Source organism: Pseudomonas sp. NFX183, assembly GCF_047943075.1.
GTDB lineage: Bacteria > Pseudomonadota > Gammaproteobacteria > Pseudomonadales > Pseudomonadaceae > Aquipseudomonas.
Genome location: NZ_CP181333.1, coordinates 6,460,751 through 6,514,499, shown reverse-complemented (window position 1 = coordinate 6,514,499; position 53,749 = coordinate 6,460,751). Strand labels below are relative to the sequence as shown.

Below are 53,749 nucleotides of genomic sequence, written 5' to 3'. Positions count from 1 at the left end.
CGGTCAAGGTTGCCGGTGAGGCCCGTGCTGGACTTGCCGGCGACGCTGGTGGCGTCGTACGACAGGCTGATGCCGGCCTGGCGGGCGAACTGATCCAACGCGTTGGCCAGGGCGCCTGGAGCGATGTGCCAATCGCGCGCCTGATTATCGACGGCAGGTGTGTCGGCCAGCACGGCCGAGGGCAGGCCACCTCCGCTGAGGCAGGCGCCGAGCACGGCGGCCTGCACCGTGCGCTTGAGGGAAGAACGTTGGGAAGGAAACGCTTGCATGACCGCGGAATGCTCCTGAAGGAAGTGGACAGAACCGGCCTGTTGATCGGCCTTTCCTTACAGGTCGAGCGGCAATGAGCATTCACCTCATTTATTTTTCAGCACTTACACGCGAGGCGTGACAGTGACCCAGTAGCGGCTGCGGTAGTGAATGCTCACCGGCAACGATTGCGCCACCAGGCTCAACACCTGATCGGTGTCGTCCAGTTGGTACGTGCCCGACACGCGCAGGCTGGCTACCGCTTCGCTGCAACGCACCAGGCCGTTGCGGTAGCGGCTCAGTTCGGCGAGGAAGTCGTCCAGGCGCATGTTGTGGGCGCTGATCACACCGTCGCTCCAGGCCCAGGGATCCAGGCCGTTGGCAATCGATGGGCGAATGCCGTGACGGTCGAACAGTATGTGTTCACCTGCTTTGACGATGTGGCGGGCGTTGGATGAATGCTTGTCGACATACACCGCCACGGCGCCTTGCTGCACATCGAGCAAGGTGCCTTGAGAGGCCTCGCGCAGCAGAAACCGCGTGTCGAGGGCGCGCAGAAAACCATCGCGAGTCTGTACCCACAACGGCCGGCTGTCGGCACTGCTATTGACCCGTATCTCGCCCTGAAGCAGCTGCACCTGACGCCGCTCGGCAGTGAAGGCGGTGTCGATCGCGCTGGCGCTGTTGAGCTGCACCTGGCTGCCATCGCTCAACGTGACCCAGCGCCGTTCGCCGGTAGCCGTGCGGTAGTCGGCCAGCAAGGCGGGCAGGGGCGTGTAGTCGCGACCGAGCCAGGTCAGCCCGGCGGCGCCGGCCAACAGCCCCAACACTTTCAAACCTTCCCGGCGGCTGATGCGTCGGCGCGCGCCATCCAGCGCATGGTGGCCGACGCGAGCGGGAACCTGGGCAAACTCATCATGCATGCTCGCTACGCGTTGCCACACCCGCTGATGCTCGGCGCTGGTCTGCAACCACTGCTCGAACGCGGCGGTGCTGGCGTCATCGGCGACGTTGAAACGCAGCTTTATCATCCACTGGATAGCCTGGTCGAGCAGGCGCGGGTCAACGTTCGGCATACCGCAACCGGTAGCAGGCGTGCAGCGCTTTGGACAGGTCGCGCTCGACGGTGGCTTTGGACACGCCCAGGCGCAAGGCGATTTGCGCACACGTCAGGCCATCCAGTTGCGCCAGCAAAAAGGCTTCGCGTACGCGTGGCTTGAGCTGGTCGAGCAAGCGGTCGATGCGCTCCAGGCTGTCGAGGATCAGCAGCCGGGTCTCCTCCTACGGCACTTGCAGTTCCGGGAAGTGTGCGAGGCTCTCAAGGTAGGCGCGTTCCAGTTCGCGGCGCCGGTACTGGTCGATCATCAGACTGCGCGCGATGCTGCTCAGGTAAGCGCGCGGCTGCTGCAAGGTTTGCTGTTTGCGCGCGATGAGCAGGCGCATGAAGGTTTCCTGCGCCAGGTCGGCAGCGTGTTCACGGCAGCCGGTGCGCCGGCTTAACCAGCCGCGCAGCCACGAATGATGAGCCTGGTAGAGCTGGCCGAGGGTGGCAGGGTCCAGAGGGGGGTCGCTCGACATGGGCATCCTGCGCAACAGTCTCAATTGATAATGTTTCGCATTCTAGACGCTGGTTGTGGTCACGAGCAATCGCCCGGTGCCGTCGTGAGCAAAGAATGTATCCAGCACAATTTTTTGTGCGCGCAGGGCCGGCCGATTAGCCTGCAGGCTTTTACGGCGCAGGGCTTGAGCATGATCGATCTTTCAACCTTGTTGGTGTTTTCAGGGGCGGTGGTGTTGCTGCTGCTATCGCCGGGGCCGAACATGGCGTTTGTTATCAGCCATGGCGTGAGTTATGGCTGGCGCGGTGGGGTGGCCTCGAGCCTGGGGATTTGCGTCGCGGACCTGCTGCTGACCGCGTTGACCGCCACCGGTGTCACGGCACTGGTCGCCAGTTGGCCGCCGTCGTTTGATGTGATTCGTTATGCCGGCGTCATTTACCTGCTGTGGTTGGTGGTCAAGACCTTGCAGAAAAGCCCGAGCCTGGACGCTGCCCAGGTGAAGCGCGTGCGCCTGGGCCGTGTGTTTGCGCAGGCCATGCTCAACAGCCTGCTCAACCCCAAGGCACTGTTGTTTTTCATGGTGTTTTTGCCTCAGTTCGTCAGGCCGCAGGCCGGTTCCATCACGCTGCAACTGCTGATGCTGGGCGGCGTTCTGACCCTGATTGCCGGTGTATTTCACGCGATGCTGGGGATTTTTGGCGGCGCGCTAAGCCGTTTTTTTGCCGGCCGCGCACAGAGCGCCAGGCTCCAGAAATGGGGCCTGGCGACGGTGCTCATGCTGCTGGCCGCGCGGCTGGCGCTGATGTCCCGGCCAGCTTGACAGGGCACCTCAACCCAACCGAGCTGCCGCCCGGGCCACGACCTCGCCGCGCACGCGACGCGATTCGGCCTTACGCTTCCTGGCTTCTTCCAGCACGTGCGCGGGCGCGGTCTGCGGGCTGCCCGAATCGAACGGCGGGGCGGGCGCGTATTCGATCTGTAACTGCACCAGTTGCGCCGCGGCCTCGCTGTAGAGTTCGGCGGCCAGGGTCAGGGCAAAGTCGATTCCTGCCGTAATCCCGCCACCGGTCAGCAGGTTGCCGTCACGCACCACGCGCGCTTGCACCGCAATGGCGCCGAGTGGGGCGAGCAGGTCGTGATAGGCCCAGTGCGTGGTGGCCCTGCGGCCGCGCAGCAAACCCGCCGCGCCGAGTACCAGCGAACCGGTGCACACCGAGGTCACGTAGCGTGCGGTCTGTGCCTGGGCCTTGAGAAAATCCAGGGTTTGCGGGTCTTCCATCAAGGCGCCGACGCCGGCACCGCCGGGCACGCAAATCACGTCCAGGCGCGGGCAGTCGGCGTACGTCATGGTCGGCGTAAACACCATGCCGGTGCTGGAGGTGACCGGCGCCAGGTCGTTCCACACCAGATGCAGTTGCACATCCGGCAGCGAGCCCAGCACGTCGTAGGGGCCGGTGAGGTCCAATTGCTGGATACCGGGGAACAACACAAAGCCAATCTGCAAGGTCATCGATGAAGCTCCGATAAAGGGGTAGACGGCCTCATTCTAGAGGCCTAGGCTTTGGCGCATACGCCATTGAGCCCACAGATTACGCCAACATGACCCGGACCATTCACGTACTCGCCTTCAATAACGCCCAGGTGCTCGATGTGACCGGGCCATTACAGGTGTTCGCCACCACCAATGACCTGGCGCGCCAGCGCGGCCAGCCGCTGCCTTATGCGGTGTCGGTGATTGCCGCCCAGGCGGAACCGGTGATGACCTCCGCGGGCCTGGCCTTGGTGGCCGAGCCGCTGCCTGCGGCCGACGCGCCGTGCGACACGCTGGTGATCGCCGGCGGCTGGGGCGTGTATGGCGCCGCCGAAGATGCCGCGCTGGTCGATTGGGTCACGCAAAAAGCCCGGCACACCCGACGCATGACCTCGGTGTGCACCGGGGCTTTCCTGCTCGCCGCCAGCGGTTTGCTCGATGGTTGCCGCGTGGCCACCCACTGGACACGCTGCGAGGAACTGGCGCGCAAGTTTCCGTCGCTGACGGTGGAGGCCAATCCGATTTTCATCCAGCAAGGCTCTGTGTGGACGTCCGCCGGCGTGACGGCTGGCATCGACCTGTGCCTGGCCCTGGTGGAAGAAGACCTGGGCCGCGCCGTGGCCCTGGAAGCGGCGCGGCACTTGGTGGTGTTCCTTAAACGCCCCGGTGGGCAAGCGCAATACAGCGTGGCGTTGTCCCTGCAAAAGGGCGACAGCCGTTTTGCCGATTTGCACGCGTGGATGGCCGAAAACCTCACCCTCGATCTGAATATTCCCACCTTGGCCGCCCTGGCCGGCATGAGCGAACGCAGTTTCGTGCGGCACTACCGCGCCGAAACCGGCCAGACCCCGGCGCGCGCAGTCGAACTGATCCGTGTAGAAACTGCGCGTCGGCAGCTGGCTGACAGCACGGCGTCGATCAAACGTATCGCGGTGCAGTGCGGTTTTGGCTGCGAGGAAACCCTGCGGCGCAGTTTCCTGCGGGCACTGGAAGTCACGCCCCAGGCTTACCGTGAGCGCTTCTGCGCACCGACTTGAACAAAAACGTACACATTTTGCAGCGGGCTGGGCCTGTACATTTCCCACGGCATCATCGAAGCGGCGGCATGGTTTGGGCAGAAAGCGTGGAGGGGCAGGGCAGCGTGTTCAGTTTCAGGATCAGAGCTGCCCGGTAACGTTCAAGCCCGATCCAGCAATTCACAGATTGCCCTGAGGGTGGCCTGTGGCGCTTCCTGAGGAATGTTGTGGCCCACACCGGACAAGACTTCGCGTCGATAAAAACCGCTGAAATGTTCCTCGTCGTCATCCACCGCCGGGGCCGGGCCTACGCCGTCATCAGCGCCGCACAGCGAAATCGTCGGCACCGAAATCGGCGGCTGCGCGGCCAGTGCCTGCTCGATCGCCTCCAGCGCCGGGTCGCCCGGCGCGTAGGTGAAACGGTGGCGATAGGAATGAATCACCACGTCGACAAAGTCCGGGTTGTCAAACGACGGCGCCGTGCGGCCATACAGCCTCGGCCCCTCAGCCCAGGTCGGCGACCACAGCCGCCACAACAACTCGCAGAACTCACGGCGATTGGCGCTCAGACCGTCCACGCCACGCTGGGTGTGAAAGTAAAACTGATACCACAACCGATGCTCCGTTTCCGGCGCGCTCGGTTCAAGCGACTTGGCAATGTCCTGGATGTTGTAGCCATCCCCGGTCACCAACCCGCGCACTCGGTACGGCCATAGAGCGGCGACGATACACGCGGCGCGCCCGCCCCAGTCGTAACCGGCGAGTGTGGCCTGCGCGATGCCGAGGGCATCCATGAAATCCAGCAGGTCCTTGGCCAACGCCGCCTGTTGGCCGGAGCGCATCACCTGCGCGTTGATAAACCGCGTCGGGCCATAACCGCGCAGGTAAGGCACCAACACCCGACAACCGCGTTCGGCCAGGGCCGGCGCGATCTCATCGTAGCCACGCGGGTCGTAAGGGAAACCATGCAGCAGGATCACCGGTTCGCCGTCTTCGGGGCCGTGGGCTTCGTAGGCGATTTCCAGCATCGGCGTACGGACATATAGCAGCGGGGCGAGCGTAGTCATGAGGGGCACTTATCGACTGGCCAAAGTAGCGGCCACTCTAGCTCAAACCCGTGACGGTACGGGGTGTAAATCAAGGCAGTCGTCTGACTTGTCCAGCCCGACCTGGCGCAACCCGATGCAATGCCTGCGTCAATAACCCCAACACCATCAGATCATGCCGCTGGCCATTCCAGAACCCGGCTTCTCGCAACGTCCCTTCGGCGATGAAGCCCAGGCGTTCCAACAACGCCAGTGACGCGGTGTTTTGCGGATGCACCAAGGCTTCAACCCGATGCAAGTGCATGTGCGTGATGCCCCAATCGAGCATTGCCCGCAACGCTTCGCTCATCAAGCCCTGGCCACGGGCGGCGGGCGCCAGTTCACAGGACAGGGCGCAGCTGTGCCAGGCGCGATTCCATTTGAACAGGCCGCAGCTGCCGATCAGTTCGCCGTCCCGTTCAATCCCCCAGCGTGTGCCGGGGTTGGGCTGGGTGCGCCACTGGGCGAAGGTGTCGATCAGCGCGTAGGCCTGGGCGAGGTCGATCATCGGGTCGGCGCCAAACCAGCGCATGTTGATGGTGTCGCGGTGGATGGCGAACAGGGCGGGGGCGTCGGTTGCGCGCAGTTCGCGCAGGCGCAGGCGCTGGGTGGCAAGCGTCGGGAATGGGCTCATGAGGCGGTCGTCGCCATCACCTGAGCCCGATCAATCACGCATCCAAAATGGTGCCGCCACAAATCCACGCCCAGTGTTCCCGACCGGTCCAGCGACGAGCCCACGGTCAAATCGCTGATCAGCGTCGGCTGCAAGCCGGCGTCAAATAACGCGAACCCGGCCGCCAGCACGCACGTATCGGTTTGAAGGCCACACACCAGCACGCGCTCCGGCGCCAGGCTTTTCAGGTAGTCCAGGGTTTCGGGTGTCGGCGCATAGCCGTGTTTGACGAAGATGCGCTCGGCTGCGATCAGGCTGTCGTCATCCGGCGCGGGTTGCCAGCCCAGTTGGCGGGCAAAGGGGGTGATGCTTTCGTCGTGGCGCTCCACAGTGGCCACCGAGGGTAGACGCCCGAGCAGGGCGTTGATGCCATCGACCAGCCACGCGGGTGGATTGAAGGAAGGTTGCACGTCGATGATCAACAATGCCTGGCGCATGGGGTTCCTGAACGCAGCTCGGGGGATGCCCATTGTGCACGCTATGGTGTTTAGCGAGGCGCCTCAGATCAAAATCAACAGCAGGAAGCTGAACCCGATCACCTGTGGGAGCGGGCTTGCTCGCGAATGCGATGTGTCAGCCTCTGCATGCAGTCACTGACACTCCCGCTTCTCGACAAGCCCGCTCGCACAGTTGGCCCTCAGTGTGTCAGGTAGATAGGCCTCTGCTGTGCGTCAAGTCCGCTCAAGGTTGCCAGGTGGTCTTTTCGCCGCTGAGCTTGCGGTCCAGGAAGGTCGCCGCGCTGATCAGCGCCAAATGGCTTAACGCCTGCGGCGTATTGCCCAGGTGATGCGCCTGGCTGTCGAACTCTTCGGCGTACAAGCCCAACGGGTTGGCGTAGCGCAGCAGTTGTTCGAATTCCAGGTGGGCCTTCTCCACTTGCCCGGCGCGCGCCAGGCATTCGACGTACCAGAACGAACACGCGGCGAATGCGCCTTCGGTGCCTTGCAACCCGTCGATCTGGCTGTCGTCGTTGCGGTAGCGGTAGACCATGCCGTCACGCACCAGGCTTTTCTGGATTGCTTCCAGCGTCGACAGCCAGCGTGGGTCGGTCGCCGCGACGAAGCGCACCAGCGGCATCAGCAGCATCGAACCATCCAGCGCAGTACTGCCGATGTGCTGCACGAAATGCCCGCGCTCTTCATCCCAGAAGTTGCTCCAGATATCCGCGTAGATCGCCTGGCGTGTCTGGTCCCAGCGCGCAAACGGGGCGGGCAGCGAGCGCTTGGAGGCCAACCGGATTGCACGGTCCAGCGCCACCCAGCACATCAGGCGCGAATGCAGGAAGTGATGCTGCTCACCGCGCATTTCCCAGATGCCCACGTCTTGCTGGTTCCAGATTTCGCACACCTGATCGGCCACTTCCACGGTGTGTTTCCAGCCTTCATGGGAAATCGCTTCGCCGTATTTGTTGACCAGATACACCGCATCCATCAGCTCGCCGTAGATATCCAGCTGGACCTGGTCAAACGCTTCATTGCCGATGCGCACCGGTTTGGCGCCGCCGTGGCCGCTGAAGTGATCAAGCGTGGCTTCCGGCAGTTCCTGGCGCCCATCAATACCGTAAAGAATATTGATTTTGGTCGCCTGACCGCAGCAGTCACTGACGCGGCCTTTCAGCCAGCGCATGTAAGCGTTGGCCTCTTCGATGAAGCCCAGACGCATGAAGGCGTAGACGGTAAACGAGGCGTCGCGGATCCACGTGTAGCGGTAGTCCCAGTTGCGTTCGCCGCCGGGGGTTTCCGGCAGGCCAAATGTCGCGGCGGCAATGATTGCGCCGTGTTTGCGCGAGGTCAGCAGCTTCAAGGCGAGTGCCGAGCGGTTGACCATTTCGCGCCAGCGCCCACGGTAATTCGACTGCGCGATCCAGCCGCGCCAGAATTTCAAGGTGTGCGCCAGCGCCAGGTCGGTGCAGCCATTGTTGACGCGGGGGTCATCCTGGCCGCCGAGCACGAACTCAGCGCCTTCTTCCTGGCCCAGGGTGAAGCTGGCCACGGCGGCATCGTCTTCGATCTGCATCGCGTGGCTGCCCGCCAGCCGCAGGCCAGGCTGGCCGTCGGCGGTAAAAGACACGATACCGTCGGCGAGGCTGGCCTGGGTTGGCGTGCGCGCATAGTCGTGGCGCACGGCGCAGCGCAGCTGGATGTTTGCGCTGCCGCTGACCACACGCACGCGCCGAATCAGCAGCGGCAGGTCGTCGATTTCTTCACTGATGACCAGCAGGTCGGTGATTTCCACCACGGCTTCATCGCTCAGCCAGCGGGTTTGCAGCACGTTGGTATCGGGCAGGTAGATTTGCTCACGCCGTGCGTTTTTCAGTTCGGGTGAAAGTTGAAAAACACCCGCCTCAGGCGTGTCGAGCAGCGAACAGAAGATCGACGGGCTGTCGAATTCCGGCCAGCAGAAAAAGTCGATGCTGCCACGGTCATTCACCAAGGCCGCGCTGCGCATATCGCCAATAATGCCGTGGGCATCGATGGCGCTTTGGGGTTCGTTCTTGAAATCAACCATTGCCACGAAACTCCGGATAAAGGCTCATGCCACCGTCAATGAACAGGGTGCTGCCGACCACGTAATCGGACGCGTCGCTGGCCAGCCACACCACCGCGTTGGCCACGTCTTCGACGTCGCCGACGCGGCCATAGGGAATCAACTTCAACAGCTCTTTTTCTGCCGCACCCTCGGTGGCTGCGCGGTTGATCGCCGTACGAATGGCCCCCGGCGCAATGCCATTGATGCGGATGCGTTGTTCGCTGACTTCCTGGGCGAGGGTGCGCATCAGCATCTCCACGCCGCCCTTGGAGGCGGCGTAATTCACATGCCCGGCCCAGGGAATGATCTGGTGCACCGAACTCATGTGGATGATTTTGCCGGCGGCACGCGACACGCCCTCGCGCACGCCCTGGCGATTGAAAATCCGCACGGCGGCGCGGGCACACAGGAACTGGCCGGTCAGGTTGACGCCGATCACGGTGTTCCAATCGTCGAGGGTCATGTCGACCAGGTTGGCGTCTTTTTGCAGGCCGGAGTTGGCCACCAGAATGTCCAGGTGGCCGAAGGCATCGAGGGTCTGGGCGAATAAACGTTCTACGTCGGCTTCCTTGGACACATCGCCACCGATGGCAATCGCCTGGCCGCCGTTGGCGTTGATCTGCGCGGCAAGGGCTTCGGCCGGCGCCGCCTGCGAGTTGTAATTGAGCACCACCGCCGCACCGGCCTCGGCCAATGCCTTGGCGGCGCCTGCACCAATGCCGGAACTGGCGCCGGTGACCAGGGCCACTTGTTGCTGCAACGAGATCTGCATAGCCCATCCACCGTTTTAAGAGAGTCTTTGCAGCTGACTGGCGGCGCGGGGCGGAAGTTCACCGGTTGTCTCAAATGCGACGATGGCTGCTTATCCTGCTCAGGCGTTATCGTTGGAGATGTCGTCAGGTACAGGTTCAGGAAGTGGGGAATGCCGCCGATACGCAGGAACATCAATCAGCGTGTTTTGGGCTCATGCATATTTCGCATATTTGGTTTTCTGGCATTCGTACCCTCAATTCTCCCCAGCAGAGCGTCCCTCAAGACCTTTCAGCGCAGGCGCATTTCGACATGTTGTTCGAAACGAGCCCATTAGAAACGGGGCAGGTAAACGTGTTGCTTGGCGAGAATGGGGCCGGTAAATCGACAATCCTCGACATGCTGAGAGGCCTGCGGTACCCAGAGATCTTGGCTTCGCTCCCCCGGGAAAATCCTCCCAGGCAGAGTAATCCCTCCTACGGTGTCAAGTTCAGTAATGGCGAGCGCTGGGGTTATCTCTTTTCCTCTGGTGCGGCGGAACATCCCGAAGAAGCATTGCGTTACGCAAGTTGCATACAATTGCTCTTGCCACCGCCTCAGGCTCATGACGGTGGATGGCAATACTCCTCGGATCAAAGAAGGTTGGCGCGTCGAAAGGTGAATGTGTCGGGTCAGCTTTATAAAAATGCACCGTTCAGCCCGTTCCCACGCTTTTTCAGTTGCTCGTGCATCTGCTATCGCGCTAGTGCCCAACCTGAAGAGGCGTTCGATAAGGCATTCGTTGAGGCGTTGAATAGCATCCGCCACCATCTTCTCGGTTTGGCGGTGTTTCCTAGGGCGGAGGAGAGGGGGCAGACGCTGCTCAACGATGTTTCGTTTCATCTGAGCGAGCCCGGGATCATCGGCGTTTGGCTGGATGATGATCATCGAATGTCTAACGAGTTGCAGGGCCACTGGCTACCATCCGGCTGGAAGACGTTCGCCTGGATTGCAAGCTGGCTGAGGACGTGTCCGGAAGGCGCAGTGTGTCTGATCGAAGAACCGGAAACCCATCTGCATCCAACCCTGATGCGTTACTTGATGGAGACGCTGATCCAGATTGCCAGTGAGCGAACACAACAACTATTTATCAGCACGCATTCCGCAGCATTGATCAATGTTGCCGCTACGGAAAAATTGAAGATTTTCCAGAGCCACGGTACCTACATCGATTGCAAGCCAGACCTAAGCGAAATTCTTGACCGGATGGGGTATATGGCTTCCGATATCTTGCAGGCCAATTGCGTAATCTGGGTTGAAGGGCCTTCTGATCGTACCTATTTAAACCATTGGATCAGCGGGCTGGCGCCCTCTCTGCGTGAAGGTATTCATTATTCAATCATGTTTTACGGTGGCCGTTTGCTGAGCCATCTGACCGCAGATGATGATGGCGAGGAAGGGGATGACAACCTTGAGGATCTTATTAGCCTGATTAGATTGAACCGACATTCAGCGATCTTGCTCGACAGTGATAAGAGCGGCGTCGATAAAGCGATCAACGTCACAAAGCAACGCATTGTTAATGCGTTCAGTCACCACCCAAACCGGCATGTATGGGTGACGAAGGGACGTGAGGTGGAAAACTATCTAGATCCCCTGCGACTGGAAAAAATAATCAAAGCAGTCCATCCGTCGGCGGCACGAACAGGGGGAACCAGTATTTGGGCAAACCGTTTGCTCTACAAAAAGCAGCATGCGCAAAAGAGCAAAACAGCCAACAAGGTCAAGGTAGCATCTGCCTACGTTGCTGATCATATACCTGACTACAGCCCTCTCGATTTGCGAGTGCAAGTTGAGCTGCTGTGTCAGTTCATCAAACGTTGGAACTCAGGCATGGTGTAGCCTGATTAGGCGTTGCAAGTAAGGGGTGTGCGGTGGAGCGACGCCGCATCCGGGGAATCACAATCTCGGCGACGCGAAGCAATTGCTCCACTTAATAGGAAACATTACTATTCACGCCCCGCCTCCTCAGTGCTCACTCGATGACTCCTCAGCCGCCCCGCAGAACAGGCTTTTTCGAGCACTACGAAGAGTTGATCGGAACCTGGACACGCCGCCTGAGAAACCGTCAGCAGGCCGAGGACCTGGCCCACGACACCTTCGTGCGGGTGCTTGAGTCGCGTTCCAGCGAGGTTGAGCAACCGCGCGCCTATTTGCATCAAACCGCGCGCAACATCGCCGTTGATGCCTATCGCCGTGAAGACCGGCGTGAGGCGCTGGCGCTGGAAGCCTTTGATCAGCGTTCGCCGCACAGCGGCGATCCGGAGCATTTCATGCACGCGATCCAGTTGGCGGACTCCATTGAGCGGGCCCTGGCCGAGTTGCCGCTCAACTGTCGCAAGGTATTTATCTGGCAGAAAATCGAGGGCCTGACCCAGCAGGAAATCGCCGTGCGCCTGGGCCTGTCTAAAAACATGGTGGAAAAGTATATGATCCGCACCTTGCGGCATCTGCGTGACCGCCTGGATGCGATGGCCCCATGACCCGCTTTGACACAGGACCTTCCATGATGGATAGCCGCGCTCGCGACGAAGCCGCGCAATGGTTTGTACGCCTGCAAGAGGCCGACTTGAGCAGCGCAGAACGCCAGCGCTTCGACGCCTGGCGCAACGAGCGTCCCGAGCACCAGTACGAATTCGATGTGCTGCAAGGGATGTGGAGCGCCGCAGACCTGCTGCCCAAGGCACGTTTGCAGGCGTTGTGTGAGGCGCCGGTCGAGCGGCCCCGACGCCGCGCCGTTGTGCGTTATGCCGTCGCCGCCAGTGTGGTGGCGATTGCCCTGGGCCTCGGGCTGTTCAGCGGGCTGGATCAGCCCACACCCTACAGTGCGCAATTCAGTACGCGCGTGGGTGAGCATCGCCAAGTGGCCTTGCCGGACGGCTCGGTCATGGACCTGAACAGCCGCAGCGTGGTCGCGGTGCACTACGAAAATGGCCGGCGCGGTGTGGAGATCAAGCAAGGCGAAGCGATGTTCAGCGTCGAGCATGACACCCGTCGCCCGTTCATCGTGGTCGCCGGCGCAGGGCAGGTGACGGTCACCGGCACGCGGTTCGATGTGCGCCGTGACGACGACCAGACCCGCGTGGTGGTCGAGGCCGGCACCGTCAAGGTACAGGGGCGCTCGACGGATCAGAGGGTCACGCTCACGGCAGGCCGCGGCACGCATGTCGATTCCCAGGGGCAGGTCGCAGCGGCTTACGCGGTGAATGCCGATGAACTGACCGCCTGGCGCAGCGGAAAACTGGTGTTCAACAACGCCACCCTCGGCGAAGTGGCCCGTGAAGTATCGCGCTACCGTGAGCAGCCCTTGCGGGTCAGCACGGCGGCGGTGAGCAACCTGCGCTTGACCAGTGTGTTCAACGCCCGCGACACCGACGCCTTGCTCAAAGCCTTGCCGCACATACTGCCGGTTGCCCTGCGCAGCTTGCCCGATGGCAGCCAGGAAATTATTTCCCGCTGAGATTCAGGTTTTTTCCGAGTTCTTCGTCTTCTCCTGCAACTGCAACTGGTTTGCATTAACAGCCGCACACTCTTGCGATCACAGGACTAGGTTCGACGTGAAAAAACTGACCGTCTACAACAATAAAATTTCCCGCTGGGCGCCCCTGGCGCTGGCGCTCGCCGTCAGTGCCGCGCTGCCTGCGGCCTATGCTGGCGACGGCATCCACATCCGCGCCCAGCCTTTGGGCGCAGCGTTGAGCCAGTTGGGCCAGCAGACTTCCCTGCAAGTGTTTTTCAACCCGGACATGGTCGCCGGCAAGCAAGCGCCTGCGGTGGACGGTAACCTCTCGCCCGAACAAGCCCTGCGCCAGTTGCTGCAAGGCAGCGGCCTGGATTACCAGATCGACGCCGGCTCTGTGGCCCTGCGCCCGCAAAGCACCGGCACCGGTGAAGCGGGCTCGCCGCTGGAGCTGGGCGTCACTGACATCAAGGTGGTCGGCGACTGGTTGGGCGATGCGAACGCCGCCGTCGTGCAGAACCACCCTGGCGCGCGCACGGTGGTGCGCCGTGAAGCCATGGTTGAGCAGGGCGCAATGAACGTCGGTGACGTGCTGCGCCGCATCCCTGGCGTGCAGGTGCAGGAATCCAACGGCACCGGTGGCAGTGATATTTCCCTGAACGTCGGCGTTCGTGGCCTGACGTCGCGCCTGTCGCCACGCTCCACCGTGTTGATCGACGGCGTACCGGCGGCGTTCGCCCCGTATGGCCAGCCTCAACTGTCGATGGCGCCGATTTCCGCCGGCAACCTGGACAGCATCGACGTGGTGCGCGGCGCCGGTTCCGTGCGTTATGGGCCGCAGAACGTCGGCGGTGTGATCAACTTCGTCACCCGCGCCATTCCCGAGACGTTCTCCGGGGAAGTCGGCACCACCTTGCAGACGGCTGAACACGGTGGCTGGAAACACGTCGACAACGCCTTTGTGGGTGGCACCGCCGACAACGGGATTGGCGTCGCGTTGCTCTATACCGGCGTCAACGGCAACGGTTACCGCGACAGCAACAACGCCAATGACATCGACGACGTGATCCTCAAGACTCACTGGGCGCCGACCGATCAAGACGATTTCTCGCTTAATTTCCACTACTACGACGCCAGCGCCGACATGCCCGGCGGCTTGACCCAGAAGCAATTCGACGCCAATCCGTACCAGTCGGTGCGCGACTACGACAACTTCAGCGGCCGCCGCAAGGACGTGTCGTTCAAGTACATCCGGCAGATCGATGACCGTACCCAGGCCGAAGTGCTGACCTACTACACCGACAGTTTCCGTGGCAGCAACATCGCCAACCGTGACCTGAAAACCATCGGCTCCTACCCGCGCACCTACTACACCTTCGGCATCGAGCCGCGTGTGTCGCATGTGTTCGACGTGGGCCCCAGCACTCAGGAAGTCAGTCTCGGTTACCGCTACCTCAAAGAAGGCATGCATGAGCAAGCCAGCAGCTTGAACCTGGTCGACAATGTGCCGACGCCGGCTGGCCAAAACGATGGACATGTTTACCAGGACCGCACCGGCGGCACCGTCGCCAATGCGTTCTATCTCGATAACAAAATCGATATCGGCAAATGGACCGTCACCCCGGGTATCCGCTTCGAAAACATCGAAACCCGTTGGCATGATCGCCCGGTGGTCGCCCTGAACGGCGTGCGCACTGTGGAGAAAAATCGCAAGATCGAGAGCAACGAGCCCTTGCCGGCGTTGAGCGTGATGTACCACATCTCTGATGCCTGGAAGCTGTTCGCCAACTACGAAACCTCGTTCGGCAGCCTGCAGTATGCGCAGATCGGGCAGGGCGGCCGGGTCAACCAGACGGCCGATGGCCTGAACCCGGAAAAAGCCAAGACCTACGAGGTCGGCACGCGCTACAACGACAGCGTGTGGGGCGGCGAAGTGACGTTGTTCTACATCGACTTCTCGGACGAGTTGCAATACGTCAGCAACGACGTGGGCTGGACCAACCTGGGCGCCACCAAGCACCAGGGCATCGAAACATCGGCCCACTACGACCTGTCGAACCTCGACCCGCGCCTGGACGGCCTCACCGCCAGCGCCGGTTTCACCTACACCAAGGCCACCTCTGAAGGCGATGTACCGTTCAAGGGCCGCGACTTGCCGCTGTATTCGCGTGAAGTGGCAACGGCGGGCCTGCGTTACGACATCAATCACTGGACCCATAACCTGGACGTCTATGCCCAGTCCGGGCAACGAGCGCCGGGCACTGGCACCACTTACATCACCCAGGGCACTGCCGATGGCCAGTACGGCGATATTCCTGGTTATGTCTCGGTCAACGTGCGCAGCGGCTATGACTTTGGTGCGCAACTGTCGAACCTGAAACTGGGCGTGGGCGTGAAAAACGTTTTCGACCAACAACATTACACGCGCTCGAGCGACAACAACGCCGGGTTGTACCTTGGCGAGCCACGTACCTTCTTCGTACAGGCAAGCGTCGGGTTCTGACCTGCCGTTGACACGAAAAATCGCAGCCCTGGGGCTGCGATTTTTTTTGCGCCTTTCCTACAGGTAGTTAAGTGACCTGCTGCCGGGTCAGGAACCTATTCCGACAGAGGCGCCACACAGGGGGAAACCTGAACGACTTCGACGTCACGCTGGCGTGGCAGGTTGGTAATCGATCCCCTTGCACTGGAGGCACTTATGTCGGTATCGGCTCTCGATACGTCTGTTTCTGTTTCATCAACCACTGACACGGCGCTGGCTGATTCCAAGCCCGAAGCCAGGGCCAACCGCTCGTTTTCTGTTGCGCCGTCCTACCACAGCCACAGTGCCGGGAACGTCAGTTATAACCTGTCGGTCAACGTTTCCGGGCCGGTGTTTGGCGTTCATCAGCAAACAGCCCAGGGTCACACTGATCATCATCATTGGGCGCCGGCGATGACTCACTCGGCCTCGCAACAGGGTTTCATGCAGCAGTTTCAACACGCAATGGGCCATTGGTTTGGTCGTCAGCGCCCCGACGCGCATGCTCATCACAACGGTGTACCGCCAACGCCTGTGCCGGTTGGGTCGGGTAAACCAGACCTCGTCTACGCCCATAAAAGTAATGACCAACTGGCGCAGTTGCTGCTGAACAACTTCGCTGCGTTCACCGGATCAAGTCACTCCAAAACCTTGAGTGCTCGCACCCTTAAAGACATGGCGGCAAAACAGCTGGGCAGTGATCCCAAACTGAATGAAAACATTCGCACAGCCAGAGAGGTATTGCGACGTACCGGCATGATGGACGCCCTTGGCAGTCGAACCGACCTGCACGCCCTGGCTAAACTCATTCGTGACGACAACCCCTTCAAATACAAGGATGACAAACAAATAGCCCAGGAAATGCTCAACCATTTCAATCAATTGAAAGATTACGTTGGGCACGAAATCAACATCAAAGACCTTCAGACACTGGGCAAAACCCCCATGACGGGCATCCCTTCGATCGACCATTTAATCCAGCTGAGTAAAGCGTTTACCGGCCGCGGCGATTCGCTGAAGAAAATGGACGTAGACGCGGATGGCCGGATCAACGTGTTTGAAATCCTGGTCGCACTGTCCCGCTGATTGAGTACGCGCGATGCAATCGGCGCGGCGAACGCTTCGTGGCGCTTGCTGCGTTGAATGGGCCCAACGGCTTGGCGCACTCGGTGGTCTTTTCAGAACATGAATCAGGGCCTGGATATGACTTCAACTTCGTTTCAACCCTGCCCAAGGGGTGGCCTCGACACCTTCGCCAAGGGCGCCGACGTTGAGCGCTCAACATCAGTGGCGGGGCAATAGCTGCCGAATGACGTTCTGCCTGCGGCCCCGCCGAACGGGTACGCGGCAGAAGTGCAGCGCATGAAAGCGTTCGCGGGGCAGTGCAAGTTCCGGGCACCGGTCGCCGATGATTTCGCCCGCGGCATGCTTGCGCCTGGGGAGGCGAGCCGCAACGAAAGCAAATGGTCGGGCGCCTGGGCTGTGTTGATCAATGGCCTGAAAACTGTCTGGCGCGGGAGAACGTCGGGTTGACCCAACGCCTCAGGGTTTTTACATGCTGTTATTGGTATTCAGCCGCTGCCCGGAACTATCGTGCCCAACTCGCCACACATCGGTTGCTTGCTCCTACGCAATTAACCCACTGATCCGGAACACCTCGGTGTTGAATTTCAGGCAAGCGCAGATCAGCAAAAGGTCGGGAGATGACGTATGACAATTGAGGGTGCATTACCGCGCATGCTGCCAACGGCCATGGGCGGCCCGCAGGTTCGCTGGCCTTCGCCGCCGCCTGTGGCACAGCCGTTTTGCGAGGATCAATCGGTTGCGCAAGACCTGCCGCCGCCGCGGCGGCACGGCTTGCGCGCAACCTTGCCGTCGTTGCGGCACCAGGCGCTGCAGAACGCGCCAGCGGCTCGCGCAGACACCACACTTCCGGGCCCGAGCTTCACCGACAGGCAACTGGCGCTCGAGTTGCGAAAGAACTTTGACGTGTTTGAAAACTACAGCGAGGGGGGTTGTGTGACGCCGTCTTCGCTGCGCCAATTTGCAGCCGAAAAGCGTGAGGGTGAATGACGTGCGCGACCGCATGATCCTGGTGGTCAGGGAAATTCTCAAGCGCCCGCTGCTGAGCGACGCGATCATCGATTGCGACGGCTATATCACCCGCGACAGCCTGGAAGCCGCGTGCGCATTGCGCGGCAACAGTTCACCCAACGCCTTCAGCCAGGACCCTTTCCATGGCCAGGGCAATGCCAGCGTCGTGCAGGCGCTGCAAGGTCACTTCAAACAGTTGAGGGACACGCTAAAGGACCGCACCGTGTTCTTTGAAACCTTTGAGTACGTGGATATTTCGCTGCTCAAAGTGGTGATGAATGACCCCGATGACAGCGACTCACTGGGCAGGCCGATTCTTGAACCCGCCACCGGGCTGCCCAGGAAGAAATACAGTGAACACTGTGTGTACACGGCAAAAAACATCATCGAGCGCCCAGGTTTATTGCGCGCGTTGCAGCGCGCCAGTAACCAGCGCTTGTTTGGCCGCTCCAGGCACGAGGGCTGGCTGTGCAACAAAAGCCTGGAGCGCTGGCTGGAACAGCACCAGATGCACAAGGCCCGGTAGCGTCCAGGCCGTGTGCGGCAGGCAATTCACACCTTGAGAATTTTGCCGCTGATGGCCACGCCGGCCAGCAACATCGCGACCAGCACAAAGGCGATGCTCAAGCTGCTGCCGTGGGCGATAAAGCCGATCATGGCCGGGCCGGCAAGAATGCCGGCATAGCCCAGGGTCGTAATGGCCGGTACCGCGATGTGTTCCGGCATGACTTTTTGCTTGCCGACGGCGGTGTACAGCACTGGCACGATGTTCGAGCAACCGGCGCCCACCAACGCATACCCCAGCAGCGCGGTTTCCCAGGCCGGGAAAAGCGTGGCGAGCAGCATGCCGGCGGTGGCCAGCGAGCCGCCGATGATAATCACACGGGTGGCGCCCAGCCGCCGCACAATGGCATCGCCGGTCAAGCGTCCCGCGGTCATGGTCAAGGCAAATGCCGCATAGCCGAGGCCGGCATAAGCCTCATCCAGGCCGCGCTCGGCGCTGAGGAACACGGCACTCCAATCCAGCACCGCGCCTTCAGCCAAAAATACGATGAAACACAGGCAGCCAATAAACAGCACCACCCCGTGAGGCACCGCAAACGCCGGGCCCGAGCTTTCGCTGCCGTAGGGCAACAGATGTGGCCCGGCCTTGAGCAGCGCCACCGCCATGATCACGATTACCACCAGGGTCGCCTGCAACGGCGACAAGCCCAGGCCGAGCAGCCCGGAGACCCCCGCCGCGCCGACAATGCCGCCAAGGCTGAACAAGCCGTGAAAGCCCGACATCATGGTTTTGCCGCTGGCGCGCTCAACGATGACGGCCTGCAGGTTGACCGTCGAATCCACGGTGCCCAGGCCGGCGCCAAACAGAAACAGCCCGGCCATCAGCAGCGGGATCGAGCTGACCGTCGCGAGCATCGGCAGGGCCAGGCAGATCATGATCGTGCCGCCCGTCAGCACGCGTCGGCAGCCGTAACGTGAGGCCAGCGCACCGGCCACCGGCATAGCGATGATCGAACCCACTCCCAGGCACAACAGCAGCAGACCCAGCGTGCCCTCGTTGAGTTGCGCGCGTGCCTTGGCATACGGCACCAGCGGCGCCCAGGCGGCGATGCCGAAGCCGGCGATGAAAAAAGCGATACGGGTCGACATTTGTTCCAGTCGCCCGGGAACCACGGGCGCTGGAGTGGGAATGGCAGTCATGAAAAATCCTTGGTTTTGCGTTCAGCGAACGATGTCCGGCGCGACATCCTTGCATATCAGGCGCTCTCGAGCGAGCCGGGTTGCCTGCGGATGACCCGGTCGACAGTTCTGTAATACGCTGCCGCCCACTGTGCAGGCAATTGGACGGACAAGCCGATGAAGATTTTCACGCGGGTGGCAAAATGACCCAGTTCTATGACGCGCGGGGCAATATCTACGCGGTGGTCAGCCCGGCCTATCTGCGCAGCCGCGGTATTGATGTGCCCGAGCGTGCTGACTTGGCGGCGCACACTCGCAAAGACTGGGCAACGTCGGCAATCACTTCCGAGTGCGGCTGGGGCGCGTTGCCCCGACCCGCCAATGCGAAGGCGCACCGTTGCGATGGTTTACTGGTCGGGCCATTTCAAACCGCGCCGCCGTTTGACCTGCTGATCGTCAATACGGACGGCTCCCTCGCCGAACGCAGCGGCAACGGTCTGACTATTTTTGCGCAGGCGTTGACCGATCAGGGCTTGATGGTTCAAGCGTGTGAATTGCGCGTGCACCATGACCAGCCGGCCACGGCGTCGCCTGTTGCCACCCGCGTGGAGCCGGCGTTGTACGAAGAGGTCGCAGGTTTCTGGCTGGCATTGGGGCTACCAATGTTCGGCCCCGACGCAGTGGCTGCTACGGGTGTTGATGCGGTTGCGGTCAGGGAGCGTGAGTTCAGTCACGTGGCCGCGCTGGCTGCAGTGAACCCGCAATGGGCCTGCAGTCAGTATGTACGTGTGGGCAACCCTCATTGCGTGACGCTCGTCGAGCATGCCAGCGCGTTACCCGACAATCAGTCGATGCAACAGCCGGAACTGTTCGGGTTGTTGCAGGCGATTGCCTTCGCACCGCCGCTTGGGCGTGGTCAACCGTGTCGTGCCGGAATCAATCTGCAATGGGCTGCCCGATCTTCGGACAATCACGTGATCGCGCGGGTGTTTGAGCGGGGAGAAGGGCCCACCGCGTCCTCGGGGACCAGCGCCAGTGCTGTGGCGTGCGCGGCATGGCGAGCAGGTTGGGTCACGGACGGCGTAGTGGCCGTGGTCATGCCAGGTGGCACAGCGCCCGTACGGTTGCAAAGCCAGGGTGAAACAGTGCTGAGCGTCAGTCTGTTCGGGACTGCAAGGGCTCAAACCTGATCGTGATAGAGCAGCTGATGGCGTGGGTGAGTGTCAGCTGTTTCTTTGTTAGTTAGTTATGCTTGTAAAGTTGGTGTGGGAATTTTCTTGTTGTCTGTAGTTGCGTTATTAATGCGCTGTCATGTTTCGTAAAAGACACTTCCGCCCCCCATGTACGAAACTTCTTTTTTATTTTTGAGCGGCCGCATTTCGCCTGAAATCGCTAAGCTTCACTGCGTTAAGGCGCTTTTTCCCAGCCGTTCGATCAACATCCGACGGGAGAAAGCCTTTCAGTCAACGCTTTGATGATGGGTAACTACGGATGGTGAGTGCGTTAATGTCGTCACGTTTCAAATTGATACTTCCAGAGGTTGCCAACGACTTTCAAGTGCTCGCGTTTAAAGGCAATGAAGTTATTGATCAGCCTTATTTCATTCAACTGCAGCTCGTCAGTGAAAACGCCTCGCTGGACCTTGAGGCGCTGCTCCATCAGCCTGCCTATCTTGACTTCGGCGCCGCGGACGCAGGACTGCACGGGCAAATCCACGCCATCGGTCGCGATGATCCGGGCGCGCGGCTGACCCGTTATCACCTCACCCTGGCTCCCCGGCTGGCATGCCTGGCCCACCGGCTTGACCAGCGGATTTTCCAGCAGCGCAGCGTGCCGCAGATCATCGCTGCGGTGCTTGAGCATCACGGCATCCTTGCCGACGCCTATTGCTTCGAACTCGGCCCGGTGGTCTATCCGCCACGCACGTTCTGCGTGCAGTACGCCGAAACCGACCTGCACTTCATCCAGCGCCTGTGTGAAGAAGAGGGCATTCACTACCATTTCCGCCACAGCACGAACAATCACGTGCTGGTATTTGGGGATGACCAGACGGTGTTTCGGCGCTTGCCTGTGCAGCGCTACTGTCCGGTGCGTGACCACGTCGACGAATCGGGGATGATCCAGGGATTCGAGGTACGCCTGGAAACCTGCACTCGGCATACGGCTCGTCGCGATCATGATTTTGAGCACCCGTTGTTGCGCCTGCACGACACAGCAGGCACTGCCTCGGCGCAACCTTTGGAGGATTATCGCTACCCTGGCGGCTTCCGTGACCGTGCACGGGGCAAACAATTGGCGCGTCGAAGCCTGGAACGCCATCAAAGCGACCGGCATCACGCGCTGGGCCGTAGTGATCAAGCTGCCTTGAGCTGCGGCCATTTCCTCGAACTGCGCGATCACCCCGATCCGGCCTGCAACGACCTTTGGTTGATCACGTCAGTGCGTCATGAGGGTTATCAACCGCAGGTACTTGAGGAAGCGGTGGTTGAGACGGACGTATTTCAGGGCTACCGCAACCGGTTCACCGCAACACCCTGGCGCGCGCCTTATCGGCCGCGTCTGAAGCACCCGAAGCCGACCATCAATGGCAGCCAGACCGCCACGGTGACAGGGCCGGCGGGCGAGGAGGTGTACTGCGATGCCTATGGCCGGGTGAAGGTACGGTTTCATTGGGATCGCCTGGAAAACACTGATGACAAAAGCAGCTGCTGGGTACGGGTAGCGTCCGGTTGGGCGGGGGATGGCTTTGGCGCAATGATGATTCCGCGCGTGGGCATGGAGGTGCTGGTGACCTTCCTGGAGGGCGACCCCGACCGGCCATTGATCAACGGCTGCCTGCCCAATGCGCTGCACATGCCGACCTATCCTTTGCCGCAGCACGGCACCCGCAGTGTCTTGCGCAGCCGCAGTTCGCCAGGCGGCGGTGGAGCCAACGAACTGCACCTTGAAGATCGCCGTGGCGAGGAGCTCATCTACCTGCGCGCCCAGCGTGATCTGGAGCAGCGAGTGGGTCACGACAGCCGCTTGGAGGTCGTCGGAGAGCGCCACGAAATCATCCGGGGACTGAGTACGGCTCACCTGCAAAGCGGCGAGCGTCGTCATATCGGGGGTGATCGCAATGTCGAGCTCAAAGCGCATGATCACCTGGACGTGCAAGGCGACAGTCAGACACGGGTAGGGCGTTTGCTGGTCATTGAAGCCGGGCAACAGATCCATCTCAAGGCAGGCGCCAGCCTGGTCATCGATGCGGGCGCGCAACTGAGCCTCAGGGCCGGGGGCGAGTATGTGCTGGTTCAGGCCGGCGGTATTTTCACCAGCAAACCCATTACCGTTGGCGGCTCGCCACCCCCGAATTCATCCGCGAGCGCCTTTTCAGCAACAGCCAGGCCGAAAATGGCGGTCGCACAAGGCGTCGTCATGGGGTTGGCCCGGCAGTTGGGGGCTGATTTTTGTCCTGTGTGCGAGCAATGCCGCGAAGGCCAGTGCGACATCAAGCGGAGGGCTGCTTGATGCAGAGCATGCCTGGCCGCTGGATGGCCCAACAGCAACAGGCGGGCCGCCGACTGTGTCTGATTCTTGACGGCAACCATGATGCACGCCAGCCGCTGCTGGCGGCCCGTCATCTGTCGCAGTATTGCAGTCTTTACGGTGAGAGCGCCGTGGCCGAACTGGCAGCGGTTGGTCCGGTGATTCTGCTATTGGAGCAGGCAAGTGAGCCTGCGCTGTTCGACCTGCTGCAGCATCCGCAGGCCGACTGGGGTTGGTTGGCAAGCCTGCCCGACGACGACCTGGCCGGTGTGGTCCGACATTGGCGCGAGCGCATGCTGGTAGGGCTCGAGGGTGGCCAGGCGTTGTATCGCTTTCACGACAACCGAACGCTGGCTCGCGTGTTGGCTCATCTGCCGAGTGAGCACTGGCCAGTGTTCCTCGGCCCGCTGATCAGCGTGTGCTACTGGCACGAGGGTCAGTGGCACCAGAGCGATAATCCGGCCCCCGGTGAGTATCCGGTGCCAGTTGCGGCACCCTGGCTCAACACCCCCAACCCCCGTACGGCGGCCATCCTGCACGCCAATGTCCTGCGCTACCTGCTGACCGAGCACAGCGAAGACCTCGCCGCGCTGGTTGAATTCCAGGACCCTCGAATCTGGTTATCCCAGGTATTGGAACAGGCCCGTGCGTGGCAATGGCGTGAGCCGCAACAGCTTGAATTCCTGGTAGTGCGCAGGTTGGAAGAGGCAACGCGTACCTGCGTGATTCAGTGGCAGCCACTGCACGCAGAAACGCCTGGAGACCACTTCGAACGAGTGTCCGCGCAGTGGCGCAGGTTGGGAGGCAAGCATGAATAAGCGCCTGCGTGGTGCATTGGTCGGGCTTGGTGCGGTGTGGCTTTCGGGGTGTGCGGTGGGGCCGGTCAATCACTTTACGTTGGAGGTGGATTTGCCTGCGGAGTTTGAACTTAAAACTGCCGCTAATTACAGTCCAGCCTCGGGCGAGACCTGCACGCTGCCGACACGTCGCGGCAACCGACCAGAACGAAAGGTCTTTTTTGCTGACTTCAAACCTGTGGCCAGCCGTGTGAGTTATGAGCTGCCGCTGAGTGAAACCATCGAGGGGTGTCGTTCAGTGTTGCACAGCGTTCAGTTTGGTTTTTATGCGAAGTGGGGAAAGCGAGATTCGGACATAGGCGGTGACACCGCGAGTATCGCTATTCAAGATCGCTTACCTGCGCATTTTCCTAAGATGCCTGAGGCTGGGGTTCAGGAGTTTCAAGGGCAATGCAGGTGGTATTTCCGGACGGTGGGCCCTCTGCATGCAATCAGAAAAATTCTGCAGTGCAATTCGTTGGACAAAATGGGGCTGCCGCAGGAAACGAAGGCTGGTGGTGGTGCGCAACGCGATCAACTGGAAGGGAAAAAACTTCGATTGGTACTGATTGTTACCGATGACGAATTACCCGCTTTTGACCGCAGATGGATAGAGGTTCCAGGCGGATGGAAGCGTTGCAAAGGTAAAAGTTTTGACGATCAGATTGCCGCCTGCGACAGCAATGTCACAGATTTCAAACCTATAAAAATGCCGGATGGACGTCTATGTGATGTCTACCCAACGTGCAGTTAACAAGGAGTGGACTCATGAAACAGGAAGCATGGAAGCAGCCATTTTTCAGCGGCAACATGCCTGCTTGCGCATTGAAAGGACATTGGGCGAGCATTTGCCTGGTAGACGAAACTGGAAGTGGAAAAGCCTATGGGGGACTTCGATACAGCATTTACGACACTGCAGGGCGGCAGTACGACGGTAGGTTAAATGCAGAGGGGTTCGCAAAGTTACAAGGCTTTTACTGTGGTCCAGTGGTTCTCAGGTTTGATGATTTGTATGCTGGAGCGGAAACGCCATATCACCAATTGCGAACGCGCGTTGCGTACCAACTTCCTATAACCGAACTTCAAATCCGTGCCGAAAAGACGCGGTTTTCTACCAGCGATGGTCAACGTATTGAAGTCAATCCGGCGCAGTCCCGAGCTGACCGGTTTTATCAGGTTGAAGTACGGGACCTAGTCCGCCATGTTGCCCATCTTCCTCCGTTGACTTCCAGAACTAATCGGCCTGAACGTCATGCTTTGAAAATGATGGCCGACCTCGGGTTCGGTCCGCCCCTACCGACTTTGTCAGGTGTTGTGTTATTCCCCAATCAAAACACCGTGCTTGAAGTCAGACCTTTACGGGCCCTGCGTCCCATGCTGTCTATCGAAGACAACTTCTGTGCTTTGAACCTGTATCAGCTCGCTCTGATGTCTGCCTTGAGTTACTGCGATTTTGGCCAGCAACCACCGAATAAGCCGGTCGATGAAGTGTGTTTTCCGTTGGATCCAAGCATTGGAAATCTGTTTGCTGAAAAACTGTCGGTCTTTGAGAACGCCTGGCGAGTTGATCCCGCACAAGTACAGCGTTTCTATCCGATGTATGAAGAGGTTCCCTACTCTAGACGTTTCGAGATCATTCCGTTCGATCCTGGGCAGTATCCACAAAACCGTCTGGGGTTGGAGGGCGAGCAGGAACACCCTGAGAGCCTGCATTTTTTTAACGATGAGAAATATGGTACCGACACTCAAGCCTTCATCACACACCACGATGAGGTGGTTCTGATCTCAGTAAGAGGTACTGTCAGTGGTGCCGATATCTTGCGGGATGCAAACGCCCATCAGGTGGATTTTGCCGAAGGTGTCGGTCAGGCTCACGAAGGGTTCTACCTTGCTTATCGAGCAATGCGTAGTTTCGTGCTGCATTACCTCGACCAGTTTTACGATGGCCAACGCATCGTAATCTGCGGCCACAGCCTCGGCGGCGCCATCGCCTTGCTCCTGGCAGAAGGATTGCGACGAATCCCCGACACTCGCTACAACATTCTCCTCTACACCTATGGCGCACCCCGCGCCGCCGACGCCGAGTTCACTGAAGGCGCGTCAGCCCTGGTCCACCATCGCATCGTCAACCACAACGACCCGGTGCCCAGCGTGCCGGCCACGTGGATGAACACCACCGCAAAACTCTGGGTTCCGGGCGCAGTGGCGTTGTTCAGCGCACCCGGTCCGGGTGGGCTTCTGTTTGCCGCCGGCCTGGTGCGTGTGGGTGGTAATCCCTACCAGCATCACGGTGAACAGCAGCACTTCATGCCGATCAAGCTGGCCGATGGCACGCATTCTTCGGTGTTATGGAAGCCCGGTTGCGAGTCCATCCTGCAGGCCGGTTGTAACCGTGCGTTGCAGCTTCAGGGCGATATGCCCAACCGCGCCAACGTGCTGAAACAACTGTTTCAGGCCAGCCAGCACTTCATGACGGCCAGCTACATCCCTGCTGCCTGGGCCACGTTGCGTCGCTGGCAACAAACCGTGGATAGCCAAGGGCCTCTGGTCACGGACAGAGAGTTTGAGTTGCTCGACCATGCGCTTGAGAGCATGACTGCGCAGTTACGCGACAAGAACCGTGAGCTTGACCGTCGCCGCCCCACAAACCAGCGTGGCTATGGGCACGAACATAGCCACGCGTTGAACGCAGAAATTGACCGGTTGCGCACCAGTCGCCAACGGTTGGAGTCTCTGCGCTGGCGGCGCCTGGACGCGCGCGACGTGTATGGCAGTCACGCCAATCGCGCGCACCTGCAACCCAGCCTGAAGCGTTGGTTCAGCCACCGTGAAAACCGTGAGTTGGCGCAAGTTGCCAGTATTCCTGCGCCGATTCATGACGGTTCAGGCAAGGTGCATCCGCTCGACCTCGACTCCATTGTGTAGCCACGCCGTTTACAAAAACTCCACCTGCGCCGGTTGCCGTTTCATCAGCACTTTGCCATTGCGGATTGAGTACAGCGGCAGGCCCTGGCTGCGAATAACTTCGTAGTCGCTGTTTGCCGACAAGATCAGCAAGTTGGCCGGGCGCCCGGGCTCCAGGCCATAGCGCTCGCCCAGGGCCATGGCCTTGGCACTGTTGTCGGTGACCAGGTCCAGGGCACTTTGCAGATTGCGGTAGCCGAGCATATGGCAAATGTGCAAACCGGCTTCCAGGACCCGCAGGATGTTGCCGTTGCCCAGGGGGTACCAGGGGTCGACGATCGAGTCCTGGCCAAAGCACACGTTCATGCCGGCTTCGAGCAGTTCGTTGACGCGGGTCACGCCGCGGCGTTTCGGGAAGTTGTCGAAGCGGCCTTGCAGGTGAATGCTTTCGGTGGGGCAGGAGACGAAGCTGATGCCTGAGTGCCCCAGCAGGCGAAACAGTTTGGCGCAATACGCATTGTCATAGGAGCCCATCGCCGTGGTGTGGCTGGCGGTAACGCGTGCGCCCATGTCGCGGCTGCGGGCTTCTTCGGCCAGCACTTCGAGAAAGCGCGAGTGAGGGTCATCGGTTTCGTCGCAGTGCACGTCCACCAGGCAACCCGTGCGTTCGGCCAGGTCCATGAGGAATTTCACCGAGCTCACGCCTTGGTCGCGGGTGTATTCAAAGTGGGGAATGCCGCCGACCACGTCGGCGCCCAGGCGAATGGCTTCCTCCATCAACTCGCGGCCATTGCGGTAGGACTCAATGCCTTCCTGGGGGAAGGCGACGATTTGCAGGTCGATCAGGTGCGAGCTGTCTTCGCGCACCTCAAGCATGGCTTTGAGTGCCGTGAGCTCGGGGTCAGTGACGTCGACGTGGGTGCGGACATGCTGAATGCCGTGGGCGGCCAGGGTCTGGATGGTTTTCTTGGCGCGAGTCTTGGTGTCTTCCTGGGTGATCGTGGCTTTACGCTCGCCCCAGCACTCGATGCCTTCGAACAGCGTGCCGCTCATGTTCCAGCGCGGTTCACCAGCCGTAAGGGTGGCGTCGAGGTGAATGTGCGGTTCAACAAAAGGCGGTATGACCAGGTTGCCGGCGGCGTCCAAATCGCCGGCCCCTAAAGCAGGTGCCTCGGTTTGCGAAGTGATGCTGGCGATCCGGCCGTGTTCCAGGTGCAGATCATGCAGGCCTTCACGGTTGCGCAGGCGGGCGTTGATGATATGCATGGGCAAGTTCCTCTTGGCTAAAGACAATCAGGCAGTCAGCCGCCAGATCATCAGGGCAATTCCGATGTCCAGGCGGTCATATGAGTTGCCCAGCGTCAGCCCGCTCAGGGCTTCGATACGCTGGACGCGGTGCGTCACTGTGTTGCGGTGCAGGGCCAGGCGCTGCGCGGCGGCCACAAGGTTACCATTCTCGTGAAACCAGGCTTCCAGGGTCGGCATCAGGCAGGGGCCATGGTGGCGGTCGTGGCGCAACAACGGGCCCAGGCGTTCATTGAGAAACTGGTCGAGCAGGGCGCGATCACGCACGCCACTGAGCAGTTTCAATACGCCCAGTTCGTCATACACACAAAGCCCGGCGCGGTCGCTGAAGCGCCGCGCCGCCGCCAATGCCTGGCGTGCTTCATCCTGCGCCTGAGCCAGGCGCGCGGGTGGGTGTGCAGCGGCGCTGAGGCCGATAAACAGTTTCAAAGGGGCCAGCCGCAGGTTCAAGGGGTTAAGCCAGGCAGCCAATTGTTGGCGATTGGCCAACGCTTGCACGGCATCGGTGGCCGGCAGCAGCAATGTCCAGTGCCCAGCCCTGCCCACTATCGGCAACGCTGCATGATGCTGCGCTGAGAACTGGCGCAATCGACGGGCGATACCGTCGTGCTGCCGGGCCAACTGCGCTTCCGCCTGCGCGGTATCACCCTGGGCAAATAATGCCTCGCCACCCTCCAGTTGCAACTGGACAATCTGCCAATGCCCGGCCAGCGACATGCCCAGTTGCGCGGCCCGATGCAGCAACACTTCAAGGGACTGATAATCACCGGCGAGCAAGCGTTCCAGCACGTCGTGTCGCGAACGGCCCAGTTGCTCGGACTGGATCAGCGCCGAACCAATCGCTTGGGTCACCAGCACCATTTTCAGCGAGTAAGGCTGCTCGATCAGCGGCATGCCGGCCGTTTCGGCGGCGTCCAACAGGCGCTGGGGGATCGCCTGAATATAGGCCGGCCCTGTGAGAATCACCAAACCGGCAACCTGACGCTGGCACGCTTCCTCCAGCAAGCGCAGGAGGTTGGGTTCATCGCGTGGGTGATTGATGCCGGTGACGAACACCAGCTCGCCGCCCAGCACCCACTCGGCAATCCCGCTGTTTTCCGCGACATACGGCCAGCGCACCGCGTTATCCAGGCCGCTGTCACCTGCGCGCAGGCGCATCGATTCAAGGCCGGGCAGGGCCAGTACATCGGCGACGGTGAGGCTCATGCCGGGGCATCAGCCAATGGCGCACGCACACGCAGCACGGCGGTCAGCACGATGTAGGTCAGCGACGCGGCGACAATCCCCACCAGTGGCGCCACCCAGGGCGAATGGAACGCCAGCACCGTGCCCACCGCGTACGCCACCAGCCCAGGCCAATTGAATGCCGGCAGGCGCGTCTCGGCCAGACGCGGGTACTGGCCACGATAGCGGTAAAAGAAGTCTGCCATTATCACGCCGCCAATCGGTGGGATCACCGTGCCCAGCAAAATCAGGTAGGGCACCAGCATGTCGTACATGCCGAGCAGCGCCAGCAGGGTGCCGATGACCGCCCCGGCCAGGGTTACGGTCTTGCGGCGGCGGGTCCGCAGCAAGTTGCAGCCGGCGACGGCAAAGTTGTAAATGGTGTTGTCCTGAGTGCTCCAGATATTGAGCAGCAACATGGCCATGGCCGCCATGGCGAAGCCTTGCAGCAACAACACTTCCACCACGTCTGGCTGCTGGTAGACGATGGCGCCATAGGCCCCGATCAGGACCATCAAACCATTGCCGATAAAAAAACCGATCAGGCTGGCCAGCACCGCGACCTTGGCCGAACGGGAAAACCGCGTCCAGTTGGTGGCCTGGGTCGCGCCGCTGACAAAGGTGCCGAACACCAGCGTGATCGCGGTGGACAAATCCAGCTCGCCCGTCGGCACGACTGCCAGCAGGCCGTCCAGCCCGCCGACTTTTACCGTGGCGACCCACATCGACAGAAACAGCAAGATGCCCATGGCCGGCACCGCGATATAGGACAGCACCTCCAGCCCGCGATATCCCACGTACGCCGTGGCGCAGAACACCATGCCGAACAGCACCATCAGGCCCAATACGCTGCCCTGGCTCAGCTCGAAATACTTGCCCAACACCACGGCGGCGGTGGCCGTGCCCCAGGCGTACCAGCCGATCTGGGTGAAGCCGAGGATCAAGTCGCTGAGCTTGCTGCCGACCTCGCCAAAGCAGAAGCGGCCCATCAACACTGAATTCAAGCCACTCTTGAACGCGATGTAACCCAGGCCCGCGGCGTAAATGCCCAGCAACAGGTTACCCAGGGCCACAACGCCGAGCATGTCGGTAAAACTGAAGGCTACGCCCAGCTTGCCGCCGGCAAACATGGTCGCGGTGAAAAACGTGAACCCCAGCAGCACCATGGCGGTGGACGCCAGGCCCTTGCGCGCATGCATCGGCACTTCGCTGAGGGGGTAATCGTTGCCTGGTTCTTGCTGAGTCATGGCCCTGCTCCCTGAATGAGTGACGCAGGCCTGTTGCACCGCGCGTGCCAAATCGGCAGAAGTGACAGGCGCACGGAAGATGCTGTGCACCGTGCACAGTATTTATAGCCACATTGGGGAGAATCGCAGGGAACAGTGGTCTTTGTGCCCAGTCAGGCACGAAAGCGGTGCAGCGGTGATACAAATTGGATCAGCATCTTGCGCCGTGGCTTGGTCGTGGACACGCGGCGCGAGCCATGCGCGATGGCGCGACAGGTTCCAAGCTTGCAAGCCCGTGTGCGCGGCCAATCTCGAACCGCGTAGCACAGCCCTCCGGCATCGGCCGGGGACGGCGGCTGGCGCAAAAAAAAACCACCGCAAGGGTGGTTTTTTTCACCGCGTCGGCTTACTCGCCGCGGTAGATGCAGCCACTGGTGCAGGTCTCATGGATGCGAATCGCGCTGAGTTCCGGCAGCAAAGGTTTGAGCTCATTCCAGATCCATTTGGCCAGCACCTCGCTGGTTGGGTTTTCCAGGCCTGGGATGTCATTGAGGTAGTTGTGGTCGAGGCGTTCATAGAGCGGCTTGAAAATCGCCTTGATCTCCGAGAAGTCGCGAATCCAGCCGGTATGCGGATCAAGGTCGCCGCTCAGGTGGATCGCCACCTTGAACGAATGCCCATGCAGGCGCCCGCATTTATGGCCGTCCGGTACGTGGGGCAGGCGGTGGGCGGACTCGAAGGTAAACTCTTTGAAGATTTCCACGGTGTGACCTGTAGGGCTTGTGTTGCGTGGCTTTTGGAGTATTGCCAGTAACTGGTGTACTGATCAATGTACTGATTGGTCGTTGCTGGGCGTTGTTGAGGTCATCCATTCAGCAATTGCCGACTGGCGCCAAGCGACCGAATTTGGGCCTATTCTAACCTGTTTTGGGAATGTGCCCTCCCTGATCCGCCGATAAACTGTATTCCGGCCCAGCCCCGTGGTGTAAAGCACCTCGTCGAGGCGCAGGAAGCGATCGATGTTTTCAGCTCTGCTCATGACTCTCTCCGTGCGCCCGTACCGGGCCGCGCTGTCTTGATGATGTGGATGACAATGCCGAAAGTGATCAGCAGCCAGATGCAGGTGCCTACAAAGGCACCGAGGATATCTGCCGTCTCGCCATCCATGAGCAGGCAGGGGCCAATCCAAAAGAACCAACAGGCCGTGGCCGACACGTAGAGCAGAACGCCCAGCATCAGCAGGGTGAGTTTTATTGCGAACATGGTTTGTCCTTGCCGCGCTGAACGGCTGTCGGATTTTTTGGTAGTGATTTTTATTTGGGAGTATCTTTGCCCCGCTCACTCAGAAGGGAACGCTCTTTACCAGCCCACGGATGGCGAGGCTGAACCTCCTGAGTGAGCACCTCGCCCGCCGCTCACCGGCAGGCATGTAGGGGGATTGGGGTTAGGCTGTTGCGAACAGATCGAGTTGGTCTGATTCGACCTTCTGCTCTTGCTGCCGGAGTACTTCGAATTCGATGCGTGCTCGGGCGATCGCCGCGTACTGCTCGTCAATCTCGCAGCCGATGAAGTCGAAGCCCTCGCGCATTGCTGCTTTGCCGGTGCTACCCGACCCCATGAATGGGTCCAGCGCTACACCGCCGGGCGGTGTCACCAGTCGAAGCAGGTATGCCATCAGGTCGGTAGGTTTGACGGTTGGGTGGTTGTTGCCTTTCGTTTCAGTCGTCTCGACCTTTCGCAGGGTGGTGCCCATCTTGAACTGAGGTCCTGGGTTGACCATCCCTTCGTGCCGATCGGTGCGACTGGTCTTTGCGCAGTAGAAGAAGCGGGCAGCGCTGCCGGTATCCAGCCGACGATCGCCGGGCTTCATCTGAAAACCAACGATACCGCCATTCTCGCTGCCTGCACTCGCCTCCGTCGCTCGCCCTCGCTTCATCGTGCCGTAGCAGTTTTGTCCGGCCCGCTGTGTGTCGCTGGTGCTGGCAGCGGCGAGCTGACCAGGTGCGTCAGGGAACATGGCCAGCACGGCATCACTTCCGTCATGTATCAGATTCGCCGGCCATCTACCCAAGCAGCTGGCCTTGTCGACGTTGGCGGTAACTTTTTTGCCGTGGGCCGCTACGTGTTCTGTGTCATGCATCCAAGGTCTCACCCAGCCTTCCGGCTTAGATACTTTCCCGCTCTCATCTCCGCCGCCGAGCCGCTCGCCCGTAGGGTCAACACGGCAAGCATCAATGTTCAGGGCGCCGGTACCGTGCTCGGCAACGTTCGATGCGACCGTTCCAGAGAATGGTTTGCGCGCCATGCAGATTGGTTCGTGCGCTGGCTTCAGTGCGGTACCCCATCCGGCGCGATCGCCCTTCAGGTTGTGCGACTTCGGGAAGCCTGAGCCAAACACCCACATGATCTGGTCGCGGATCTCAAACCCGGCCATTTCAATGCCAACTGCCATGTGGTGGTAAGTGCGCGCAGCCGCGAATGACAGTAGGTGACCGCCAGGCTTGAGCACTCGCAGGCACTCGGTTGCCCACTCCAATGGGAAGGCTTGGAAGGCGCGCATGCCCTCGGGTGTCAGGTCATACTTGCCTGCCTCGGCAGCGACTGACCTGTGACCACCATTCGGGCCGCACGCCGAATCGCGTGAAGGTTTGCTGGCTCTGTAAGCAGTTCGGGACTCAATGTCTTGACCATCCCAACTCTTTCCCATGAAGCGAATGCCGTAGGGCGGATCGGTTACCACGCTGTCGATGCTGTTGTCTGCTAGCGTCCGCATCGACTCAATGCAGTCGCCGATCAAAACGCGATGTTCTTTCATGGTCTTGGCCCCTTGTAGATGTAGACGTAGGCGAACCAGAGGGTGGCGATCATCAGCACTCGCTCCAGTTCATGGCCTGTATGTATTCGCACGGAACCATCAGGCGGTCGGGTGGCACCGTGCTTTCGGTCCTGGTGTCGCCGAAATAGGCTATGGCGGCCTGGGCGCGCTCAAGTGACAGTTGGGCATGACGCATCTGCCAGGACTTGCGCTGCTTGTACGAGCGAAGCGCCAGGGCCTTATCGGTGTAGGCGAATCGCCGGCCGTGCTCCCCGCCATCCTTCAGGACACGCTTGCGGTACTGCTTCAGCAGGGACTCTCGGTGCGAGCCACCGAAGAGGTTGTTGTGGAATTCGTCCACGATGTACCAGCACTGCTCGGTTTCGCCGATAACCACGAACTTTTTGCAGGTGACTTCCAGGCCTTTTGGGTCGAGCTCGTCGACGTAGCGATAATGGTCTGGGCCGAGTTTTATCTTTTCCATGGTCGAGCTCGTCCTTGCCGCTATAGCGGCTGACTTTCGATAGATTGGGAGTGATTAAAAAATCTTTTTGAATGGGTATATCGCTGAGATTCGCCTCGGTCGCATAATCGCCGCCTTAACATCAGGGCGACGCAGATGAGAAACAGAGGCAAGGTTTTCTGGAATTGGGCGGACCCCGCGATTCATACTCGATCAGTGGATGAACGGCAGCCAGATGGCACATTGCTGAATGTCCAAGTGCGAATGTCACTGCTCGGCAGAACCGAACTGTTTATAGGTGTTTACGGGCCGGATGAAAGGATGCTTTATGAAGAAGCTCCAGAGTCAGCACCAGGAGAATCTATGACAGCGGCTCTGGCGAGGGGGCTTGATCAAGCGCGCCGAAAAGCCCCAGGCGCTCTTCGATCAGTTTCGAGCCGCAATCCAGAGAAGCTTCCTCGAGCTGGTTCCAAACAAGCGAAGCAGTAGACTGTCGATTGAGAGGAACGATCACCATCACGCTTTGTCTACCGTTTGATGGGTACGACACGGAGTCTCCGGCTAGGCCTGTCGCAAGGCTAATCCATGAGCGGTTTAGATGACTTCAGATTCAAATCTCACCACCTCTTGATCGAACTCGATGCGGCCACCAGCAAAATGATGATGATGGTTTCAGCAAAGGAAGTGGCCGGCGTTGATTGGGACGCTGCTACGCTTCGCCATCACCACGCGTTTGAGGCGTGGAACTCATTTCTCAATTCGTCAGACGTTACTCCAAGTGATCAAGGCTGATTTGATCGCAGGGGATTTTTGGCTGCTGGATTTGAAGGGGAAGGGGTTACAGGTTTGCAGTGGAGTACGGATGTACTCCTATCGGGATTTGGCTGATTCTTCCTGCTTTGCCTGGCGCACCTTGAATCGTTCGTAAGGCCCGTCGGGCAGCGATGCAATCTTGTTGGCCGCCTTGATCAGCACATCGCCCAGGGCTTTCTGGGCTTTCGGCGTGAATACCTTGAAGCGGGAGCCGGCCGGGTAGTAAGCGTCGTAAGCCATGCGGCTACAGAGCGTGGAAGCCTCATCAAGTCCGCAGCTGCGGCCATACGCGTGCAGCCTGTCGCGCTCCTGGATCAATTCATCGATCTGCTGATCCGCTGCGGTCAGGCGCTGCTGCAGGGCGTCTTCACGGGCAAAGGAGCAATCCAGGCATCCATCTTGATGGTTCCGCTGGTGAGTGGCGCAATGGCCGCCTTCTCTTGGACTACTCATACAGCCTCCCTCGTTACCAGATCATGGGCATTCACAACCGTCATGCCGAGGCGTTCGGCGATCAGGACTTCCAGGCGGGCGCCCTGCGACTTCTCCCAGTCCGGCAGCAGGGCGATCACGCCGCACAGGCCGAGGCGGGTAAGGTCGTACGCCATGTAGTCGGCCCACTGGGCACCTTCAACAATGCCGTGGTCTGCTGGGTTTTCTACTTCGTAGCCTTGGGTGCGGAGTTGGTCAGCCACGGCGTTGAAGGCGGGGTAGTTGAAGTCGGCGATACCAGTCATGGGCCCAGCGACGTAGACGCGGTTGGCGCGGGCGGCCTGGAGGGTTACCCCTGGCAGCAGGAACGACCTGATGCGGTCAACTGCCCGATCAACAGGCGCCTGGATGAATGACGGAAGAGGCTCGTTCGCCGGCGGCGTGGTTCGAGTAATAGCGGCGATCATGCCGACGAGCGAGTCGGTACCGATGCTGCGGATATCTGGCTTGCGGTTTTCTGCAGGCATGGGGAGTCCTTGCCGGGCCATGCCCGGGCGGTGGAGTGGGGGAGTTGTAGGAAGCGAAACTACAAGCGGCGGGTATACAACCGAATTCGTCATGACATCAGAATCAGTGGCACCTCAACTAAGCGGTGCTGAAGATGAAACGACTGACTGAGTGGATAAACCTGATCGCGGCCATTATCCGGCTGGCCGATGTAATCAGCCGTACGGGCTGGTTTTGAGTTGTTGCAGAAGGCGCCGGCCGATCCAGCGAACCACGGTGACGGCCTTGCTGTTGCCGATAGCCTTATAGCGGGGGCCGTCCGGGCACTCGTTAGCTGGCTTGCCACGCCAGGGGATCAGGGTGTAGTCGTCGGCCATGCCTTGAAGGCGTTCGCACTCGGCGGGAGTGAGGCGCCGCACCTGTGACGGAGTCAACAGTGCCGGCGGCGGGCTGCATGCATCCAGAGAGGCTGTGTATTCCTCGTACCATTTGCCCGCGCCGCAGGCCGAGGTGTGGTGCAGCTTTGTGGAGTAGGCCAGGTAGTTCTGCTGCTGAGCTCCTGCCTCGGCGGCCAGCGCGCCGACGATCTGTCCATCTGCGCCGATGTATCGAACCTCGCTTCGGCTGTTCTGGGTGAAGGCCAGCACCGCATTCTCGCCACCGTTGTTACGGCCGAGGGCGTGTGCCACTTCAACACTTACACATGGATCTTGCGTGCCATGCGCTACCAGATGGCTATGGCCGTGGTTCGCGTCCTGTCCGGAACAGCCTTGAAGCCGGCCATAGCTTGCGTCGAGCGTCGCGGCGACGCAGGGCACATCATCGTAGGAGTAGCCACCGTTCTTCCGGCCGCCGCCGGCAAGCGTCGGCGCGATGAGGAACGTTTCACTCTCGATGTCGAGCCGGCTGTCTTTGGCCGTTAGCGTGGCTGCGCGCTCGATCGAGCCGCCAAGGCTGTGGCCGCCGAACGCTGGAATGCCGCCAAACATATCGACCGCCGGACCTTCGTCACCTTCGCAGTTTGGGCAGCCGTACTGGCCTAGGGATTCAGCGAAGACGCATCCACATCCACACTGGAGCGCAGGGCCGAAAGGAGCTGTTCCGGTAACGTCCTGCCCCTGACCTCGGCTCGGCGCAGTATCCCGGCGCACGCCTTCTCGCTCAAAAAGTACCTCGGTGGGATCGAACCCGTCTCGAGCACTTGCGACAACGAACACACGACGGCGTCGTTGGGCCAGGCCGAAATATTGGGCGTCCAGGACCCGCCACGCGATTGTTCTTTTGGGTCCATACACACAACCAGCGTCCTGCCATTTCTTCCCTGGAGGCTGCAGCTCGCAGTCTTCCCCAGCAAGCGCGCCAAGAAAGCATCCGAAGGCGTTCCCTTTGTCGCTGAGGACGCCGGGAACGTTCTCCCAGACGATAACGCTGGCTGGCTTTCGCTGGCCGGCTCGAACATAGTCAACTGCATCTGCAAGCTCCACATATTTGATGGTGAGGGCGCCACGCGGGTCGGTAAGGCCTTCCCGCATACCGGCAACCGAGAAGGCCTGGCATGGCGTGCCGCCGACCAGCACTTCCGGCGCCGGGATCTTGCCGGCCAGCACCAGAGCGGCCAGCTTGGTCATGTCGCCGTGGTTCGGCACATCGGGGTAGTGGTGGGCCAGGACCGCCGAGGGGAACGGCTCAATCTCGGCGAACCAGGCGGCGCGCATGCCCAGCGGGTGCCAGGCTTGTATCGCAGCTTCGATGCCGCTGCACACGCTTCCATAAGTGACGGGCATGTAGGACTCCGAAGTTAAGTTGGGAAACAATCAAATATTGTGTCGGAAGTTGTGCCGGATGAATGTATGTCAAACTTCGGCTCATTGAAAAATACAATCGATTAAAATGGCTTTTACAAACCCATAAGTTGTATTTTTGTTTATTGTTGTGCTGTTGAAAACTAAATTGGAGTGAGTTATGAAAGATCTAACGCCCTTGGAGCGCCAGTTTTATAATGCTGCGGAGAGGATTGCACTGAAGGTCGGGAAAACCAAGTTCGAGGCGTCGGCGTTTGCCGAGAGGCAAGTTAATAGGGCTCGGCTAGAGTTAAAGCCGCTTGAACCTTACAGCGCGTGGGTCTAACTAAAATTCATTTAAATTCGAAAGGAGTGAATAAACAAAAAGAGCCCTATGCAAGGCGGCTTCAGGCGGCCTGGCCTTCTGACTTGATTGGCCAGCCCGCAAACCCCACCTTTGGCACCTTCGTCTTTGGGTTAATGATTGGCTTGCCGTTGGCGTCCACCAGCACGGCCTTCGCACGGATATGCATGTCGCGGCACCTCAGCGTCTTGCGGGCCAGCTCAATGAACTGCTCGGCGTACTGCGGCGCGTCGAAGAGCGGCGAGAGCTGGCGGACCGTACCCCCCCCCCATGATCTTTTCGGTGCGCTTTGCGACCAGCTCCAACCATTCCGCTTCCGGGATCGGCTCGACGGCGCCCGGCGCCTTGGCGTTCTTCCGGGTGCCAGCCGTCTTCTTGCGGGCCTCGGTCTTGGCGACATCGAGGGTCATTCCAAATACTGCAAAGGTGCTCATGGGTTATCTCCAAGCGTGCGCCTGCCTCGCCGGCTGGCGTGATTCGTTGATATGGGGTATTACGGGTGACCGGCATGGAGCCGGATCAGGCGGATACTGCGTCTTCGAACTTGATCAGCCGGCTGCGGGTGTCGTTGGTGCAGCCGTCTTCTTTGACGCAGTACATGGCCGGGGCGTGCTCGTAGATCCGCGTGATCACGCCTTCTTTGACCCTGGTACCAATAGGCAGCGGCGGCTCGGGCTTGAACTCTTCAGCCCACGCTTTTACCGCCAGGTATTCGGCCCGATCTACGAGATAGTCGACCTCGTCCAGCGCATCCATGTCAGCCCGCGTAGTGTCCCAGGATGCATACTTATCAAGCTCCTTTGCCAGCTCAAAACCGTCCATGTGGCGGCGGTAGTGCTGGGCGATGGTGTCGGCGTCCCCATTGATCTTTTCAGCAACAACGGTGCAAGCCGCGAGGATCATTGCATTATCAGCCTTCGGGCGCGGAGGAATGTTGCTCATGGATTATCTCCAGTCAGGCGCCGCCCTCCGGTGGCCGGTGGTGGCAATTTGGTTTGGGTTGGGGTATTACGGGTGACCGGCATGGAGCCGGATTAGGGAGATACTAAAAGTGGAAGCTTTTCTTTGGACTGCCTTTGCCGCGTTGCTCACCGGAATAGCCACGATTGCTTGGTCTAACCCAAGCTTTTTTACTGGCGTTCTCTTGAAGTTTCTATTTGGCGCAATGTTTTTTGCTCAGATTGTTTTCCAAATCTGGGATATAGCAATCAGCTTTATGATGAAGAAAGTAGGGGAAGGTTTTCCTGACATTCAAACAGGAAAGCTCCTCACGATCTCCCAAAACGCGAAGATTCCCGATAACGCATGGATCATATATTTCGGGTTGCTATTTTTCCTTTTGGCGTTAACTGCCCTCGCTTTTGCAAAAAGCGATCATGATAGAAAAGCTTCCTTAAAACCGTAAAACTCCATGGGTGTTAGTCGAATCATATTTTTCTCAGCCTAAATCATTCTTCGCCGTCGTCTTCGGCGTTCATCTGCAGCGATTCGGCGAAGCCTGCTTGCCGTAATTTACGCGCCACGTTTTCAGATACGGTCATATCGTGGCGCGGAATTGCGAGCAGGTAGGCGGACTTCTCGGCACCAAGCGAGTGAGCGTGTGCGATTAACCGCCAAATGGTGGACCGGTCTTTCGTCTCGCCCAGGTCGGCGGTGAGCGCAGCCAGTCGTTCGCGCATCCTCTCGCGGAAGTAGTGTCGGATGATGTCGGACGGCCCTTTGACTTTCGGCGGCGCCGGCGGCATATCCTCGGCCCGTCCATTCAGCACCAGCAGTTGCACCGCTTCGCTGAATTCCTCGATGTCATGCCAGAGCATCAGCTCGTCGAGCATCTGCCGGGTGCCGTACGGGACTGTGTGCCGCAATTCCTGCTCGCCCAGTTCCTGCCGTTTCTCGGCAAGCTTGGCCGTGCGTTCCTTCTGTTCGGCTGCCATCGCCTACCTCTTCTATTCCGCTGGCCGGCAGTGCAAGCCAGGTTTGACGTTTTCGTTGCTGGATGCGGGCTATGCGGCGCATGAATCGACCTTCACCTGGCGCCAAGCACCGACGGCTTCGAAGATCCGCGCGGCGTGCTCCTCGTCCAGCGACAGTGTGTCGGGGATAGCGATCCAGCCTGAAGCCACCATCTGGCTTTGGTTGGCCTCGTCGCGCAGCTTCTTGTAGCAATGCTCGATCACGTCTTCCAAGTGGTCGGAGAGGTAAACGCCATCGGGCGCCACCTCCACCGATTTACTGTAGCGGTCGCCGCGGGCGTCAATGCACATGGCGCTCATGTAGATCGTCCATCGGTGAGGGATGCCGCAAGCGGCCTGACCAATCTTCCCCGGCGCGATGTTCTTCAGCGACTTGTAATTGATCATGCCCTGGCGGCCGCTGGGGTCGATGTTGACCACTGCGACGTGGTTGACTGCCAGTAGAGAACGGCAGGACCGGTCAAGGCGTGCCTTGAGGTTATGCGTCTTGCGCTTGCTCATCATGTCCTCACTTGATGCGAATCGAACTGTCGCCGCGCTCCAGGTGAGCCCAGGCTGGTTCGGGTAAAAGTTCGTGCTCCGCATCCTCACCGGCCGTCATACGCTTTCTTACGGCTGCGTTGTGATCTCGGATTTCCTTGAGCTTGGTCGCGATAGCACGCTTGTCGGGAGAGAACACGGTTTTGGTGTCGATGAAGTCATCCGGGATATCGTCTTCTTTATCTACGATGACCTTTTCGGGCGCCAAAGCCAGAGTGATCGTGAACAACGGTCGCCTGATCGTCTTGATGTCGGAGGCCTCCATGTTATTGCGCAAGTACTCGTCGAGCTTGCCTACGGTATTCTTCCGGATGCGCTTGAGCTCATTCAGCCGGTCGACTTCTTTGTCTATTGCGTCGATGTCGCCCTGGATGTTCCGACTCAGCATGACGACGCTCTCAGCCTTATCGCCGAACTCGCCCTGGATCTCCTCCATCGCGTACTGCAGAGCCTCCTTCAACCCCTCGTCGTCGGTGTCAGCCATTGCTTGAAGTTCGGCCAGCTTGCCGGTGAGTGTGTAGAGCTGGGTCATGCTACAGCCTCCTTATCGGCATCGGTGATTCGCTTCCATTCCAGCGAGATACGCTCGGCGCCCTTGGTGTCCTTGCGCAGAGTAAGTTTGCGTACCGCAACGTCATGGATCTTTTTCAGCTCTTGGGGGGACTGGGCTCCGGCCATCGTGTCGATAACCGATTTGATGTAGTCCAGGCGCTCCTGCTGCTGGCGGGCCCTCTCGGCCTCCTGGTCTTCGGCGTGTTCAATCAGCTCTTCGTCCCTTAGTTGATTGACGTACTCCGCGTCGTCAAACATCCCCAGGAACACGTCGGCGCTGAAGCCGAGCATAGATAGCGATTTCTTGATGGCATCGGTCAGCGACTTCTTCGGCGCCTCGCCATCGGTTGTTGTACCGAACTTCGATTTGTAGAGGTAGCGGGTGCAGCCGTACTGCTCAATCTCGCCGCGTTTTCCGTCTAGCTCGAACCAGAAGCGAATTTTTATGGTGTGGTTGAGTTCACGACCCAGCACCAGGCGTTTATCGCCTTCACCGCTGACCATTTCAGCGCCTTCGTCGAAGCGCTCCTCCATGACCGTCCAACCAAACCCGATCCCGACAGGCCCGAATATCTCCGTGGCCTTCATGATCATCGCCGTACCGTTCAGGCTGGTGATCTTCTGACCGCCAACCTCGGCAGCTTTGGTGTAGCGGGTATCGGTCGTGCTGACTTTTTCCCAGATCTGCATGTTCGTCGACATGGGGAATCCTTGCCGCGATGCTCGCAGCGATTGAAGGTTTTGTTTATTGAGTGATTCGATCAGCGAGGGCGCTAAGCAACATCAGAAAGGTGCAGACGGAGAGGGCAGAGAAGGAGCCGCGCCAGATGAGTAGGCGCCGGGTGCGCTGGTGGGTAGTCATGGCCAGGGCCTCAACTGCCGCAACACCAATTCATGCAGCGCCTTACCGTTTCGGCTCATTCGCTGCCCGCGCAACTGCCATTTTTTCGTGCTGGGCCAACAATCGATCATTCGCCCATCGGGAAGCGTAAGCACGACGTGGTAGCCGTTGTTGTGCTTTTTGTGAGCGATGCCGGTGCGAGACAGCCAACCATCAAAGCGCTGCATGGCTTCGGCCTTCATGCGTTTTTTGTGGCCTTCTGGATTCCACTCCCCGCCTTCGCCGCCACAATTACGGCAGCAGCGCGTGTAACCCACATCCTCGCCGATGAACTCGCAGCAGCTCATGCAGTGGCTGCCGTCTTCGATGTTGTCTTCAAAGAAACTCACGGCCGAACCCTCACCGCGATACGCCCGCCCTTGATCGCAGCAGCAAGCTTTGGCGGTAGTGCCGACACAGGCAGGTCGCGCGGCAGACCGGCGCCGAGGATTGTCAGGCTGCGTTCGATCTCGGCGATCTGTTCGTCGATCAGTGATTTAACCGGCGCAGTGGTCATGCTGCCTCCTTGCGCGCGACCTTGTTGAGGCGGGCGCAGTAGTGGTCAAATTCCTTGAGGGTGATGATTTGGTCGATCAGGAACTGGGTGATCAGCCCCTGAACGATTAATGCCTCTTCTTGGGTACTGGAAGCATGCGCCAAGCTTTCGAGCGCTTCGTCGATCAGGATGTGGGCGCTCATAGGTCGGCACCCACATCGTCTTCGCGCTCTTCCCGTTCCGCTGCTACCGCGTCTTCGGCGTAGGGCCTCAGCAGCGCTACAGCGATCTTCTCGACCGCTTCAATCGGCCGTTGCTGGCCCAGCAGGTCTGCGGCGTGAGACCGGGCATCGCTCTGGCTGCCGAGCATCGCCGACAGCAGCAGCCGGGCAAACGAATCACGCTGGTCCAGACCGTCGATTTGGCGCTGGTTCAGGTGGCCCTGCAGGACCGTGCAGAACCGATCGAACGTAACCACTTGAGGCTGGCCGTAGCGGCGCTTCCACTTGATGTCGACGCCGCACACTAGGCGCTCCGCCGAATGCTCAAGCCAGTCCGTTACCTCGTCGCTCTCGCTGACCTCTGGAGGCAACTGAGCGTCGTAACGCTCTTGGCATATCTTCAATGCTGCGTTCATGGTTGCCTCCAGGGTGGCGGATTAATCTTCTGACTTACTGCAGTCGTGCTCTTCATTGCTGAAAAGGTGGGCATCGGTGAACTCGCCACCTTCATGGTCATCTGAACGGCGCTCTTTGCGATCTTGGTAGGCGGCATGCTGGCCCGTTCGCTGTTCCTGCCTGCTGGCTTTACAGGACTTGGAGCAGTAGCGGGCCCAGCCGCGTTTCCGGTCAGCGGTGCGCGCAATAAATGGCTGTTTGCAGCGAAGGCATGAGTATTCGGCTGTAGCAGCCATGGCGACCTCCAGTGTTTGGGGTTAGGCGGAACGGGCGGCTTATTCGTGTTGGCCGGTCCACGGGTTGAAACGGTAGGCGCCGTCCTCAGATATTGCAGGGCGAACCCCGTTTTCATCGGCGCCGTCGCTCGCTCCTTGGTCATCACACTCAATGCAGTTATCGCCGCGTTTTTCGTCCACATGGATGACCCGGTTGCAGGTCAGGCAGTGGCCGTAGTCGGGCGGATCTGGCGGTTGGAAGTTCATGACTCGTTCCTTTGGTTCACCTGTGTTCGTCAACACTCATGCCTCCCGCTGGTTGCCGATGGGCGCGGGGGAGGAGTGCTGACGTAATAGAGGTGGGGAAGGGTGCCGGTCTTTCACGGCTGCCGCGGCGCTGGCCGTTTAGCGAGTCGTACTGAAGGCTGGTAGCATCGACACTCCTTATCGGAGCAAGGAATTGCTATGCATCAGGTTGTTGAAAGGGCGTTAAACGTGATCGCAGCAGAGAGCAGCGAACCCGAATATACTGAAGCGTTCAGCGCTGTCCGTGCAGTAGTGGTTGAGTTTGGGGAGGAGAATTTGGCTGATCGGCTTTTTGCCGATATCCCTGACTCGATATCGTTTCTGCAGGTCGCTAGGCTATTTGACTTTCTTGCTTGGCAGACGGATGACAACGGATCAGCGATGACTCGCACCGCTGAGCGCTGGCTCGTCGAAGGCACAGATCTACGCAAGATTCAGATCGCTCTCAACCTCGAGGTATACCCGTTTCCGGACGAGCATGAGATGTACCGCGTGCTGTCTGATGTGGCTGAGTCCCTCCTTCAGATGGCTGATAGATGCCAGCAGCTAATCAGTTCTCGGCAAAATCGGTAGCACCTGCTCATACAGTCAATTCAGCGCACTCAGTCCGACGTACCATCCGCACCTGAGCCATTCGCCGTTCCGGCGCCCGGCGATCACGACGCAGCGAGTCGTCACTGATCATCGAGTGCATCGCGATCAGCGCCGCCAGAACAAAGCACACCGGCGTGATGATCTGGCGCTTCATGGCCTCAGCCACCAAAGCAGTACGCTTCGTCACGCCCAGCTTGAACATCGCATTGGTCAGGCGCTTTTTGACGGTGCCAGCTTCAATGCCTGCTTCCCGGGCGATCTCTTTCGAAGTAAATCCCTGGGCAATCCAAAGCAGAAACTGAAGCTCTCGCGGCGCAAGGCCACGTCCGAGGTGACCCTTCCATGAACCGTTGATGATTGTTGCTTCCATCGTGGTGACCCTCGGTTGGTTTCCCGCTGCCACCGATGCGGTGGCAGAAGTGAAAATGTCCGATTACTCGCTGCGCGCTGCCAGGGCAGCTTTGGCATCAATCTCCTCATCAAATGAGCAAAGGTGCGGGGCCTTCGAGTACAAGTTAAGCAAGCGCTCGCCTTCGTCAGTTGACCAGGTGTGCGCGGCTAGCGTGCTTTCCGCCTCTGTGGCGTAGCTCTCTACAGCCGCTTCGATGACTGCTGTCAATGACCGTCGTTGATTTCGCCCCATCAACTCCATGAGGTATCGCGTTCTTGGGCTGACTCGGACCCCTATTGGCTCTGTCTTGGTGGTTCTGCCAACTTTCTTAGCCATACATCTCTCCCGTTGGTTTCCCGTTAGTCCCTGCTGCCAAGGACTATCGGTGAAACCCCCGACCTCGCTACTGACGTCAGGCCGGGGTTGTTGCGTTAGCGGTGTGGCCCGTTGCCCGCTGCTGATTGCAGGGCAGGCCGGTCGTCTTCGGTGTGGGCTTCGAGCTTCCTACTCACAGCGTCAAACAGCATCTGTTCGCCATGGATCACAGGTCCTTACAACATGCACGCTACAGCTCTGAATGCCCTGGCTGAGTGGGGCAGGATGCATGAGGTCCGGCGTTCCCAGCCGAGGCTATCGGGACCGCTAATTCTGTTCAATTGAGTCTCCCTTCTACCGCTGGGATTCGCGGAGCGCATTGCTTGCCGGGTCATTCGCACGGTTAGAGCGTTTCGCTCTCGATCAGCCGTACAGGGTGTTCCTGTCGTGGGCGGGCTATCTGACCCGTCTGATCGCCGGTCGCCGGTAGAGGCAATGCGGTCTGTTGGTATTTCTGTATTGCGCTGACTGTTAAAGAGCGGCGCAGCTCTCGCTGCTCGCCGGCGGTGTGCGTTGCTGGCTTGAGTTGAATTTAAGCAAGCTGAAATTAAAGTGTCAAGCATACTGAAGTTAATAATTCAGAATGCTGAAATTTAAGTCGTTAAAAAACCCGCTCTTTGGCGGGCTCCTTTATGCGTCGCAGTACTCGCGCCAACCGATCCTGACGGCTCCGTCTTCCAGATGCTCCACCCTTATCCCGGCGGTATCGCCAATGTCTTGGATGACCTGGTGCCAGGCTTCAGGGCTTTCATCCTCGCGCCTGGAAACCTCGACCAATTGAATCCTCTGCACTCTGGGGGAGGCAATTATGCGTTGCAGGCGGTGACCAACAAGCTCGTAGGAATTTCTCGGTTTCGGTGTGGAGTAGGGTGCCTGGTTCATAAGTCGCTCCTTGCGTATGCTGTATGTATGTACAGTATTGTCGCCGCCAGAAATTGGCAAGAGGGGCGCAAGAAGTTTCATGCATAAATGCATAAGTGCTTGCTCGGAGCTTCTGTCGGGCAAAAAAAAGCCCGCTTATGGGCGGGCCTAAAGGGAATTGTTCAAAGGAGTAGGGGGAGTTTGGCGCTTATCCTGTCAATGCCAGGTGAAAAGGGCGTCGCAAAAAGCAGAATGTCCATGCTCGGCTGGTTTCTGCTATGGGTCCTTGTCGTTTGCAACACAAAGCTTACCAAGTCGCTACACGAAAATATGACGTAACCCATTCTGCAGCTGTCATAAATCACGCAGATCAACTGTTCCTAAATAGAGAGTGTAGTTATGACTTTAAATCGATTGGTCAAGGTTGCAGCAGTTGTTGCTCTGCTGTCTTCTCTGTCGGGATGCTGGATTTTTATGCCGCCAGGAGGTGGTGGCGATGGTGGTCACGGTGGCCACGGTCAAGGTGGCGGGCCTGGTGGGGGCCCTGGCGGTGGTCCCGGTAGCGGACCGCGATAACGGACCAGGACTTGAAGGCGTCGCGATGAGGAGAGGCGATCATAAAGATCGCCTCTTCGTGTGGTTTGATCTAATCATACTGTGAGCGGCTGCTACCCCGCCAAGTACAAATCTCCACGATGAGCGATATGCACCTTGTTGCCATCTGGATCACGCAGGTACGCACCGTAGTAACCGTCACCGTAGTGGGGACGTTGGCCAGGTTCACCTTCATCAGATCCGCCCGCAAGAAGCCCAGCTGCATAGGCGCTGTCTACCGCATTTGAAGAAGGTGCGGTGAAAGCCACCATGCTGCCATTTCCTGCTCCGGCTTCATTGCGGTCAAAAGGGCTGTACACATAAAAGCGAGGGAGAACGCTATCTGGCTTAATCCAGCATGCCGAAGGTGGTCCGCCATCAGGCGTCACAGGCCTGCGGCAGAGCCCCAGGGGGATCAGCACCGCGTCATAGAAGATCGAGGCCTTATCAAGATCGTTTGTCCCGACGGTTACGTGACTGAACATCCTGTATTCCTACTTAAGAAGGCGAGACGTTATCGTGTCATTTTGAAGGTGGGCGTGTATAGCCGTCGTCGGGTAAGTCGGGGAGGGCGAGTGTTGGCCCTCTAAATCGCAGGCAAAGAAAAGCCCGCGATGGGGATTAGCGGGCCTAAAGGGATGATCACTAGGAGCTGTGGTAACCATAGGCGCCCGACTGTGAAAGGGGTGTGAAAGGCAGTGGCTCATTAGCCGTGCGCATCATTTATGGAAAATTATCTGTTGTCGGTACCCGTTCTCCCCCATCGGTAAAGGGTACCTGCTCTCATCTGTCAGTGAGCGCAATCGCTGTGAGTGTGTAGATTGACTGAAAAGTACCTGGCACTCAGCGGCATCAAAAAATCGTCTGAGCAATGGAAGGACCAAATGGGTAAGTGGCTTGTCAATTTTCAATGAAACCGTAATCAAATCAAGTTGGTAGGTCAGGTCTCGATACAGGTCTATGACCATTAGGCTCTCGCTCACGGCAGACGAATAGACATGAACGTCACCAGCACCAATAGGTGTGTCTTCGAAGTCGTGGTTGTACAGCTTGGCAATGTCTAGCTCGATTCCAGCGGCGCTCAAAGCGGCTTCTAAATGCGCATTGGGTGAGTGCTCGTCCCCTACCCATGAAACTAAATCGGACATTGATACGCAGATGTCGAACTCATTGGCATAGACGATGGAAGGCATTGGTGGCAGACCTGGATGATGAGTTTGGCGGTTACGCCGGAGGCAGGAATCACGACGCTGAGGATAGGTTAAAGGTCTGTATCAGTAGGTAGTCACGATCGCCTGGGCGAGCTGCATATCGGACATGAGGGGCGATCTATAGCTCAATCGGTAGTGTCGGCACGCTTGCTCAAACTGGGCGCCGCGAATCTCGCCGTCCGAACCTATGTAGGCAAGGGCGTCGGTCTTGGCTGACTTGAAAACCTTCGGCGGCTCGGTCGTGAGGGATGTGGTCGCCCCAATTAAAATGGTTGGCGCGGAAATTGTGAGAAATATCGCGGCAGCGATAGGGTTGGCGCCATCACCTGATACGGCCTGCGTGCTGACCGATGCCAGTAGGGCTATCGCCAGTGTCTTCCATGACTCCATGCTTCATTGCTTCCATTGCGATCTAAGGACGCCACAATAGCAGGGTAGAGGCTCGCCAGAAACCAGAAACCAGAAGCCCGGCGCCGGGCCGGGCTCGATGGAACCGCGTCAGAAACTAACGATGCTTGTTCTTGTGTTTATGCTTGTTGTTGCCTTTGTGCTTCTTACCATCCGACCGATGATTGCTCTCATCATCCGCCAGGTTGTTTCCAAGCGCGCCACCCGCAGCGCCGCCGAGGCCTGCGCCGATAGTCGAGCCAGTTGTGCCCCCAAGGCGATTACCAATGAGTGAGCCCCCAGCCGAGCCGATGCCGCCACCTAACGCCGCTTCCGCCCTGTTTCCTTTCTGAGCACCGACAGCACTGCCAGCAGCACCACCTACGCCGGCGCCTACCGCCGCACCCGTTGATCCGCCGAGCTGTTGGCCTACGATGTTGCCAAGTGCACCACCAACGCCGCCTCCAAGGCCGGCTGTGCCGTCTCCGGCAGCCATTGCTCCTTGCGAAATGAGGACGCCCAATAATAGGACGGGCAGTGTCATTTTCATTTTGTGAACCTCTATGGGTTGTCAGCAGGCGCTCACGGTTTAAAGCACGCCTAGCATTAGGACTGGAGTAGAAGTTTGTAGTTCTCTACTGGCGGTCCCTGCGGGCGAATGGTTGTAACAAGATATGCCGTGATGGATTCGGCTACGGAGGGCGGGCTTAAGAGGGGGCTGAGAATTGGGATGACCAAAGGAGTCCGAGTGTGAAAGGGCAGAAACAAGAAGCCCGGCGCTGGGCCGGGTCTACCTGCTACTAAAATATCTCAATGTACTAATCACTTTTCGTTTCAAGTCTTTTTAGTAGAGCTGCCTTTTGCTTTCGTTCGTTGCTTCGGCTTACCACTAAAGATTCAAAATCTGTAGTCCTTTTGCTTTCCGCCAAAAGCATCCAAGAGCTAACTAAAGCGAAAGAAAAAGCGCCGCCAGCAAATCGGTATATTCCTAGGGAATACTCTTTTCCAATGTCAATTGACGAGAAGAAAAGAGAAGCTCCAACAATTAGTGAAAGCAAAGAGTAAATCATCACAAGCTTGTGGATCGCCGATACTTTTCGGTCAATTTTTGGTTCGATCCGCCTTTTCTCTTGGCGGCTAAAGCTTTTCATTTTGCGAACGTCTGCAAGCTTGCTTAATACCCCCATCGCAATAGGGATGGGGGAGGCGAGCACTGCAATGACTCCAACGGGAATTATGCTTTTATCTTGTGGTATGTATGGCTGACATAAACCAAGCGCATAAGCTCCTAGCAGACATACAGGTACAAGTACTGCAAGTCTTTGAGCATTTGTTTGCGCTTGAGTTATAAGTTTCACTACTCAGTACTCTCTGTGGTTGAATCTATCTCACTCGAAGACACTTTTGCATTAAGCCATCTGAGCATTTCATGAAACAATGATCCCTCATTTATCAGTCCGCTAGGCAAGTACTCGACATTCACGGTACCAGACAGCTTGAGCTCATCTCCCGTAATCTTGCCGCCGCCTTTCAGGTTAATAACGACGTCGCTAGCCGGGCTATGCCGCAGGCTGGTCGCGATGGAGTCTATCACCTCCTGCCCTGTCTTGCTGGTTCTTCGATTGTAGGTTATCTCCAGCGCGAGGTGAATATTTGCATCGTCCAGAGACTCTCGAAGATTTAGCCTGTCAAGCAGGCCGGGTGCAACGGCGCTTATGATTGCAGCAGCGACTCCTGTAGGTTCAAATCGTACTTTGCTCGCGTGCACCTCATCGATTGGTTGCGCCACGCCAGTTGGTAGTGCTTTGCTTTGGGTTGGTTGAGATGGATCAACTGTAACCTCGGTTGTTAGTGGTGCCCCAAAGTGAATGCTCTTGGCGGGAGACTTTTCCAATTTTTGGAACACTGACTCGGCAGGCTTATCGCTAAGTACTAACATTGATCCTTCGGTGAGTGTAGATGTGCAGCTGGTTAGAAGCCAACTTAGATGAGCTTCGAGACTTCTACTTTGCAATGCTGAAGACTGCATTATTACCATATGATTATCAATCACTCCAAAGTAAAGGATTGACTCGACAAACTCTCTACGCTTTTTTATGACTTGTTGTGAAGGTGGTGATTCGGCTTGGTCAGCAGGAAGAGATTTTTTTTGCTCTGGAATCTCGTCGGATGAGAGGGATTCTATCGAATAAAAGTCAGCCTCGTCGTCAACGGTTATATATGGCTGCTGTCTACCTTTTTCCAGATATACGAGTTGCCCAACACTCATATTATTGTATTTCGTAAATCTGTTAATGAAAATAACCACGGTATCTTCGGCATTAGCCTTCTGTTGCCGCTGGTTAGGGCGCTTTATTGCTCCTGCATCCCCGAGAGCCCCTTCGAGTAATGCTTGCAGATTTGGCGATCCGGTGATCACCACATTTTTATAATGTATAGTTTTCTGCTTTTTTATATTACTCACAGGACCCCTCCCTAGGTTTCCGGCTAACCGCGAATGTAGAAAACCACAAACTCCTTATGTATTACCTTTTTTATTTGTCTTGCACAATCCTTTCCGCTTCACCTCATCCACGCACGCTATAGAAGTGGTTCAGCGCTATCAGCTCAACCACAGCCACGAAAACACAGAGTACAACGAATCCAGGGCTGAAGACCCGCTTGCGACCGGATGAGCCTCCGCCCAGTCCCGCTATGTCGGAATATCCGGGGAGCACCATAAGGAAAGCCAGGCAAGCAATGACTCCAACCTTGCTCCAGATGGTCTGCTCTCGCCATGCAGTCATTGGCTCACCCAAGGCAACAGCGTCAGGAAAACCACCCATACCCAGGGCACTTCATGGCTCTGAGGCGACGCAAAAGCGCTAGAGTCTCTGTAAATTCATAACCTGAGGCGCCGAGCTTGGATCGCTGTGAGTATTGCAAAATATCCATAGTCTGCTGGTAATCAGCGCTTTCCTTGAAGTTACGACACTGCTCAACCCGTTCAGCTTCCGTTACAGGCATCGGTACTGCGTCGATCTGTTTTTCGTACTCAGTTTTTTCTTTTGGCGTGCTGTGGCAGCCGGAGATAAAAAGCGGGGCGACTATTAGAGTCGCGATCCGAAAGGCATTCATTATCACATTCCCTTGTGTATAAGAGCGCTAATCAGCTCGCGATATTTCGATTTAGCTTGCCGCCCGGGCATATCCGCCCCGACACACTTGCGCATCAGTAAAACTTCTGCAGCGCCTGCACAACCACGCCCACGATCCGGCAGTTCTCATCCACAGCTTCGATCGGGTAGCTCGGGTTCAGCGGTTTCAGGAACAGCCGACCGCCATCGCTGACCAGCTTCTTGAATGTGGCTTCGTTGCTGTCCGGTAGCTTGGCCACCACCAGCTTACCTGCTGCAACCTCAGCCTCTGTGTCCACCAGGATCAGCGTGCCCTCGGTGATGCTCTGGCCGGCAGGCGCGGTCATCGAGTCACCTTTAACTGTCAGCCAGAACGCTGGGCCTTTGGCGTCGTACTCCGAAAACTCGTAGGTGTCCGAGATTCCAGCCGGGTAGGGCTCCACTGATTCCGCCCAGGCGCCGGCGGCAACCCAGCTAACTACCGGGTACCGGAATGATTTTGTTGGCTGGGCAGCTGGGGAAATGTTCGATTCAGAAGCCTCCCGCTCATCACCCTCGCCAATGGCCAGCCACTCAGCTCGGAAGCCGGTCGCTTTCGCCAGGGCGTAAAGGTTCTCCGGCCTGAGGCTTTTGCTCTCACCGGTAATCCATTGAGTGACGGCCGAATTAGCAACGCCGCAAAGCGATGCAATTTCCCCTTTCTTTTTACCGCTGACATATATGGCGCGGGCGATGCGTTCGTGTCTTTCCATGAACTCAATATTAAGTTAACTGAATTTAAGCATGCAGTAGGTATAAAAGACCGTTGATGCCATAACTTAAGCATGCTTAAATTGCGACAGTCTCGAACGAGGATGCGCAATGAATACGCATGAAGTCGCCGAATTCTTCGGCAGCAAGACGAAGCTGGCACTCGCTTTGGGCATCCGTCCAAGCGCCGTGACCATGTGGGGGGAAACGATTCCCGAATCCCGGCAGTACCAGATCCAGGTTCTTTCCAAGGGAAAGTTCAAGGCGACAAAGAAAGACCAAGCCGCCTGACAGGCGAACCCTGCTGCCCATGTACCCAGTATCGGCCCAGACAGTCTGCGAAGTAAGAAACCTGAAGTCGCTGGAGTTTTATCCAGTGGCTTTTAAGAGAGGGGAAGCGGGGACCAGAGTGGGGAGTTGGTGCTTCGGCGCTGAATTACAGGCACAAAAAAGCCGACGGTCGAGGTCGGCTAATTCGATAACACTTTGTGAGGCCGATTATATGCAAAACCAGCCACATATCAATAGCACTACCAATCTCGCGCCACGTTTTCCGCAATCTGAAAACGTGGCGCGCAAAACTATGACCTCCCGCGAGATCGCCGAACTGGTCGAATCTCGCCACGACAGCGTGAAACGCACCATCGAGCGACTGGTCGAACGGAAGGTTATTAGTTCTCCACCAATGGTGGAATACCTCGACGGCCTCGGCCGCCCAGCTGCCGAGTACCTGATCTGCAAGCGCGACAGCTTCGTTGTTGTCGCGCAACTCAGTCCAGAGTTCACCGCCGCCCTCGTTGACCGATGGCAGGAACTGGAAGGGCAGGTCGCGCAACCACAGCAGCTCTCCACCATCGAAATTCTGCAGATCGCCATGGAGTCTGAAAAGGCTCGCTTGATGCTCACCGCCCAGGTCGAGCAGCAGGCGACGAAGATCCACTCCTTGGAGAACTTGTTCAAAGAGGGCATGACCCACACCCAGTTCTGCAAGGGCCTCAATGGGGTCAACGTCATGCAGGTGGGCAAGTACCTGGAAGCGCGCAGCTGGCTCTACAACGAGAGCAAGTCCGGCCTACGTCACCGTGTTGGCTCCTATGCACGCGACAAGTACATGACCGAGCACCAGGTCGAAGTCACCCCGCACGGTAAAGACCCTTTCATCTCCTATACACCGGTTCTGCTGAAGAAGGGCGCCACACGCCTGTACGATCTGTACCTAGCTAGCGAGCTGCCCATGAAGAAGACCTGGGACGGCTTGTTCACGCACGAAAAAGCAATGCGAGGTGCTGCGTGAGCATGGGCCTTATGGTCGCCGCGATGAAGCTTCGCGTCGGCAACCCATTGCGCAAGCTGGTACTGATTAAGCTGGCCGACAACGCTAGCGACATCGGCGAGTGCTGGCCGTCCTACCAGCACATTGCCGACCAGTGCGAGATCAGCAAGCGTTCTGTCATGAACCACATCACCGCTCTGTGTGAGGCGGGACTGTTGCGCAAGGAGATCCGGAAGGGAGGCCCAAAAGGGAATTCGTCCAACGTTTACTTCCTGACCCTCGAAGGGGGTGGTGCACCTCCTGCACCAGGGGTAGTGCAGCAGATTCACCCGGGTAGTGCAGCAGGTTCACCCCCTAGTGAATCTCCTGCACCAGGGGGTAGTGCAGCAGCTGCACCCAGAATCAGTAACTCTCTTGAACCAGTCATGGAACCGGTCATTGAACCAATTACACCCCCGGCTCCCGCCGCGGTTGTGCCGGCTCAGTCCCACGGCTTGGTGCTGGTGGTTGATCGTACCGACGCTCCAAGGGTCGAGATCCCCGCCGATATGCCGGGCCCCAAGGACCAGACCTGCAAAACCTTCAAGGTCTGGGCGAACTACGCCATGGCTTACCGCAAACGCTACAGCGCCTGGCCGGTGTGGAACGCCAAGGTTGGCGGCCAACTCGGCCAACTGGTTGACCGCCTCGGCGCCGATGTCGCCCACCACGTCGCCGCCCACTTCCTGAAAACCAGCGATGCCGCTGTGCTTCGCAAGTGCCACAGCCTCAACGAGCTGCTGGCCAACGCCGAGAGCTATCACACCCAGTGGGTGACCGGGCAGCGCATCAACGGCATGACCGCTCGCCAGATGGAACGGACAGAGGCGAACCACTCCGCAGCAGAACAGGCCGCCCAGATGGTTCTAGCCAAACGGCAAGCAGGTGACCGCAATGAATACCTTTGAAATGAATGACCAGCAGGTTGCCGGGCTGGCCGCCGCCATCTGCGCCACCGCCGAGGCCATGGGCCAGGAAATGAACCCGGGCACTGCCGCGATGATGGCTGAAGACCTCTGCGCGTATCCGGTGCCCGTCGTCAAAGCCGCATTGAAGGCCTGCCGCTTCGAGGTGAAGGGCAAGTTGGCTATGGCAGACATCCTACAGCGTGTCCAGACCTCCGACGGCCGCC

At 58.8% G+C, this 53,749-nt stretch carries 66 protein-coding genes and 1 pseudogene (2 of these 67 cut by a window edge); 22 read left to right on the top strand and 45 right to left on the bottom strand.

Annotated elements, in window-relative coordinates:
- From ACM530_RS30500 to ACM530_RS30490, 3 genes and pseudogenes are all read right to left on the bottom strand, one after another.
- Nucleotides 1–269, bottom strand: the beginning of a protein-coding gene (locus ACM530_RS30500; RefSeq protein WP_416363996.1) for a TonB-dependent siderophore receptor. 2,218 nt of this gene lie to the left of the window's left edge; only the first 269 of its 2,487 coding nucleotides appear in the window; the start codon lies at nucleotides 267–269; its stop codon lies beyond the left edge, outside the window.
- Between the two features lie 105 nt (nucleotides 270–374).
- On the bottom strand, nucleotides 375–1,325 hold the full coding sequence (locus ACM530_RS30495) for a FecR domain-containing protein (protein ID WP_416363995.1): 951 nt from the start codon (nucleotides 1,323–1,325) through the stop codon (nucleotides 375–377).
- Nucleotides 1,312–1,827 (bottom strand): annotated as a pseudogene (locus ACM530_RS30490) (sigma-70 family RNA polymerase sigma factor). Before ACM530_RS30490 ends, ACM530_RS30495 begins: the two are co-directional and overlap by 14 nt.
- A gap of 171 nt (nucleotides 1,828–1,998) precedes the next feature.
- Here ACM530_RS30490 and ACM530_RS30485 point away from each other — a divergent pair.
- A complete protein-coding gene (locus ACM530_RS30485; RefSeq protein WP_416363994.1) occupies nucleotides 1,999–2,628 on the top strand; it encodes a LysE family translocator in 630 nt (209 codons plus the stop codon).
- 9 nt (nucleotides 2,629–2,637) lie between these two features.
- On the opposite strand, the gene inhA is transcribed toward ACM530_RS30485, so the two are convergent.
- Nucleotides 2,638–3,318, bottom strand: a complete 681-nt coding sequence (gene inhA, locus ACM530_RS30480) for an isonitrile hydratase (RefSeq protein WP_416363993.1) — start codon at nucleotides 3,316–3,318, stop codon at nucleotides 2,638–2,640.
- Nucleotides 3,319–3,407: 89 nt separating this feature from the next.
- On the opposite strand from inhA, the gene ACM530_RS30475 reads away from it, so the two are divergent.
- On the top strand, nucleotides 3,408–4,376 hold the full coding sequence (locus ACM530_RS30475) for a GlxA family transcriptional regulator (protein WP_416363992.1): 969 nt from the start codon (nucleotides 3,408–3,410) through the stop codon (nucleotides 4,374–4,376).
- Nucleotides 4,377–4,516: 140 nt separating this feature from the next.
- On the opposite strand, the gene ACM530_RS30470 is transcribed toward ACM530_RS30475, so the two are convergent.
- From ACM530_RS30470 to ACM530_RS30450, 5 genes are all read right to left on the bottom strand, one after another.
- Nucleotides 4,517–5,422: an alpha/beta fold hydrolase gene (locus ACM530_RS30470; protein ID WP_416363991.1), complete on the bottom strand. Its 906-nt coding sequence runs from the start codon at nucleotides 5,420–5,422 to the stop codon at nucleotides 4,517–4,519.
- Nucleotides 5,423–5,492: 70 nt separating this feature from the next.
- On the bottom strand, nucleotides 5,493–6,074 hold the full coding sequence (locus ACM530_RS30465) for a GNAT family N-acetyltransferase (protein WP_416363990.1): 582 nt from the start codon (nucleotides 6,072–6,074) through the stop codon (nucleotides 5,493–5,495).
- Nucleotides 6,071–6,550 carry a cysteine hydrolase family protein gene (locus ACM530_RS30460; RefSeq protein WP_416363989.1) on the bottom strand — a complete coding sequence of 160 codons (480 nt, stop codon included), beginning with the start codon at nucleotides 6,548–6,550 and terminating at the stop codon, nucleotides 6,071–6,073. Before ACM530_RS30460 ends, ACM530_RS30465 begins: the two co-directional genes overlap by 4 nt.
- A 244-nt stretch (nucleotides 6,551–6,794) precedes the next feature.
- Entirely contained in the window at nucleotides 6,795–8,621 is a 1,827-nt protein-coding gene (locus ACM530_RS30455) for a glycoside hydrolase family 15 protein (RefSeq protein WP_416363988.1), read from the bottom strand.
- Nucleotides 8,614–9,414, bottom strand: coding sequence for a glucose 1-dehydrogenase (locus ACM530_RS30450; RefSeq protein ID WP_242201621.1), 801 nt, complete (start codon nucleotides 9,412–9,414; stop codon nucleotides 8,614–8,616). The genes ACM530_RS30455 and ACM530_RS30450 overlap by 8 nt, the downstream gene beginning before the upstream one ends.
- 143 nt (nucleotides 9,415–9,557) lie before the next feature.
- Between ACM530_RS30450 and ACM530_RS30445 the strand changes: the two genes are divergently transcribed.
- From ACM530_RS30445 to ACM530_RS30410, 8 genes are all read left to right on the top strand, one after another.
- Nucleotides 9,558–11,273: an AAA family ATPase gene (locus tag ACM530_RS30445; protein WP_416363987.1), complete on the top strand. Its 1,716-nt coding sequence runs from the start codon at nucleotides 9,558–9,560 to the stop codon at nucleotides 11,271–11,273.
- 140 nt (nucleotides 11,274–11,413) lie between these two features.
- Entirely contained in the window at nucleotides 11,414–11,914 is a 501-nt protein-coding gene (locus ACM530_RS30440) for a sigma-70 family RNA polymerase sigma factor (protein WP_145163659.1), read from the top strand.
- Nucleotides 11,915–11,937: 23 nt separating this feature from the next.
- The gene (locus ACM530_RS30435; RefSeq protein ID WP_416363986.1) at nucleotides 11,938–12,891 is read left to right on the top strand and encodes a FecR family protein; all 954 of its coding nucleotides are present in this window, start codon (nucleotides 11,938–11,940) and stop codon (nucleotides 12,889–12,891) included.
- A 97-nt stretch (nucleotides 12,892–12,988) separates the two neighbouring features.
- Complete coding sequence (locus ACM530_RS30430) at nucleotides 12,989–15,394, top strand: TonB-dependent siderophore receptor (RefSeq protein WP_416363985.1); 2,406 nt, start codon at nucleotides 12,989–12,991, stop codon at nucleotides 15,392–15,394.
- Between the two features lie 195 nt (nucleotides 15,395–15,589).
- The gene (locus ACM530_RS30425; protein ID WP_416363984.1) at nucleotides 15,590–16,498 is read left to right on the top strand and encodes a hypothetical protein; all 909 of its coding nucleotides are present in this window, start codon (nucleotides 15,590–15,592) and stop codon (nucleotides 16,496–16,498) included.
- Nucleotides 16,499–16,774: 276 nt separating this feature from the next.
- On the top strand, nucleotides 16,775–16,945 hold the full coding sequence (locus ACM530_RS30420; protein WP_416363983.1) for a hypothetical protein: 171 nt from the start codon (nucleotides 16,775–16,777) through the stop codon (nucleotides 16,943–16,945).
- Nucleotides 16,946–17,122: 177 nt separating this feature from the next.
- Nucleotides 17,123–17,485 (top strand): hypothetical protein, encoded by a 363-nt coding sequence (locus ACM530_RS30415; RefSeq protein ID WP_242201602.1) that lies wholly within the window; start codon nucleotides 17,123–17,125, stop codon nucleotides 17,483–17,485.
- A 1-nt stretch (nucleotide 17,486) separates the two neighbouring features.
- A complete protein-coding gene (locus ACM530_RS30410; protein WP_416363982.1) occupies nucleotides 17,487–18,032 on the top strand; it encodes a type III secretion effector protein in 546 nt (181 codons plus the stop codon).
- A 26-nt stretch (nucleotides 18,033–18,058) separates the two neighbouring features.
- On the opposite strand, the gene ACM530_RS30405 is transcribed toward ACM530_RS30410, so the two are convergent.
- A complete protein-coding gene (locus ACM530_RS30405; RefSeq protein WP_145163328.1) occupies nucleotides 18,059–19,210 on the bottom strand; it encodes an MFS transporter in 1,152 nt (383 codons plus the stop codon).
- 182 nt (nucleotides 19,211–19,392) lie between these two features.
- On the opposite strand from ACM530_RS30405, the gene ACM530_RS30400 reads away from it, so the two are divergent.
- The 5 genes from ACM530_RS30400 to ACM530_RS30380 all read left to right on the top strand — a co-directional run bounded on the left by ACM530_RS30400 (nucleotide 19,393) and on the right by ACM530_RS30380 (nucleotide 26,478).
- Nucleotides 19,393–20,379: a diaminopimelate epimerase gene (locus ACM530_RS30400; protein ID WP_416363981.1), complete on the top strand. Its 987-nt coding sequence runs from the start codon at nucleotides 19,393–19,395 to the stop codon at nucleotides 20,377–20,379.
- 301 nt (nucleotides 20,380–20,680) lie between these two features.
- Nucleotides 20,681–22,699 (top strand): type VI secretion system tip protein VgrG, encoded by a 2,019-nt coding sequence (locus ACM530_RS30395; RefSeq protein ID WP_416363980.1) that lies wholly within the window; start codon nucleotides 20,681–20,683, stop codon nucleotides 22,697–22,699.
- Nucleotides 22,699–23,535, top strand: a complete 837-nt coding sequence (locus tag ACM530_RS30390) for a DUF4123 domain-containing protein (RefSeq protein WP_416363979.1) — start codon at nucleotides 22,699–22,701, stop codon at nucleotides 23,533–23,535. Before ACM530_RS30395 ends, ACM530_RS30390 begins: the two co-directional genes overlap by 1 nt.
- Nucleotides 23,528–24,307: a hypothetical protein gene (locus tag ACM530_RS30385; RefSeq protein ID WP_262206265.1), complete on the top strand. Its 780-nt coding sequence runs from the start codon at nucleotides 23,528–23,530 to the stop codon at nucleotides 24,305–24,307. The genes ACM530_RS30390 and ACM530_RS30385 overlap by 8 nt, the downstream gene beginning before the upstream one ends.
- 14 nt (nucleotides 24,308–24,321) lie before the next feature.
- The gene (locus tag ACM530_RS30380) at nucleotides 24,322–26,478 is read left to right on the top strand and encodes a lipase family protein (RefSeq protein WP_416363978.1); all 2,157 of its coding nucleotides are present in this window, start codon (nucleotides 24,322–24,324) and stop codon (nucleotides 26,476–26,478) included.
- Nucleotides 26,479–26,487: 9 nt separating this feature from the next.
- On the opposite strand, the gene codA is transcribed toward ACM530_RS30380, so the two are convergent.
- The 8 genes from codA to ACM530_RS30340 all read right to left on the bottom strand — a co-directional run bounded on the left by codA (nucleotide 26,488) and on the right by ACM530_RS30340 (nucleotide 33,511).
- Complete coding sequence (gene codA / locus ACM530_RS30375; protein ID WP_416363977.1) at nucleotides 26,488–27,723, bottom strand: cytosine deaminase; 1,236 nt, start codon at nucleotides 27,721–27,723, stop codon at nucleotides 26,488–26,490.
- 27 nt (nucleotides 27,724–27,750) lie between these two features.
- Complete coding sequence (locus tag ACM530_RS30370; RefSeq protein ID WP_369303335.1) at nucleotides 27,751–28,968, bottom strand: PucR family transcriptional regulator; 1,218 nt, start codon at nucleotides 28,966–28,968, stop codon at nucleotides 27,751–27,753.
- Nucleotides 28,965–30,233 (bottom strand): cytosine permease, encoded by a 1,269-nt coding sequence (codB, locus tag ACM530_RS30365; RefSeq protein WP_145163342.1) that lies wholly within the window; start codon nucleotides 30,231–30,233, stop codon nucleotides 28,965–28,967. The genes ACM530_RS30370 and codB overlap by 4 nt, the downstream gene beginning before the upstream one ends.
- 385 nt (nucleotides 30,234–30,618) lie before the next feature.
- A complete protein-coding gene (gene queD, locus ACM530_RS30360) occupies nucleotides 30,619–30,975 on the bottom strand; it encodes a 6-carboxytetrahydropterin synthase QueD (protein ID WP_003173033.1) in 357 nt (118 codons plus the stop codon).
- A 63-nt stretch (nucleotides 30,976–31,038) separates the two neighbouring features.
- A complete protein-coding gene (locus tag ACM530_RS30355) occupies nucleotides 31,039–31,251 on the bottom strand; it encodes a helix-turn-helix transcriptional regulator (protein ID WP_242201507.1) in 213 nt (70 codons plus the stop codon).
- Nucleotides 31,248–31,475 (bottom strand): hypothetical protein, encoded by a 228-nt coding sequence (locus ACM530_RS30350; protein WP_242201506.1) that lies wholly within the window; start codon nucleotides 31,473–31,475, stop codon nucleotides 31,248–31,250. Before ACM530_RS30350 ends, ACM530_RS30355 begins: the two co-directional genes overlap by 4 nt.
- 181 nt (nucleotides 31,476–31,656) lie before the next feature.
- Nucleotides 31,657–33,027: a DNA-methyltransferase gene (locus ACM530_RS30345; RefSeq protein ID WP_416363976.1), complete on the bottom strand. Its 1,371-nt coding sequence runs from the start codon at nucleotides 33,025–33,027 to the stop codon at nucleotides 31,657–31,659.
- Between the two features lie 52 nt (nucleotides 33,028–33,079).
- The gene (locus ACM530_RS30340) at nucleotides 33,080–33,511 is read right to left on the bottom strand and encodes a hypothetical protein (RefSeq protein WP_416363975.1); all 432 of its coding nucleotides are present in this window, start codon (nucleotides 33,509–33,511) and stop codon (nucleotides 33,080–33,082) included.
- Between the two features lie 564 nt (nucleotides 33,512–34,075).
- Here ACM530_RS30340 and ACM530_RS30335 point away from each other — a divergent pair.
- Complete coding sequence (locus ACM530_RS30335) at nucleotides 34,076–34,282, top strand: hypothetical protein (protein ID WP_124417319.1); 207 nt, start codon at nucleotides 34,076–34,078, stop codon at nucleotides 34,280–34,282.
- Between the two features lie 78 nt (nucleotides 34,283–34,360).
- On the opposite strand, the gene ACM530_RS30330 is transcribed toward ACM530_RS30335, so the two are convergent.
- From ACM530_RS30330 to ACM530_RS30305, 6 genes are all read right to left on the bottom strand, one after another.
- Nucleotides 34,361–34,756, bottom strand: coding sequence for a hypothetical protein (locus ACM530_RS30330; RefSeq protein WP_416363974.1), 396 nt, complete (start codon nucleotides 34,754–34,756; stop codon nucleotides 34,361–34,363).
- Nucleotides 34,753–35,262: a DUF4406 domain-containing protein gene (locus ACM530_RS30325; protein ID WP_416363973.1), complete on the bottom strand. Its 510-nt coding sequence runs from the start codon at nucleotides 35,260–35,262 to the stop codon at nucleotides 34,753–34,755. The genes ACM530_RS30330 and ACM530_RS30325 overlap by 4 nt, the downstream gene beginning before the upstream one ends.
- Before the next feature lie 195 nt (nucleotides 35,263–35,457).
- The gene (locus ACM530_RS30320; RefSeq protein WP_416363972.1) at nucleotides 35,458–37,026 is read right to left on the bottom strand and encodes a DNA cytosine methyltransferase; all 1,569 of its coding nucleotides are present in this window, start codon (nucleotides 37,024–37,026) and stop codon (nucleotides 35,458–35,460) included.
- 404 nt (nucleotides 37,027–37,430) lie between these two features.
- Nucleotides 37,431–37,556, bottom strand: coding sequence for a hypothetical protein (locus ACM530_RS30315; RefSeq protein ID WP_416363971.1), 126 nt, complete (start codon nucleotides 37,554–37,556; stop codon nucleotides 37,431–37,433).
- Between the two features lie 31 nt (nucleotides 37,557–37,587).
- Nucleotides 37,588–37,821, bottom strand: coding sequence for a hypothetical protein (locus ACM530_RS30310; protein WP_416363970.1), 234 nt, complete (start codon nucleotides 37,819–37,821; stop codon nucleotides 37,588–37,590).
- A gap of 85 nt (nucleotides 37,822–37,906) precedes the next feature.
- Nucleotides 37,907–38,329: a hypothetical protein gene (locus ACM530_RS30305; RefSeq protein ID WP_416363969.1), complete on the bottom strand. Its 423-nt coding sequence runs from the start codon at nucleotides 38,327–38,329 to the stop codon at nucleotides 37,907–37,909.
- A gap of 109 nt (nucleotides 38,330–38,438) precedes the next feature.
- Here ACM530_RS30305 and ACM530_RS30300 point away from each other — a divergent pair, with 109 nt between their 5' ends.
- A complete protein-coding gene (locus ACM530_RS30300; protein WP_416363968.1) occupies nucleotides 38,439–38,792 on the top strand; it encodes a hypothetical protein in 354 nt (117 codons plus the stop codon).
- Nucleotides 38,793–38,835: 43 nt separating this feature from the next.
- Here ACM530_RS30300 and ACM530_RS30295 read toward each other — a convergent pair whose 3' ends face one another.
- The 10 genes from ACM530_RS30295 to ACM530_RS30250 all read right to left on the bottom strand — a co-directional run bounded on the left by ACM530_RS30295 (nucleotide 38,836) and on the right by ACM530_RS30250 (nucleotide 42,987).
- Nucleotides 38,836–39,321 carry a hypothetical protein gene (locus ACM530_RS30295; RefSeq protein WP_416363967.1) on the bottom strand — a complete coding sequence of 162 codons (486 nt, stop codon included), beginning with the start codon at nucleotides 39,319–39,321 and terminating at the stop codon, nucleotides 38,836–38,838.
- A gap of 69 nt (nucleotides 39,322–39,390) precedes the next feature.
- Nucleotides 39,391–39,861 (bottom strand): hypothetical protein, encoded by a 471-nt coding sequence (locus tag ACM530_RS30290; protein ID WP_416363966.1) that lies wholly within the window; start codon nucleotides 39,859–39,861, stop codon nucleotides 39,391–39,393.
- Between the two features lie 7 nt (nucleotides 39,862–39,868).
- Nucleotides 39,869–40,432 (bottom strand): siphovirus Gp157 family protein, encoded by a 564-nt coding sequence (locus ACM530_RS30285; protein WP_416363965.1) that lies wholly within the window; start codon nucleotides 40,430–40,432, stop codon nucleotides 39,869–39,871.
- Nucleotides 40,429–41,154 (bottom strand): hypothetical protein, encoded by a 726-nt coding sequence (locus tag ACM530_RS30280; RefSeq protein ID WP_416363964.1) that lies wholly within the window; start codon nucleotides 41,152–41,154, stop codon nucleotides 40,429–40,431. Before ACM530_RS30280 ends, ACM530_RS30285 begins: the two co-directional genes overlap by 4 nt.
- A gap of 156 nt (nucleotides 41,155–41,310) precedes the next feature.
- Nucleotides 41,311–41,682 carry a hypothetical protein gene (locus tag ACM530_RS30275; protein ID WP_416363963.1) on the bottom strand — a complete coding sequence of 124 codons (372 nt, stop codon included), beginning with the start codon at nucleotides 41,680–41,682 and terminating at the stop codon, nucleotides 41,311–41,313.
- Complete coding sequence (locus tag ACM530_RS30270; RefSeq protein WP_017528181.1) at nucleotides 41,679–41,849, bottom strand: hypothetical protein; 171 nt, start codon at nucleotides 41,847–41,849, stop codon at nucleotides 41,679–41,681. The genes ACM530_RS30275 and ACM530_RS30270 overlap by 4 nt, the downstream gene beginning before the upstream one ends.
- Nucleotides 41,846–42,031, bottom strand: a complete 186-nt coding sequence (locus ACM530_RS30265; protein WP_416363962.1) for a hypothetical protein — start codon at nucleotides 42,029–42,031, stop codon at nucleotides 41,846–41,848. The genes ACM530_RS30270 and ACM530_RS30265 overlap by 4 nt, the downstream gene beginning before the upstream one ends.
- Entirely contained in the window at nucleotides 42,028–42,465 is a 438-nt protein-coding gene (locus ACM530_RS30260) for a hypothetical protein (RefSeq protein ID WP_416363961.1), read from the bottom strand. The genes ACM530_RS30265 and ACM530_RS30260 overlap by 4 nt, the downstream gene beginning before the upstream one ends.
- A 21-nt stretch (nucleotides 42,466–42,486) precedes the next feature.
- Entirely contained in the window at nucleotides 42,487–42,741 is a 255-nt protein-coding gene (locus tag ACM530_RS30255; protein WP_200582999.1) for a hypothetical protein, read from the bottom strand.
- A 39-nt stretch (nucleotides 42,742–42,780) separates the two neighbouring features.
- On the bottom strand, nucleotides 42,781–42,987 hold the full coding sequence (locus ACM530_RS30250; protein WP_416363960.1) for a hypothetical protein: 207 nt from the start codon (nucleotides 42,985–42,987) through the stop codon (nucleotides 42,781–42,783).
- 198 nt (nucleotides 42,988–43,185) lie between these two features.
- Between ACM530_RS30250 and ACM530_RS30245 the strand changes: the two genes are divergently transcribed.
- Entirely contained in the window at nucleotides 43,186–43,599 is a 414-nt protein-coding gene (locus tag ACM530_RS30245) for a hypothetical protein (protein WP_416363959.1), read from the top strand.
- 7 nt (nucleotides 43,600–43,606) lie between these two features.
- On the opposite strand, the gene ACM530_RS30240 is transcribed toward ACM530_RS30245, so the two are convergent.
- The 11 genes from ACM530_RS30240 to ACM530_RS30190 all read right to left on the bottom strand — a co-directional run bounded on the left by ACM530_RS30240 (nucleotide 43,607) and on the right by ACM530_RS30190 (nucleotide 51,307).
- Nucleotides 43,607–43,990, bottom strand: coding sequence for a response regulator transcription factor (locus ACM530_RS30240; protein ID WP_416363958.1), 384 nt, complete (start codon nucleotides 43,988–43,990; stop codon nucleotides 43,607–43,609).
- Nucleotides 43,991–45,016: 1,026 nt separating this feature from the next.
- Entirely contained in the window at nucleotides 45,017–45,268 is a 252-nt protein-coding gene (locus ACM530_RS30235; RefSeq protein ID WP_416363957.1) for a DUF1654 domain-containing protein, read from the bottom strand.
- 647 nt (nucleotides 45,269–45,915) lie between these two features.
- Complete coding sequence (locus ACM530_RS30230) at nucleotides 45,916–46,326, bottom strand: VOC family protein (RefSeq protein ID WP_416363956.1); 411 nt, start codon at nucleotides 46,324–46,326, stop codon at nucleotides 45,916–45,918.
- 234 nt (nucleotides 46,327–46,560) lie between these two features.
- The gene (locus ACM530_RS30225; protein ID WP_416363955.1) at nucleotides 46,561–47,034 is read right to left on the bottom strand and encodes a hypothetical protein; all 474 of its coding nucleotides are present in this window, start codon (nucleotides 47,032–47,034) and stop codon (nucleotides 46,561–46,563) included.
- An 81-nt stretch (nucleotides 47,035–47,115) separates the two neighbouring features.
- Entirely contained in the window at nucleotides 47,116–47,442 is a 327-nt protein-coding gene (locus ACM530_RS30220) for a DUF2388 domain-containing protein (protein WP_416363954.1), read from the bottom strand.
- 115 nt (nucleotides 47,443–47,557) lie between these two features.
- The gene (locus ACM530_RS30215; RefSeq protein WP_416363953.1) at nucleotides 47,558–47,989 is read right to left on the bottom strand and encodes a hypothetical protein; all 432 of its coding nucleotides are present in this window, start codon (nucleotides 47,987–47,989) and stop codon (nucleotides 47,558–47,560) included.
- Between the two features lie 268 nt (nucleotides 47,990–48,257).
- Entirely contained in the window at nucleotides 48,258–48,797 is a 540-nt protein-coding gene (locus tag ACM530_RS30210; RefSeq protein WP_416363952.1) for a hypothetical protein, read from the bottom strand.
- The gene (locus tag ACM530_RS30205) at nucleotides 48,797–49,903 is read right to left on the bottom strand and encodes a hypothetical protein (RefSeq protein ID WP_416363951.1); all 1,107 of its coding nucleotides are present in this window, start codon (nucleotides 49,901–49,903) and stop codon (nucleotides 48,797–48,799) included. Before ACM530_RS30205 ends, ACM530_RS30210 begins: the two co-directional genes overlap by 1 nt.
- Before the next feature lie 103 nt (nucleotides 49,904–50,006).
- On the bottom strand, nucleotides 50,007–50,225 hold the full coding sequence (locus ACM530_RS30200; RefSeq protein WP_416365138.1) for a hypothetical protein: 219 nt from the start codon (nucleotides 50,223–50,225) through the stop codon (nucleotides 50,007–50,009).
- A 22-nt stretch (nucleotides 50,226–50,247) separates the two neighbouring features.
- Nucleotides 50,248–50,556, bottom strand: coding sequence for a hypothetical protein (locus tag ACM530_RS30195; protein ID WP_416363950.1), 309 nt, complete (start codon nucleotides 50,554–50,556; stop codon nucleotides 50,248–50,250).
- A 94-nt stretch (nucleotides 50,557–50,650) separates the two neighbouring features.
- On the bottom strand, nucleotides 50,651–51,307 hold the full coding sequence (locus ACM530_RS30190) for a LexA family protein (RefSeq protein ID WP_416363949.1): 657 nt from the start codon (nucleotides 51,305–51,307) through the stop codon (nucleotides 50,651–50,653).
- A 109-nt stretch (nucleotides 51,308–51,416) separates the two neighbouring features.
- On the opposite strand from ACM530_RS30190, the gene ACM530_RS30185 reads away from it, so the two are divergent.
- The 4 genes from ACM530_RS30185 to ACM530_RS30170 form a co-directional block, all read left to right on the top strand.
- A complete protein-coding gene (locus ACM530_RS30185) occupies nucleotides 51,417–51,596 on the top strand; it encodes a Cro/CI family transcriptional regulator (RefSeq protein WP_017255748.1) in 180 nt (59 codons plus the stop codon).
- Nucleotides 51,597–51,807: 211 nt separating this feature from the next.
- Entirely contained in the window at nucleotides 51,808–52,599 is a 792-nt protein-coding gene (locus tag ACM530_RS30180) for a Rha family transcriptional regulator (protein ID WP_256676496.1), read from the top strand.
- Entirely contained in the window at nucleotides 52,596–53,525 is a 930-nt protein-coding gene (locus ACM530_RS30175) for a helix-turn-helix domain-containing protein (RefSeq protein ID WP_416363948.1), read from the top strand. Before ACM530_RS30180 ends, ACM530_RS30175 begins: the two co-directional genes overlap by 4 nt.
- Nucleotides 53,512–53,749: the beginning of a hypothetical protein gene (locus tag ACM530_RS30170; protein ID WP_416363947.1), read on the top strand. It continues 551 nt past the right edge of the window; 238 of the gene's 789 nt are visible here — the first part of the coding sequence; the start codon lies at nucleotides 53,512–53,514; its stop codon lies off the right edge, out of view. Before ACM530_RS30175 ends, ACM530_RS30170 begins: the two co-directional genes overlap by 14 nt.

Coding starts and splice junctions, on each gene's coding strand:
- ACM530_RS30350 (WP_242201506.1), bottom strand. CDS start 31,475: ATGTTCGCAATAAAACTCACCCTGCTGATGCTGGGCGTTCTGCTCTAC.
- ACM530_RS30190 (WP_416363949.1), bottom strand. CDS start 51,307: ATGGAAAGACACGAACGCATCGCCCGCGCCATATATGTCAGCGGTAAA.
- inhA (WP_416363993.1), bottom strand. CDS start 3,318: ATGACCTTGCAGATTGGCTTTGTGTTGTTCCCCGGTATCCAGCAATTG.
- ACM530_RS30320 (WP_416363972.1), bottom strand. CDS start 37,026: ATGCCCGTCACTTATGGAAGCGTGTGCAGCGGCATCGAAGCTGCGATA.
- ACM530_RS30470 (WP_416363991.1), bottom strand. CDS start 5,422: ATGACTACGCTCGCCCCGCTGCTATATGTCCGTACGCCGATGCTGGAA.
- ACM530_RS30325 (WP_416363973.1), bottom strand. CDS start 35,262: ATGCCTGCAGAAAACCGCAAGCCAGATATCCGCAGCATCGGTACCGAC.
- codB (WP_145163342.1), bottom strand. CDS start 30,233: ATGACTCAGCAAGAACCAGGCAACGATTACCCCCTCAGCGAAGTGCCG.
- ACM530_RS30240 (WP_416363958.1), bottom strand. CDS start 43,990: ATGGAAGCAACAATCATCAACGGTTCATGGAAGGGTCACCTCGGACGT.
- ACM530_RS30195 (WP_416363950.1), bottom strand. CDS start 50,556: ATGAATGCCTTTCGGATCGCGACTCTAATAGTCGCCCCGCTTTTTATC.
- ACM530_RS30185 (WP_017255748.1), top strand. CDS start 51,417: ATGAATACGCATGAAGTCGCCGAATTCTTCGGCAGCAAGACGAAGCTG.
- ACM530_RS30250 (WP_416363960.1), bottom strand. CDS start 42,987: ATGAACTTCCAACCGCCAGATCCGCCCGACTACGGCCACTGCCTGACC.
- ACM530_RS30425 (WP_416363984.1), top strand. CDS start 15,590: ATGTCGGTATCGGCTCTCGATACGTCTGTTTCTGTTTCATCAACCACT.
- ACM530_RS30465 (WP_416363990.1), bottom strand. CDS start 6,074: ATGAGCCCATTCCCGACGCTTGCCACCCAGCGCCTGCGCCTGCGCGAA.
- ACM530_RS30225 (WP_416363955.1), bottom strand. CDS start 47,034: ATGCCTTCCATCGTCTATGCCAATGAGTTCGACATCTGCGTATCAATG.
- ACM530_RS30270 (WP_017528181.1), bottom strand. CDS start 41,849: ATGACCACTGCGCCGGTTAAATCACTGATCGACGAACAGATCGCCGAG.
- ACM530_RS30260 (WP_416363961.1), bottom strand. CDS start 42,465: ATGAACGCAGCATTGAAGATATGCCAAGAGCGTTACGACGCTCAGTTG.
- ACM530_RS30355 (WP_242201507.1), bottom strand. CDS start 31,251: ATGAGCAGAGCTGAAAACATCGATCGCTTCCTGCGCCTCGACGAGGTG.
- ACM530_RS30385 (WP_262206265.1), top strand. CDS start 23,528: ATGAATAAGCGCCTGCGTGGTGCATTGGTCGGGCTTGGTGCGGTGTGG.
- ACM530_RS30215 (WP_416363953.1), bottom strand. CDS start 47,989: ATGAAAATGACACTGCCCGTCCTATTATTGGGCGTCCTCATTTCGCAA.
- ACM530_RS30290 (WP_416363966.1), bottom strand. CDS start 39,861: ATGAGCAAGCGCAAGACGCATAACCTCAAGGCACGCCTTGACCGGTCC.
- ACM530_RS30475 (WP_416363992.1), top strand. CDS start 3,408: ATGACCCGGACCATTCACGTACTCGCCTTCAATAACGCCCAGGTGCTC.
- ACM530_RS30455 (WP_416363988.1), bottom strand. CDS start 8,621: ATGGTTGATTTCAAGAACGAACCCCAAAGCGCCATCGATGCCCACGGC.
- ACM530_RS30265 (WP_416363962.1), bottom strand. CDS start 42,031: ATGAGCGCCCACATCCTGATCGACGAAGCGCTCGAAAGCTTGGCGCAT.
- ACM530_RS30220 (WP_416363954.1), bottom strand. CDS start 47,442: ATGGAGTCATGGAAGACACTGGCGATAGCCCTACTGGCATCGGTCAGC.
- ACM530_RS30495 (WP_416363995.1), bottom strand. CDS start 1,325: ATGCCGAACGTTGACCCGCGCCTGCTCGACCAGGCTATCCAGTGGATG.
- ACM530_RS30420 (WP_416363983.1), top strand. CDS start 16,775: ATGAAAGCGTTCGCGGGGCAGTGCAAGTTCCGGGCACCGGTCGCCGAT.
- ACM530_RS30395 (WP_416363980.1), top strand. CDS start 20,681: ATGGTGAGTGCGTTAATGTCGTCACGTTTCAAATTGATACTTCCAGAG.
- ACM530_RS30415 (WP_242201602.1), top strand. CDS start 17,123: ATGACAATTGAGGGTGCATTACCGCGCATGCTGCCAACGGCCATGGGC.
- ACM530_RS30310 (WP_416363970.1), bottom strand. CDS start 37,821: ATGAGCACCTTTGCAGTATTTGGAATGACCCTCGATGTCGCCAAGACC.
- ACM530_RS30400 (WP_416363981.1), top strand. CDS start 19,393: ATGACCCAGTTCTATGACGCGCGGGGCAATATCTACGCGGTGGTCAGC.
- ACM530_RS30485 (WP_416363994.1), top strand. CDS start 1,999: ATGATCGATCTTTCAACCTTGTTGGTGTTTTCAGGGGCGGTGGTGTTG.
- ACM530_RS30440 (WP_145163659.1), top strand. CDS start 11,414: ATGACTCCTCAGCCGCCCCGCAGAACAGGCTTTTTCGAGCACTACGAA.
- ACM530_RS30405 (WP_145163328.1), bottom strand. CDS start 19,210: ATGACTGCCATTCCCACTCCAGCGCCCGTGGTTCCCGGGCGACTGGAA.
- ACM530_RS30335 (WP_124417319.1), top strand. CDS start 34,076: ATGAGCGGTTTAGATGACTTCAGATTCAAATCTCACCACCTCTTGATC.
- ACM530_RS30230 (WP_416363956.1), bottom strand. CDS start 46,326: ATGTTCAGTCACGTAACCGTCGGGACAAACGATCTTGATAAGGCCTCG.
- ACM530_RS30460 (WP_416363989.1), bottom strand. CDS start 6,550: ATGCGCCAGGCATTGTTGATCATCGACGTGCAACCTTCCTTCAATCCA.
- ACM530_RS30255 (WP_200582999.1), bottom strand. CDS start 42,741: ATGGCTGCTACAGCCGAATACTCATGCCTTCGCTGCAAACAGCCATTT.
- ACM530_RS30390 (WP_416363979.1), top strand. CDS start 22,699: ATGCAGAGCATGCCTGGCCGCTGGATGGCCCAACAGCAACAGGCGGGC.
- ACM530_RS30330 (WP_416363974.1), bottom strand. CDS start 34,756: ATGAGTAGTCCAAGAGAAGGCGGCCATTGCGCCACTCACCAGCGGAAC.
- ACM530_RS30295 (WP_416363967.1), bottom strand. CDS start 39,321: ATGGCAGCCGAACAGAAGGAACGCACGGCCAAGCTTGCCGAGAAACGG.
- ACM530_RS30305 (WP_416363969.1), bottom strand. CDS start 38,329: ATGAGCAACATTCCTCCGCGCCCGAAGGCTGATAATGCAATGATCCTC.
- ACM530_RS30450 (WP_242201621.1), bottom strand. CDS start 9,414: ATGCAGATCTCGTTGCAGCAACAAGTGGCCCTGGTCACCGGCGCCAGT.
- ACM530_RS30180 (WP_256676496.1), top strand. CDS start 51,808: ATGCAAAACCAGCCACATATCAATAGCACTACCAATCTCGCGCCACGT.
- ACM530_RS30340 (WP_416363975.1), bottom strand. CDS start 33,511: ATGGAAAAGATAAAACTCGGCCCAGACCATTATCGCTACGTCGACGAG.
- ACM530_RS30285 (WP_416363965.1), bottom strand. CDS start 40,432: ATGACCCAGCTCTACACACTCACCGGCAAGCTGGCCGAACTTCAAGCA.
- ACM530_RS30345 (WP_416363976.1), bottom strand. CDS start 33,027: ATGAAAGAACATCGCGTTTTGATCGGCGACTGCATTGAGTCGATGCGG.
- ACM530_RS30435 (WP_416363986.1), top strand. CDS start 11,938: ATGATGGATAGCCGCGCTCGCGACGAAGCCGCGCAATGGTTTGTACGC.
- ACM530_RS30280 (WP_416363964.1), bottom strand. CDS start 41,154: ATGTCGACGAACATGCAGATCTGGGAAAAAGTCAGCACGACCGATACC.
- ACM530_RS30370 (WP_369303335.1), bottom strand. CDS start 28,968: ATGAGCCTCACCGTCGCCGATGTACTGGCCCTGCCCGGCCTTGAATCG.
- ACM530_RS30200 (WP_416365138.1), bottom strand. CDS start 50,225: ATGACTGCATGGCGAGAGCAGACCATCTGGAGCAAGGTTGGAGTCATT.
- ACM530_RS30245 (WP_416363959.1), top strand. CDS start 43,186: ATGCATCAGGTTGTTGAAAGGGCGTTAAACGTGATCGCAGCAGAGAGC.
- ACM530_RS30235 (WP_416363957.1), bottom strand. CDS start 45,268: ATGAACCAGGCACCCTACTCCACACCGAAACCGAGAAATTCCTACGAG.
- codA (WP_416363977.1), bottom strand. CDS start 27,723: ATGCATATCATCAACGCCCGCCTGCGCAACCGTGAAGGCCTGCATGAT.
- ACM530_RS30315 (WP_416363971.1), bottom strand. CDS start 37,556: ATGCATATCCGTGCGAAGGCCGTGCTGGTGGACGCCAACGGCAAGCCA.
- ACM530_RS30380 (WP_416363978.1), top strand. CDS start 24,322: ATGAAACAGGAAGCATGGAAGCAGCCATTTTTCAGCGGCAACATGCCT.